This window comes from Rhodococcus sp. 077-4 (assembly GCF_047782425.1).
GTDB lineage: Bacteria > Actinomycetota > Actinomycetes > Mycobacteriales > Mycobacteriaceae > Rhodococcoides.
The window spans coordinates 1300083-1355627 of record NZ_JAJPWC010000001.1; the positions used below are offsets into that span (position 1 = coordinate 1300083).

A 55545-nucleotide genomic window follows, 5' to 3' on the forward strand; every position below is an offset into this window, starting at 1 on the left:
CATGGCGTCGTGGAGTGAACGTAGGCAGCAGTGGGTCGACAGTCGCGAGGAAGCGCGCAACAACGCGTCCCAGGCGGCTGCCGACTCCGGCGAGCAGCGTCCGCCCAACGCGTGGCCGTTCATCATTGCGGCGGGCATCGTCGTCGTACTGCTCGTCGGAATCTTCGCTGCCTCGAAGTTCGCGCCGGCCGAGAACAACGTGACGCAGGCCCAGTTGCTCACCGACAGCCTCGACGGATTCCTCGAAGCGCAGAACAACGGTGACGCCGATCTGCTGCGCCAGAACACCTGCTCCGATCAGGTCGAGCGCCTCGTTCCGGGTGACGATGCGCAGTACCGTACCGATCGGGCAGATGAGGTCGAGCGCAACGGCAAGACGTCGATCGACGGTGTTCCGACGGACTACGAGGTCAACGGCGACCGAGGTGTGGTGAAGGTGCCGCTGAAGGAAGAGAAATCCGGAACGCAGACCGACGACGTGTGGAAATTCGTCCGCGTCGACGACAAGTGGCTGGTGTGCAATGTCTAGTTCATCGACAGCGAGTGACGGAAGGCTGATCAAGTGACCTACGCAGGTGACATAACCCCACAGGCCGCGTGGGAGTTGCTTTCACGCAACCCCGAGGCCGTGCTCGTGGACGTCCGGACCCGCGCCGAGTGGCAGTACGTCGGGGTTCCCGACACCTCCGCCATCGATCGCCCGACGCACCTGATCGAGTGGGTCGGCTATCCCGACGGTGCTCGGAACACCAACTTCGTCGACGAGCTGAAAGCCGCTGGCATGGACGGTGATCGACCGGTGGTGTTCCTGTGCCGCTCCGGACAACGCTCCATCGGTGCGGCCGAGGCCGCGACGGCAGCGGGCATCGGCCCGTCCTACAACGTGCTCGACGGTTTCGAGGGTGCAACCGATGCCGACGGCCACCGCGGAGCCACGGGCTGGCGTGCGGTCGGGTTGCCCTGGAGGCAGTCGTGACGAACATTCCCAAAGGTGGGGGTTTCGAGAAGCCCCTGCCGGAGGGCGTGGGTCAGGGAACGCTGGGGGTGCGCGGCGGTCTGATGCGTTCGGGTTTCGACGAGAACGCCGAAGCGCTCTATCTCTCTTCGGGTTTCGTGTACGAGAGCGCCGGTGCGGCCGAGCAGGCGTTCACCGGAGACATCGATCATTTCGTGTATTCGCGCTACGGCAATCCGACGGTCAAGATGTTCGAGGAGCGGTTGCGTCTGATCGAGGGTGCCGAGGCGTGTTTCGGTACGTCGAGTGGAATGTCGGCGGTGTTCACCGCATTGGGCGCACTGTTGAAGGCCGGTGACCGATTGGTCGCTGCGCGTAGTCTTTTCGGCTCCTGTTTTGTGGTGTGCAACGAGATTCTGCCGCGGTGGGGCGTCGAGACCGTCTTCGTCGACGGTGAAGACCTCGAGCAGTGGGAGCAGGCGCTGTCGGTGCCGACGACGGCGGTGTTCTTCGAGACTCCGTCGAACCCCATGCAGTCGTTGGTCGATGTTCGACGCGTGTCCGAGATGGCTCACGCGGCCGGCGCAACGGTGGTGTTGGACAACGTGTTCGCTACGCCACTGCTGCAGCGCAGCCTGGATCTCGGTGCCGACGTGGTGGTGTATTCCGGCACCAAGCACATCGACGGCCAGGGTCGGGTGCTCGGCGGCGCGATCCTCGGCTCGAAGGAGTACATCGACGGTCCGGTGCAGACTCTGATGCGGCACACGGGCCCGGCGCTGAGCCCGTTCAATGCATGGACCCTGCTCAAGGGACTGGAGACAATGCCGGTGCGGGTGCGGCATTCGGTGAGCTCCGCATTGCAGATCGCCGAGTTCCTCGAAAGCCATTCGGGTGTGCGATGGGTGAAATACCCTTTCCTGCAGTCGCATCCGCAGTACGAGTTGGCGACGTCGCAGATGTCGGGCGGCGGCACCGTCGTCACGTTCGAGCTCGACGCCCCCGAGGGGGAGGGCAAGAAGCGTGCCTTCGAAGTGCTCGACGCGTTGCGCATCGTCGATATCTCCAACAATCTGGGTGATGCGAAGACGCTGATCACCCATCCGGCCACCACCACGCATCGCGCGATGGGGCCGGAAGGTCGTGCGGCAGTGGGTATCACCGACGGCGTCGTGCGTATTTCCATCGGTCTCGAGGACACGGAGGATCTGATCGGGGATCTGGACCAGGCGCTGAAGTAGCGGGGGTCAGAGCGTCACCGGTACCGGCTTGTCGATGAGGGAATAGTGCGCGGCGTCGCCGGAGACAACACGGCTCTTCTGACCGTTGGGGTGTACCGGCACGTCGCCCGCCAGAGTGATGCGTTCGAGGCGGCGGTACTGATCGTCCCAATCGGCGACTGCGTAGTGCTGGGTGGCGCGGTTGTCCCAGATGGCGACGTCGCCGAGGCTCCACGTCCAGCGAACGGTGTTCTCCAGCTTGGTCACTCGACTCTGTAGGAGATCGAACAGGGTCTGCGACTCCTTGGTCGACAACCCGATGAAGTTCTTGACGAAGTGGCCGAGAACCAGTGTCTTCTCACCGGTCTCGGGATGTACTCGCACCACCGGGTGTTCGGTCTCGAAGTAAGTGGACTGAAATTCCTTACGGTACGCCACGGTCTTGGAGTTCTGAATCGTCTCGGCCGCGGTCGCCGCGTAGTCGTAGGTATTCGAGTGGGTGGCCCAGAGGTTGTCCACCAACGCCTTCAACGAATCGGGCAATTGCGCGTAGGCCGCGGTCTGCGACGCCCACGTGGTGTTTCCGCCGTATTCCGGAAGGCTGACTGCACGCAGGATCGAGGCCTTCGGGATACGGTCGACGAAGGTCACGTCCGAATGCCAGCTGTTGGCCTTGCCGTAATCGGAGTCGATGGATAGCGTCCTGGTGCCACGAGAGGTGACCGTGGGGTGCGGAGTCGTCGGAGATCCGAGCAGTTCGGCAAACGCGTACTGGCTTTCGTCGTCGAGGTGATGCTGGCCGCTGAAGAAGATGACCTTGTGCTCGAGCAGAGCCCGCCGAACGAACTCGACAGTGTTCGCATCGAGATCGCCACCGAGTCGTACGCCCTCGATGCGGGCACCGAGGTTGCCGCCGATCTTGATCGCACGCAGAGCCGTCGTATTCTCGACAAGAGTGTCCACCGACATGTCAGCACCTTTCGCTGGTTGAAGAACTGCCCGAATTACCGCGGTGCAGTGTGGAATTCAACTAGCTGACCATTGTCGATCGTCGATGTACACAGTTCGATTCAGGGTGATCTCAACGCAGTCGATTCTCGAAGACGCTGAGCACCGTGCGGAACTTGGCGGTGGTTTCGTCGAGTTCGGCGGCGGGATCCGAATCCGCGACTATGCCGCCGCCGGCCGTAGCGGTACCCGAAAGCCCGTCGGCGGCAAGCTCGATGCAGCGAATGGTCACCATCCACTCGCCGTCGCCGCTGCCGTCGGTCCACCCGACTGCTCCGGCATAGAAGCCGCGGGATCCCTCGACTGCCGTGATCGTGTCCATCGCCGCAGTGCGAGGGACTCCGGCGACCGCGGCGGTGGGGTGCAGCGCCAACGCGAGGTCGAGCGCGGAGGTTGCGGGGTCGGCCAGTGTTCCCACGATGGGCGTCGAGAGATGCCAGAGCTGCGGGGTGCAGCTCAACTGCGGTGACTCGGGCACCTCGAGCGTCTCGCAGAACGGCATCAGTGCAGCGCGAATTTCGTCGACGACGAATCGATGCTCGGCCTGGTCCTTCGCGCTCGCGGCCAACGCCGCGGAAATGCGTGCTTCCTCGACCGGATCGGTCGAACGCGCAGCAGTTCCCGCGAACGGGTGACAGCTGACGATGTTGCCGCGCTTACGAATGAGCAGCTCCGGACTCGCACCGACGATATGTCTGCCCGTCTTGCCCGCGGGTGACAGATCGGCCAGAAAGCCGTTGCCCAACGGATCTCGTGTGACCAACGAGCTCAGCATCGAGGCAGGCTCGATGGGTGTATCCGCGGAGATCTCGATGGCCCGAGCGAGCACGATCTTCTCGGCCACACCGGCTTTCAACTGCGCGACGACATCTCGCACCCGCTGCACGTGCACGTCCGGATCGGGAACCTGCCGGGTGACGGTGATCGACGGTAGCGACGGTAGAGCGTCCACGGTTGCCCACGGCCCATCGAGGCGATAGAACTCCTGCGGTTCGATAAGGGCGGTGGCGTCGGATATATCGAAAGGCAGTGCGCCGACGACGTTTCGGCCCTCCCGCACCGCGGCCACCGCGTCGGCGATATCGGTGAAGGTCTGCTGCACTCCCAGCCCGACTACGTGGTGATCCTGCCGGGAGAGTACGAATTCGAGCTTCATCAGAACGGGTTCTGTGTGCGGCCCACCAGGTCCGCGACGGAATCGAGGACCTTCGTCGGCCGGTACGGATACTGCTCGACGGATTGGATCGTCGAAATGCCGGTGAGAACGAGGATGGTCTGCAACCCGGCTTCGAGGCCGGACAGCACATCGGTGTCCATTCGGTCGCCGATCATGAGTGTGTTCTCCGAGTGCCCGCCGATCGCACGCAGCGCCGAACGCATCATCAACGCGTTGGGCTTGCCCACGTAGTACGGCTCCTTGCCGGTGGCCTTGGTGATCAGGGCAGCAACCGAACCCGTGGCCGGCAGCGAGCCCTCACGCGACGGACCGGTCGCGTCGGGGTTGGTGGCGATGAAGCGCGAACCCTTCTCGACCAGGCGAATGGCAGTGGTGATGGCCTCGAACGAGTACGTCCGGGTTTCGCCGAGCACCACATAGTCGGGGCTGGAGTCGGTAAGGGTGTAGCCGATGTCGTGCAGTGCGGTGGTCAGACCCGACTCGCCGACGACATACGCACTGCCACCGGGCCGCTGATTGCCCAGGAACGTCGCGGTGGCCAGGGCCGAGGTCCAGATCGACTTCTCCGGAATGTCCAGACCGGTGAACGCCAGGCGTGCCCGCAGGTCACGTGGGGTACGAATCGAATTGTTGGTCAACACGATGAACGGAATCTCGTTGGCCTGCAGCTCAGCGAGAAACGTGTCGGCACCGGGTATCAGATGATCCTCGTGGACCAGAACGCCGTCCATGTCCATCAGGTACGTCCACTGCTGAGGCTTCTCGGTTTCGCTCACCTCACCATTGTGAACCATCTGCCGACCGTCGACTCGTGGACTGGAGCTAACTCGCCCGGCGCTCCTCGGCGCGTCGGGAGTCGGTTCGCAGTACCTGCCGCTCGCGAGCGGTGGTGCCGCCCCACACTCCGAACGGTTCGTTGGCTGCCAGCGCGAAACGTCGGCACGCGTCGACGACACCGCAGCCGGCGCACACCTGCTTGGCGCGCTCCTCACGTTCACGACGGGCGGAGCGTCCCTCGCCGGTCGGGGAAAAGAAGATTTCCGAGTCCTGCCCGCGGCACACCGCGTCGGTCTGCCAGTCCCATGACTCGATGGCAGGCGAAATCCCGCGCTCGATCATGGCAATCGCGCTGTTCCTCGACATCGCTGCCCCGTTCCCTCGATCGGTTGTGGACTCGTTCGATGATCGCGAGACGCGACCGATTCGGCAATGATTCGGATCATCGTGATTCGGAGGCGATGCGTCACAGCAATTTACAGCGCGCAACCATTTCGCTCGACGTGATAGAAACTCGAAGGCCAACGTGCACTTGACTTTTCAATGTCCACGTCTATACATTTCTGACACCATCCAGAGCGACCGAGAGACCTTGGCTCGATGACGTCGCAGCAACCCCCTTCTTCATCGAAGGTGTGGGTGCTACCGCCAGGGCCGATGGAGGCACCAGAGATGAACTTCTGTATCAGTACGCCCGTCTGACCGATTCGCGTACTCACAGTCCACTCTTTCGAAAGGCACCACAGCGATGATCGCTGCCCATCCGTCCCGGCGGCTCCGGTGACTCAACTTCAGGCCCGACCCGACATACCTGCGGTCGACGAACTCGTCGACATCCCCGACGAGCAACTCGTCGTCGCACGGAAGTGGCATCCCTGGCGTTGGGTGATCAGCATCGCCACTCTCGTTGTGGCCGCGCAGTTCCTGCATGGTTTCGCCACCAACCCGGGCTGGGATTGGGGCACGTTCGCCGACTACTTCGCGGCACCGTCCATCCTGTCCGCGCTGTGGCTGACGATCCAGCTCACGTTCTGGGGCACCCTGATCGGGTTTGCGCTGGGAATCGCACTCGCGGTGGCCCGCCTGTCCAACAACCCAGTGCTGCAGGTGATCTCCTGGTTCTACATCTGGGCGTTCCGCTCCATCCCGTTGATCGTGCAATTGCTGTTCTGGTTCAACATCGCCTATCTGTATCAGACGCTGTCGCTGGGAATCCCGTTCGGAGCCAGCTTCTTCGAGTTCAGTGTCAACAACGTCATCAGCGGCTCCACAGCCGCAATCATCGGACTTGCTCTGCACCAGGCAGCCTACTCGGCGGAGATCGTCCGGGGTGGGATCATCTCGGTGGACCAGGGACAGCTGGAAGCGTCTGCGGCCCTTGGAATTCCGAAGCGTCGTGAATTCTTCAAAATCGTTCTGCCCCAAGCGATGCGGGGAATTCTGCCGAACGCCGCCAATGAGGTGATCAGCTTGTTCAAGGGCACATCGATAGTCTCTGTCGTGGCCATCGCCGAACTGTTCTACCAGGTGCAGGTGGTGTACGGGCGTAGCGGACGAGTGGTGCCGCTCCTGATGGTCGCCACGGTCTGGTACATCATCCTCACCTCGATTCTCTCCGTCTTGCAGTACTACGTCGAGCGGCACTACGCCAAGGGCGCTGTCCGCAACATCGAGCTCACCCCTATCCAGAAGTTGCGTCAGAAACTGGCCGAGATCACCCTCGCCCCGCGAGGAGCGACACGATGACCACCCTCGACGCCACCACTCCCACGTCCGAGACCCAGTACGCCGTCGAGGTACGCGGCGTGCACAAGTCCTACGGTCCCCTCGAAGTCCTCAAAGGAGTGGACCTGACCGTCCGCCCCGGCGAGGTCACCGTCATCATCGGTCCGTCCGGATCCGGCAAGTCGACTTTGTTGCGCGCCCTCAACCACCTGGAGAAGGTGGACCAGGGCACCGTTCGGGTCGATGGCGAGCTGGTGGGCTACAAGCGCAAGGGTGCCAAGCTGCACGAGCTGAGCAACCGCGAGATCCTGCGTCAGCGTTCGCAGATCGGGTTCGTGTTCCAGAACTTCAACCTCTTTCCGCATCTGACGGTGCTGGAAAACGTCATCGAGGCGCCGATTTCCGCGCAGAAGCGCAAGCGCTCGGACGTCGAACCCGAGGCTCTGGCGTTGCTCGAGCGCGTCGGCGTCGGAGCGAAAGCACACGATTACCCCCGACGTCTTTCCGGCGGGCAACAGCAACGTGTAGCCATTGCGCGCGCACTGGCATTGCGTCCCAAAGTAATTCTGTTCGACGAGCCCACTTCCGCGCTCGATCCAGAGCTGGTCGGAGAGGTCCTCGAGGTCATTCGAGGACTCGCCCGAGACGGAGCCACGCTCGTGATCGTCACGCACGAGGTCGGCTTCGCTCGCGAGATCGCCGACACGGTGGTGTTCATGGACGACGGCCTGATCGTCGAACAGGGACCACCTGCGGCGCTGCTGGACAGTCCCACCGAGGCGCGCACCAGAGCGTTTCTCGCGCACGTCCTCTAGATCGCATACACACCTTCATCTCCGACAATTCGAGGAAGACCCATGTCCGCAATCAGATCCACCCGACGTCTCACTGTGGTCGCCTCGGCGCTCCTCGCACTTGCACTCGGTGTCACCGCCTGCAGCGAGCCTGCAGCGCAGGAGACCATCACCGCCTCGGACGGCACCACCTACGACCTCTCTCCCGAGCAAGCAGGCCGCATCCACGTGGACAAGGTCGACGAGATCGCCGCGAAACTCCCTCAGGCAGTGCGTGATCGGGGAGTGCTGGTCGGAACCGGCTCGTCCGGAGCAACGCCGCCGCTCGGCTTCTACGCCACCGACGACACGACTCCCATCGGCTCCGAAATCGACCTCGGATGGCTCGTCGCCGACACCCTCGGTTTGAAGTACGAACGCCAGAATGCGGATTGGTCGCAGAATTTCGTCAAGATCGACTCCGGTGAGAGCGACGTGTTCATCTCCAACGTGACGGTCACCGAGGAGCGCAAGGACAAGTACGACTTCGCCACCTATCGACTGGACAACCTGGCATTCGAGGCCAAGAAAGACTCCGGATGGAAGGTCGACGGACGCAAGGACGTGGCAGGCAAGAAGATCGGCGTGGGTTCGGGAACCAACCAGGAGCAACTGCTCGTTGATTGGAACGAGCAGAACGTCGCCGAGGGCTTGGCACCGGCCGAAATCGCCTACTACCAGAACACCTCGGACTACTACTTGGCACTGGGCTCCGGCCGCATCGACGCCTACCTCGGGCCCAACCCATCGGCTGTCTACCACTCGTCGAGCACCGGCGAGAGCGACGTGATCGGCACATTCTCCGGCGCAGGCGACGCATTGCAGGGCGAGATCGGTGTGCTCACCAAGAAGGACAACGGACTCATCGGGCCGATCAACGAAGCACTGAACCACGTCATCGAGACGGGCGATTACGCAAAGGTCCTCGAGAAATGGGGCCTGCAGTCCGAGGCCGTACCCGAGTCCGTCATCAACCCACCGGGGCTTCCGCGCAAGCCTGCGGCATAGGAACGCAGTGAAAGTGGTAGTTGTCGGCGGCGGCATCGTTGGGGCTTCGTCGGCCTGGCAGATCGCGCAGCGCGGCCACGAGGTGACCTTGCTCGAGCAATTCGGGCCGGGGCACAAGAACGGCGCATCCCACGGGAGTTCGCGAATATATCGGCACGGCTACGCCGACGATTACTTCGTTTCGCTGGCCGCGCGAGCACTTCCTCTGTGGCAAGAGCTCGAAAGCATGACCGACACAGCACTGTTGGAACTGACCGGCGCTGTCGACCACGGGGACCCGGTGACGGTGAACCCTCGGATCGACGCGTTGGCTAGGGCGGGCCTCGAGTTCGAGGTCCTCGAACCTGCTGCAGCGCACATGCGTTGGAGCGGAATCCGATTCGACACAACCGTGCTCTACCACCCCGCGGCCGGGCGGCTTCATGCCGATCGCAGCGTTGCGGCTTCGGTTGCAGCAGCGCGGCTGCACGGTGCGACCGTCGAGTACGAGACGCCGGTGCGGGAGATCGTCGGTACCGACGTCGTCACCGACGTCGTCACCGACAGCCGAACCTATTCGGCGGACGTGGTTGTCGTGGCGGCTGGCGCATGGACGTCCGCGATCGCACCACATCTGACGCTACCGCCCTTGGTCACCACTCAGGAGCAGCCGGCGCACTTTGTCCCCCTGGCATCGGAAGTAAAGTGGCCCAGTTTCGTTCATCACCCCGGCGCTGTGCTGAAGACCGTGGGAATCTATGGATTGTCGTCGATCGACGGGGTGAAGATCGGCGAGCATGGCACCGGGCCGGTTGTCCATCCGGATTCCCGCGACTTCGTGCCGCGTCCTGACGGGGTCCAACGACTGGTCGACTACGCGCGGGAGTGGCTTCCAGGAGTCGATGCCGACGCGGCCGAACCTCTCACGTGTCTGTACACCAGCACGCCCGATTCCAACTTCGCCATCGAACGCAGTGGTAACACCGTTGTGGCGGCAGGGTTCTCGGGTCATGCATTCAAATTCGCACCCGCGGTCGGGGAACTGGTCGCACATCTCGTCGACGGATGACGAGGACAGGAGAGACCATGAGCGCCGCGTTCGATACCCGTGTTGCTCCGCGCCTGCAGTTCGTCGACATCGGTCAGGACGATCCGCTTGCCACGCCACTGCTGCAGGAACTCGCGCTGGAGTACGCCTCGCGATACGGGCGCAGTCCCGGAGAGCAGTACCAGGACTTGAGGTCCTATCCCAGCGACGAATTCGCGCCGCCCCGCGGTCTCCTCCTGGTGGCTCTGTCCGACGGTGTCCCGGTCGCCGGCGGCGCATACCGGCAGTACGATGCCGACACCGCCGAGCTCAAGCGGATCTGGACGTCGAAGTCTCAGCGCGGCAGAGGGTTCGGGCGACGGGTGGTGGCCGAGTTGGAGCGTAGCGCTCGCGATCGGGGATACCGTCGGATCTATCTGACCACGGGATGGAACCAGCCCGAGGCCGTTGCGCTGTACCTGGCTGCCGGCTACACCCCGCTCTACGACCGAACTCTGCCGTCGAAGACCGTCGGTTCACATCCTTTCGAGAAGAGCCTCGAGTGAGTCTCACTCGTCGAAGCCAGATCAGCGACGGTGAGCCACCCCTCGCCCATCGACCTGCTTTTGCCCATCATGGCGTGTTCAGCTCCGTCCAACTGGACGTACTCGGCTTCCGGTGTCGACGCACGCCTCCGTCTTGTCTCGCACCCTGAACGCCAGCCCGCAGAATATCTTTGGCTCGCGCGGACTGGCTTCCTCGGACAGCGCGGCGCGGACGCGGTCCCATGGCCTACGACACGCTGCTTGCAGAACCGTGAGTGCGGATATTTCAGGCAGAGCTGTGCCCTGACGCTTGTGTGGGTCGTTATGCGGGTTGTCGTGGTTCCTCGTCCCCGGCATCGCCGTGGTGGTCGGGCGGGTAGAGAACCTCTTCTGGATGGTGTGCGTGGTTGATGAGGCCGCGCCTGCGCGGGTCCATTTCGGGTGGTGGGTGCCAGAGGGTGCGGCCCGGATACTGGTGGTGTGCTCCGGCTTTGGTGGTGGCCCATTTGCCGGGGCCGGTGCCGACGAGTGCGTGGTGCATGTCGCAGCCGAAGGTGAGGGAGTCGATGTCGGTGTAGCCGCCGTCGATCCACTCCGTCATGTGGTGGGCTTGGGACCACGTTGCCGGTCGGGTGCACGACGGAAACGAGCAACCTCGATCGCGGGCGATGAGGACGATGCGTTGATCGGCTGAGGCGATGCGTTTGGATCGGCCGAGGTAGAGGGCACGGCCGTGGTCGTCGAAGATGGTCAGGTAGTGGTGGGCGTGGGAGGCCATTCTGATGGCGTCGCGGATCGACACGCGTGATCCGGTGGCGGTCATGGCGTATCCGCAGCCGGCTTCGAGATCTTTCAGGCTCATGGTGACGATGGCGGTGACGGGTAGTCCGCGGTGGGTGCCGAGTGTGCCGGAGGCGAGTGTCTGCCGCAGCGCCAGCTTCAGGGCGTCGTGTTGACGTTCGTTCTGGGTGCGGAGGTCCCGCTGGGCTGCCGCTTTCCGCGCTGCCGCCGCTGCCTCGCCTTGTGCCTCGGCGCTCTGCGCATCGGGTCGAGCGTCGGTGTCCGATGCGGCGTCGGCGTCGGACCCACCGGTGCCACCGGGCCCGGCAGTGTCATCGATGTCGTCCGATCGATCCGCACTGTTGTGGGAGGTAGCGCCTTCGGGTTCTGTGTCGCAACCACATTCGATGCCATCACCGCATCCGCCGTCACCGCTGCATTCACCGCTATCCCGCAGGCCGCCATCCCACAGGCTGTCATCCCACAAGCCCGCATCGTCCGGCCACTCTTCTGCCGTCCGTTCATCAACCGGCGACTCATCATCGGGTTCGGTATCGGGTTGTGGTGGCCCGTCTGCCTCCGACGCGCCGTCTGGCGTGGGTGAATCCTGTTCGGCTGCTGGGTGATCGGGCCATGATCCGTCGGTTGCTGCCCCGCCGCTCCCGGTCTTGCCGCCGCCGTTCGTGTCTCCTTCTCCATCGTCGGTGACCGGTTTACCGTCGGCGGGGTTGTACATGCCGGGTTTCGCGGCTTTGGAGAACAGTGCTTCGAGGTAGGCCCGTAGTTCGGAGTCGACGCAGAATTTGCCTTCCGACATCCCGTCAGCGCCTTGCTCACCGAGGTAGAAATACGCATCCCGTCGTTTCCGACGCTTCGGCTTTCCGTTCTCGTCGTCGTCGTCATCGTCGTGATCGCCGTCGGGGTTGAGGATCGAGTCCAGGTGCGCCACCAACGGCGCGAAGTCATCGGGTCGTCGGGTCGATGCGAGACCCACCAACTGCTCTTCGGCGAGATCGCGTGTCTGCGGGTCAGTCCTGGAGGGCAGGTGTCTGAAGAATTCGCGGATCATCTGCACGTGTTTGGCGTCGAACAGCCCTGCCCGCAGCGCTGCAGCGGTGTGCGGCAGCAGCGCGCGGAGGACGTCGCCGGAGAAGGAGGTGCGATCCCCCAACTCCGCAGCCAGACGCACTCGGGCTCCGGCTGCGCGTGGGGTGATCCGGAGCATCCATGCCACCGAGGATGGCACCGATCCCGGGTGCACGTCGAGGCCGTGCTGGCTGATCAGCTCGTTGAGCCAGGTGTGCGAGTACGCCGTCACGGACCGCGTCAGGGTTTCCATTCTTTGGATCACCGCACGACGATCGGCGTTCGTCCACGACACCGACGCCCGCCCTGCCAACTCCGCGACCGCGGATTCGACCCGGTCCACCAGCGCCGCCAACTCCGGATCGGACACCTCAGGGGCGGGCGGCACCGTCTCGATGCCGTCCACCCCTGATCCGCTGTCCCCCGAAAGCATGAACAGAATCTACCGCGACCCACCGACACACTTTCGAACACACGTTCCCATGTTGAAGAATTGAGGCCAAGAATGGCTGGGGTCGCAGTGAAGTCCGCCGTAATACAGAATCGCCTGATGGGGGAACAGAGCAGGACGATTGTCATCACCGGAGCGGGACGCGGAATCGGCGCTGCCACCGCAAGAACACTGGCGCGTCGAGGAGATCGCGTGGTGGTCAACTACCGATCCGACGCCGATTCGGCTGCGCGCGTCGTATCCGACATCGTCGATTCCGGCGGTGATGCACTCGCGATCGCTGCCGACGTCACTGACCCGGTGCAAGTCGAACGTCTCGTTGCGGAGACGGTGGACCACTACGGCTCCATCGATGCGGTCGTGTTCAACGCCAATGCGGCGCAACCGTCGTTCGTCGGAATCGAGGACCTCGACTGGACGAGTTTCGAGAAGAAGATCGTCGGCGAACTTGCCGCTGTGTATCACCTGACCCAGCAGATTCTGCCGCTGTTCCGTGCTCGCGGCTCGGGGTTCATCGTCTATATATCAAGCACAGCAGCCGATTTCGTAGGTCCGGGTCTCGTCTCTCACGGAACCGCCAAATCGGCGCTCAACACTTATGCCGGACATATTGCCGCCCACGCCGCAGCATTCGGAGTAGTGGTCACCACGGTGGCACCCGGGGCAGTCCGAACCGAAGCGAGCGCTGCGGTACTCACCCCGGAGCGACTCGACGCGTTCGCGCGATCGTCGATCTTGGGTCGTGTAACCGAACCCGAGGACGTCGCACGCGTGGTCGCGCTCGCACTCGATCCTGACCTGAGGGTGGCGACGGGCTCGATCCTGCGAGTCGACGGCGGCGCACGTTTGATCGCGGGCGGTCCCGTCGCTGCCCGATGAGGCTCAATCGTCATCGGGGCACGTCTCGCTGGAAGAGCGTGACGCTGAACCACTGGCTGTCGCGAAACTCGCGTCTTCCCACTTCGCGGAATCCGCAGCGACAGTAATAGGCGCGCAATTCGGTGTTGGACTCGGCGCAATCCAACCGCAGCAGTGTCGCTCCAGCGTCGCGGACGGCGTGGTCGGCCCAGTCGAGTAGCGCGCGGCCGAGTCCGCGTCCGGCGTACGCGCGATCGATCACAAGGTTGTGGACGTATCCGGCTGCGACGTTGTCGTGCTGCCAGATCGATTCGTCGGACCAGATCAATCTCATCGCTGCCACGATGGGGAGTTCAGGGCAAGGTCTCATGACGACGAATTCGCCTGCAGCAACTTGATTTCGAATTGTCGTCAGCGGCACCTCGCGCGGTGGCCACTGATCTATTCCGCGCTCGGCAAGCCAGTCCTCTGCGGCGTGGCGCAAGGCGAGAATGGCCTCGGCGTCATCGATTCGGGCGGGTCGAACATCGAACATGGGCATGCTCCTCACCGGCTACGCGGTGAAGCACCCAGGCGGACGACGCTTCCTGAACTCGGGCTTCCCGGTGGTGTTCCACCTCATCGCCAGTTGCCCCGCAACAGGATACGACAAAGCCGGCGGTGCTCGGGAACGGAGAGCTGAATCGACTACAGAATTGGTGGCGTGTTGCGGCGCATAACTCAGCCGCGCTCGAGAGCTCGACAATTCGAGCATCGCGATTCTCGAGTTCTGTCGCGGCAAGTGTCGCCTCACACGGTGGGCCGAAGTCGAGTTCTGTTCGACGCGCGTAACGATTCGGTCCTGTTGTGCGGTATTGCCTTCGTGAGCCATGAGAAATTGACACTGCGCACGGTCGGTAGAGCTGCACTGGTGGTAGTAGCTGCCGCGGCGACATTCGGATCGGCGGTACCCGCGAATGCGGAGCCGGTGAGGTTCGACGGCACGACCACCCTCCAGATCCCGGGTGTCGTGGTTGCATGGCCCCTCACGCGCGGTGCCGCGGTGTACAACCCGATAGTCGAGCACGGTAGCGGCCACATCCATCCCGCTCCCGACGGGTACGGCTACATTTTCACCTGGACCAATCTGTCCACAGGCGCGTCCGGAACCATCACCGACGCGAGTCCGGACCGCGCTGCTGTCGCGACCGGCGCAGGTCAGGTCGTCGTGCGGGGAGAGTACCGACTCGGCGATCTCGGCCAGGTATTCACCATCCCGAGTATCGGTAGCTTCTACGTTTCGCCCTGAGTAATCGTCGGCGACCAGTAGAAGGTCGAGTCGGCAAAGGACCAGTGCCCGCCTCCATGGACGGTTCTACCGTAATGTCCTGTTCGTGAACAGATCCTGGAGCGTGCGAACCACAGTTGTCGGCTGCGCCCTCGCGGCGGCCCTCCTCGGCGCTCCAGGCGTGGCGTCGGCCCATCACCAGGAATTCACGCCGTTTCCGCACAACATTTCACTCGGGCGGGAGTTGTCCCTGCCGTGCGCCGGCGAGGTGAGTGGCGACGTCTACACTCCGCACAATCGACCAGGTATTGCGGTGGTCACGTTGACCTGGCGGACGTTTTTCAGCAGCGATTGTCCGCTGACCGTATTCGTGAACATGAACAACTTCGACGCACCGTGGGTGGACCCGTACAGCGGTGCCAAGCCGACCGGAGGCACGTGGATGGTTCACCTGAATTCGGCCGTGGTCGGTGCTGCGCCTCCGGAGAGCGGCGAGTGGACGAAGCAGATTCCGATCGACATCGGTTCCGGCAGAGCTGGTTTGACGATCACTACGGATTCCCCGCTCAACACGACGTTACCCGACCCGGCCGGTAACACGGTGCGCTTCACTGTCGCGTGATTGTGTTCGCGCTACCGGCTACTGCAAAAGCGCGTTGCCGATTCAACCTTTGGTGCGACCAGGGCGTCCGCCGAGTGTCCTCTGTTCACAACCGATATCGATCGAGGGGGATGGTGGGATGCCGCACGAAGATGTCGACGAGCCCTTACCGGCCGAGAACGACGGCCCCTTCGTCCTGACTGTCGACGGTGAATTGTTCACGGTGCGCAGACGTCCGGGCGAACCGAACACTATCGACTACACCTGGGAGTCCGGCCCGAATTCTGGGTACGGCTATTCGAGCACGCTCACCGCGGCATTTCCCAGCATTCAGGATCGCGCGAACTGCCCGTCCGTTTTCCCGCCGCTCTCGATCGACGAACATCGCGAGTCGATTCGCGACTTCCTCGGACAGATCAACCCTGATACCGGTTACATGGGTGACTGACTCGAGGCAGCCCGACTTGGCAACCGCGTCCATCCTCTCGTAGTATCGCTTTCGTAGGACCATCCAGAGCGACCGAGAGACCTGGCTCTATGACGTCGCAGCAACCCCCCGCTCGTCGGGTGAGGGTGCTACCGCCGGGAACGATGGAGGAACGCACGTGAATACCCGAGTTGCCGCAGGCTTCGTCAACGGTTCTCGCCGTCTCCATGTGGATCTGTGCCGTCTGAACGGTTCGAACTGTCCTAGCTGACATTTCGTCACTGCTCGTTCTCGACACCTCACCTCATCTGCACGCACTCCTTCCTGGGCACACGTGGCCCGGATGCGGGAGTCGTCGTGCGATCGACCAGATATCGGAGACACCCACGTGTCCACTCGCCCTGCTCTTTTGGCGGCCGGCGTCCTCGCCGCAACCGCCACGTTGCTTGCCGGTTGCGCCGGCGCTGCCACCACCTCGGCGGCCGACGCCGGCCCGCCGCAGCCTGGAGGGACGTTGCGCTACGGCTTGTCCGGCGCTCCGACCTGCTCCGATCCCGCGCAGGCCGGCACCAATCAGACGATCTACGTCACCCGCCAGGTGGTCGATTCGCTCACCGACCAGAACCCGGAGACCGGTGCCATCGAGCCGTGGTTGGCCGAGAGCTGGGACGTCAGTCCCGACGCGAAGTCGTTCACCTTCCACTTGAAGGACGGTGTGACGTTCAGTGACGGCACCGCGCTCGACGCCGCCGCGGTGAAACAGAACTTCGATGCCATCGTAAGCACCGTCGGGCCGGCGAAAGCGCCGCTCGCGGCCAGCTATCTGACCGGGTATCAGGGCACCACGGTTGTCGACCCGGTCACGTTCAGAATCGACTTCGCAGCACCCAATGCACAGTTCCTGCAGGCAAGTTCGACGGCCCAGCTCGGCATTCAAGCCCCCGCAACCTCCGCACAGTCGGCGGAATCGCGGTGCTTGGGTACCAACATCGGATCGGGACCGTTCACGTACGCGGACTACCAGCAGGATCGCTCCGTATCCTTGGCGAAGCGAACCGGATACAGCTGGGGCTCTTCGGCATTCGGCCACGACGGCGAGGCGTACCTCGACCGTATCGAGTTCACCATCGTGCCCGAGTCCGGTGTTCGTACCGGCAGCCTGTCGTCCGATCAGCTCGACGCAGTCAGCGACGCGTTGCCGCAGGACGCGCCACAGATCGAGGCAACCGGTGGCCGAATCCTGACGACGTCGAATCCAGGTGTTCCCTTCGGTATTCAGCCGAACGTCACCCGCGGCGCTCTGCAGGACCCCGCGGTGCGAACCGCTCTGGTGCCTGCGATCAACCGTCAGGAACTCGTCGACACCGTCCTGGGGCCTGATTTCAAGCCGGCCACCGGCACGCTCGCCAGCTCGACTCCCGGGTACGTCGCTCTCGCCGATGTCACCTACGACCCCGATAAATCGAAGTCTCTGCTCGATGCTGCAGGCTGGGTGCCGGGAGCAGACGGGATCCGCGAAAAGGACGGGCAGAAGCTCAGTTTCAAGGTCATGTACTCGGCGGTCTTCGCGGGCAACCAGGCAATTCTGGAACTGACCCAACAGCAGCTGCGTGCGGTGGGCGTCGACCTGCAGCTCGAACTGGTGTCGACGTCCGAGGCGACGGCGCGACAGGGAACCAAGGACTACGACTCGACCTACTACAACAGCACCCGAGCCGACGGGGACATTCTGCGCACGTCGTTTGCAGTGGACGGCCGCAACCTCAATGCTCGCCCGTCGAAATCGGAGCTCGATACTGCTCTGACAGAACAACTGTCGACGACGGACGTCGCAGCGCGAGACAAGATTCTCGACACTGCGCAGCAGCAGATCCTCGACAACGGATTGTGGATTCCCACCGTCGAACTTTCTCAGGCCGTCGGTGTCGGCTCCAAGGTTCAGGATCTGAAGTTCGAGGCATCTGCGCGGCTGCAGTTCTTCGATGCCTGGCTGAGCGGGCAGTAGGGCCATGATCCGCTACCTCGGGCAGCGAGTACTGCAGGCACTGGCAGTGCTGTGGGCTGCGTTCACCATCTCGTTCGTCGTGTTGTTCCTGCTGCCCTCGGACCCGGTCAGTCTTGCCGTTGACTCGGCGGGCTCGGGCACTCCGGTGGACGCTGCGGCCGTCGCCGAACTGCAGGCCCGCTACGGCCTCGATCAGCCGGTGTGGGTGCAGTACTGGCATTCGCTGGTCGGTGCGGTGCAGGGCGATTTCGGATTGTCCATCGCCACCGGCCAACCCGTGACGACGGCAATCCTCGATGCCGTGCCCAGCACCCTCGGTCTGGCCGGGTCGGCATTGGTGCTTGCCGTCGTGTTCGGGACGGCGCTGGCCTACGCCGCGACATACACACAGACGGCGTGGCTGAAGAACCTGCTGTTCGCGCTCCCGCCGCTCGGGGTGGCGGTGCCGACCTTCTGGGTAGGTCTGCTTCTGTTGCAACTGTTTTCGTTCCGCCTGCGTTGGTTCCCGGCATTCGGAGACGCGGGCGTCGCGTCGCTGGTCCTGCCGGCCGTGACGTTGGCCCTGCCGACCGGTGCAGTCATAGCCCAAGTGCTCGCTACCAGCATGACGACGACGTGGAAGCAGCCCTTCGTCGATGTTGCTCGCGCCAAGGGCGTGTCACGTCTCCGCGTGCAGACGCGACACGTTCTGCGCCTGTCGTCCATCCCGGCCTTCACTATCGCCGGAGTACTGGTCGGCACGCTGCTGGCCGGTTCGGTCGTCGTCGAGACGGTCTTCTCGCGCGCCGGGGTGGGGCGGCTCACCCAGACGTCGGTGCTGGCTCAGGACATTCCGGTGGTGCAGGGCATCGTCGTTCTCACTTCGCTCGTCTTCGTCCTGGTCAACCTCGCTGTCGATCTGCTGTATCCGCTGATCGATCCGCGCATCGTGCGTGAGTACAAGCCCGCGAAGGCAAGCGCAGAACCGGAGAAAGCTCATGTCTGACACACTGATTCGTGAACCAGCGGTACAGATCGAGCCGCAGCCGATAGCCGTGCCCCCTCGCCGTCGCCGAGAGGTGCTGAAGCATGTGTGGCTCGGCATCTCCGTGCTCGTGCTGTTGCTGGCTCTCGGGTTCGCGCTGTTCCCGTCCGTTTTCGCGAGCGGCGACCCGCTGGTGGGCGTGCCCGCCGACAAGCTCCAGGCACCGAGTGCGGCGCACTGGTTCGGCACCGACAACATAGGCCGCGACGTCTTCACCCGGGTGGTCCACGGTTCCGGCCTGTCGCTGACGGCAACGCTGTTGGCGGTGGGCATCGCGTTGGTGGTCGGATCGGTGATCGGGCTGGTTTCGGGTGCCGTCGGCGGGATTCTCGACGCGGCACTGATGCGCATCGTCGATGTGCTGCTGTCGATTCCGACGTTGCTGCTCTCGCTGGCCTTGGTCACCGCCCTCGGCTTCGGCACCGTCAATGTGGCGATCGCCGTCGGAGTCACCTTGATCGCCAACTTCGCGAGAGTGATGCGTTCGGAGGTGCTACGGGTGCGCCGCTCGCTGTACGTGGAAGCTGCATACGCATCGGGAGTGCGGCGGCTCGACGTCTTCCGCAAACACATACTCAGAAACTCCTACGGCCCGGTGATCGCCCTTGCCGCAGTCGAGTTCGGTATGGCAGTGCTGTACGTGTCGTCGTTGAGCTTCCTCGGCTTCGGTGCTGCCCCGCCGACCCCGGAATGGGGATCGCTGATTTCCGAAGGCCGTAACTTCCTGGCCACCGCATGGTGGATGACCACGTTGCCTGGATTGGTGATCGTGGCAGTTGTGCTGTCCGCGCACCGCCTCGGCCACGCACTCGAGAGGCGATCGCAATGAGTCCCATTCTCGAGGTCGAGAATTTGCAGGTGAACTACGGCGATACGGCCGCTGTCGCAGGCATCGGATTCACCGTCGATCGCGGTGAGGTGGTTGCCGTGGTCGGTGAGTCCGGCTCCGGGAAGTCGACCACCGCGCATGCCGTCATGGGTCTGCTCTCGGGCACCGGCCGCATCGTGGGCGGATCGGTGACATTCGACGGGCAGCGGCTCGATACCGCCTCGGACAAGACGTTGAACCGGTTGCGCGGCCGTCACATCGGGCTCGTCCCGCAGGATCCGACCACCTCGCTGAACCCGGTGGTCCGTGTCGGCGATCAGGTTGCCGAGGTGCTGCGAGTACACGGCCTCGCAGATCGCCGCTCCGCGAAGATCGAAGCCATTCGCATCCTCACCGAGGCAGGTCTGGACAACCCTGAAGTTCGGGCGCGCCAGTACCCGCAGGACCTGTCCGGCGGGCAGAGGCAGCGCGTGCTGATCGGAATCGCTCTCGCGTGCCGCCCGGAACTGGTGATCGCGGACGAACCGACCAGCGCCCTCGACGTCACCGTGCAGCGCCGTATTCTCGACCACCTCGATGCCAGGATCGCCGAGACGGGTGCCGCAGTTCTGCTGATCACCCACGATCTCGGAGTCGCAGCCGACCGCGCCGATCGCCTGATCGTCATGAGCGGTGGCGAGATCGTCGAAACAGGCTCCACAGCCGACGTTCTGGCAAACCCCACGCATCCCTACACCCGCAAGCTTCTGGCGGCGGCACCCTCGTTGAACACCGCAATCCGACCCTCGCGCACCACACCCGCGGAACCCATTCTGACGGTAGGGGAGGTCTCCAAGAGATTCACGATCGGACGCGGAGTGCACCTCGATGCCGTCAGGGACGCCACGGTCACGGTCGAACGCGGTCGGACGCTCTCGCTGGTCGGCGAATCGGGTTCGGGCAAATCCACGTTGGCGCGCATAGCAATCGGCCTCGAGACGCCGTCGTCCGGTTCGGTGGTGTTCGACGGAGTGGACATCACCGGTCTACGAGGTAAGGCCAAGCGCGAACTACGTCGACGGGTGCAGATCGTCTATCAGAACCCGTACGCCTCGCTGAATCCGAAATTACGCGTCGGCGAGATCGTGCGAGAACCACTGGACGCGTTCAAGATCGGTAGTTCGCGAGAGCGCTCCGAGCGTGCCCGTGCACTGCTGGACCAGGTTGCGCTGAGCAGTGACTACCTTGCCCGACGGCCTGCCGAACTGTCCGGTGGGCAGCGTCAACGCGTCGCCATTGCCCGTGCGTTGGCGTTGGCACCGGACCTGGTGGTTCTCGACGAACCGGTCTCGGCCCTGGATGTGTCGGTGCAGGCGCAGATCCTGACTCTGCTCGACGACCTGCAATCCGAACTGGGTCTGAGCTATCTGTTCATTTCGCACGACTTGGCCGTCGTCCGGCAGATCAGCGACACCGTGGCCGTCATGCAGTCCGGCGTCATCGTCGAATACGGCGACACTGCAGCACTATTCGACAATCCACAGCAGGACTACACCCGCGAGCTGCTCGGGGCCATTCCCGGACGTGCGCACGAGAAAGCGAGTATCAATGTCTGACGGGCAGTTCGTCGTCGCAATCGATCTCCGAGGCACCGGCGCCCATCCTCAGGCGTGGCGTCGTCCGGATTCCCGCGCGGAAGAGGTGTTCACAGCAGGGTTCTGGATCGACCAGCTGCAGGCAGCGGACCGCGCCGGCATCGATCTGGCTTTCCTGGGCGATTCGTTCGCCACTCGAACCCTCGAGGCCGCAGCCATCGCCGCCAGGGCGGCTGCACTCACCGAACACATCGGCCTGGTTCCCACGATCACCGTCACCCACACCGAGCCGTTCCACATCTCGAAGCAGATCGCCAGCCTCGATTTCGCGTCCTACGGTCGAGCGGGTTGGCACGTGGAGGTGACCCCGGGCGCGGGTCAAGCGGCCCTGTTCGGGCGAAAGGCCGAGCAGGACAACGTCAGTCTGTGGCACGAGGCGGACGAGGCAGTCGAGGTCGTCACCCGACTGTGGGACAGCTGGGAGGACGACGCCGAGATCCGCGACGCGGCCACCGGACGGTTCATCGACCGAGACAAGCTGCACTACATCGACTTCGAGGGCGAGAACTTCTCGGTGAAGGGCCCGTCGATCACCCCGCGATCCCCGCAAGGGCAACCCCTGGTGTCGGTGCGAGCGGATTCGCCGGAATCGAACGCAGTCGCGGCAACACGAGCGGACATCATCCGAATCGCCGCGGCAACAGTGGAGGACGCGACACACACGGCAGCCCGTATTCGACGGGCCATCGTCGCCGCCGGACGGGATCCGGCGCAGGTGTTCGTACTCCTCGATATTGAAACCCTCGTATCGGGCACGGCGGCAGCCGAACTCGCGCAACTCGACAAGTGGGCCGGCGAGGCCCGTGTACCCGAATCGGTGCAGTACGTCGGTGACGCGACGGGGCTGAACCTGTTGCTCGGATCCATCGAGGCCGCGGGTCTCGATGGGGTCACCCTCGTCCCGCTCGCTCTTCCGTCGGGACTCCAGGCGCTCCCGGCCACCGATGCACGCACGGGCACCACGTTGCGGGAGCGGCTCGGTCTTGCTCGCCCCATCAGTCGCTACGCAGCAGTCGAAAGGAACAACCGGTGACGATCTCCACGCGGACCAAGAAGCAGATTCACCTCGGTGCCCATTTTCCGGGCGTCAACAACACCACCGTGTGGGCGGATCCGGAATCGAAGAGCCAGATCGAATTCGACTCGTTCGTGCACCTCGCCGAGTCAGCCGAGCGTGGTCTGTTCGACTTCTTCTTCCTCGCGGAAGGATTGCGATTACGCGAGCACCGCAACAGGATTCACGATCTCGATGTGGTCGGTCGTCCCGACACGCTCACCGTACTCAATGCCCTCGCATCGGTGACGACGCGGCTGGGGTTGGCGGGGACGATCAACACGACCTTCAACGAGCCGTTCGAGCTGGCCAAGCAGTTCTCGTCACTGGACCACCTGTCCGACGGTAGGGCGGCGTGGAACATGGTGACCTCATCGGATGCGTTCACCGGTGAGAACTTCCGGCGCGGTGGATATCTGGATCGGGCCGACCGCTACGTGCGCGCCAACGAGATCATCGACGTGGCGCGACAGTTCTGGGACAGCTGGCAGTCCGACGCATTTCTCGTCGACCGGGAACGAGGAATCTTCGGTCGCGAATCCGAGATCGGAACGGTGCGACATTCCGGCCCGCAGTTCGACGTCGAGGGTCGATTGACGTTGCCACGCAGCCCACAGGGACATCCGGTTCTGTTGCAGGCAGGCGACTCCGATGAGGGACGCGAATTCGGTGCGGCGAAGGCCGACGCCATCTTCACCATTCACGGCAGCCTGGAGGACGGCCAGAAGTTCTATTCCGACGTCAAGGATCGGCTCGCCAAGTACGGGCGCGAGCACAACGACCTCAAGGTGCTGCCCGCTGCGACCTTCGTGCTCGGTGATTCGGCGCAGGACGCCGCCGAGAAGGCCGACCACATCAGGCATCAGCAGGTCAGTGGCAAGACGGCCATCTCGTTCCTCGAACAGGTGTGGGGGCAGGACCTGTCGGCGTACGACCCCGACGGTCCGTTGCCGAACATCGAACCCAGTGGCGACGTCAGTATCACCCGTGGCCGCGCGCGGCACGGCGATCCACGGACGCTCGCGGCGCAATACCGTGAACGTGCAGAAGCGGACAACCTGAGCATCCGCGAACTCATCATCGCGGTCACGACGCGACAGCAGTTCGTCGGTACCCCGTCGCAGGTGGCCGAGGAGATCGACGGTTACGTTCAGAACAATGCGTCCGACGGGTTCATTCTCGTCCCGCACATCACCCCCGCAGGCCTCGACGAGTTCGTCGACAAAGTCGTCCCAGAACTGCAGGAGCGAGGCAGCTTCCGCACCGAGTACTCCGGAACCACGTTGCGCGATCACCTGGGCCTGCGTCATCCGTACGAACAGCACGAAGGAGTACGAGCATCATGAGCGAGTTCGAGCAGGAGTGGAAGCAGTGGCATGCAGACCGAGAGGCGTCCTACGGTGACCCTCTAGGTTGGGTGTCGCTGACCGGGTTGTACTGGCTCACCGATGATTTCGAGACAGTGGCCGATCTTCCCGGCCGGTGGAAGGCCGATGCCGATTCGGTGACGGTCGAAGGTGTCGACGGCGTTTCGACGTTGAGCCCGGTGGAGGGTGCGCCGGGAATTCTGGTGGAGGACGGTGATCGCCGAATCGAGGTGATTCGTCGTACCGGCTCGGTGGCATTACGCGTCCACGACCCGGAGGCACCGACCCTGAAGGCCTACAAGGGGATTCCGGCGTACGAGCCCGACGAGAAGTTCGTCGTGACGGCAACGTTCGCGCCCTACGACTCGCCCGTCACCGTCACCACCGGGGCAGTGGTCGAGGGACTCGAACATCACCACACGGCGGCGGGAACTCTCGACTTCGAATGGGCAGGCGCTGCGCAGCAATTGGTCGCTTTCGGCGGCAAAGATGCCGAACTGCGAGTTCTGTTCACCGACGCCACCAGCGGTGTGACCACGTATCCGGCGGCTCGGATTCTGACGGTGCCGGCGGCGCAGGACGGCACCGTCGTCCTCGACTTCAACCGAGCGGCAAACTTGCCGTGCGCGTTCACCGACTACGCGACGTGCCCTGTCGCCCCAGCGGAGAACAGACTGACCGTCGCTATCGAGGCCGGGGAGAAGAACCCCCGATGACGCGTGTGCCACTGTCGGTCCTCGATCTGTCCCCGATCAGCGAAGGGTCGACGGTTGCGCAGGCACTGCGAAACACCCTCGACTTGGCGCGACAGACCGAGGAGTGGGGATACGAGCGCTACTGGGTTGCCGAACATCACTTCGTTGCGACGGCGAGTTCGTCACCTGCCGTGCTGATCGGTCTGATCGCCGCTGCTACCAACAGGATTCGCGTCGGTTCCGCGGCGGTGCAGCTGGGCTTCACCACGGCCGCAGCCGTGGTGGAGTCTTTCGGAACGATCGATGCGGTGTACCCGGATCGAATCGATCTGGGAGTCGGCCGCTCGGGCCAGCGCCGGGCCGAGGCAGTGACAGGGAACGGACAGGCTGCGAGTGAACAGGTTGCGCCGGAGCGCGTCGCGCAGCCCCAGGTCGGTGGGCTGTTCCCGTCCGCCCCAGCGGCTGCGGCACCGCGCAAGACCCCGCTGCTGTCCGCATCTTTGGCTGCGCTGCAGCAGCCGCACGCTCAGTCCCCGGACTTTTCCGAGCAGCTCGACGACCTGGCCGCGTTTATCGACGGTACGTACGAGCGCGACGGGGTGTCGTTGACGGCTCGGCCCGGTGTCGGGGCGGCCGTGCAACTGTGGCTGTTCGGCAGTAGCGCCGGGCCTACCGCCCGTGAGGCCGGGGCCCGCGGTCTGCCGTTCGCTGCCAGCTATCACTTCGCTCCGGGTACCACCCCCGACGCGATAGACGAGTATCGGCGGGCGTTCGTGCCCTCGGCAGCGCTGTCCGAGCCGTATGTCGCGGTGTCGGCCGATGTAGTTGTGGGCGAATCCGATTCGCAGGCCGGTGAACTCGCGGGATCGTTCCCGCAGTGGGTGCACAGCATTCGCAGCGGCCGCGGGGCCGTCGAATATCCGAATCCGAAGACGGCCACGCCGCTCACCGATGAGCAGTATCGGCTCGTAGCCGATCGGGTGAGCACGCAATTCGTCGGATCCGCAGCAACCGTGTCGGAGCAGCTCGAGGCGTTGCAAACAGCAACCGGCGCGGACGAACTGGTGCTCACCTCCGTGACTCACGATCACGCCGATCGGCTGCGCTCGTACGAGTTGCTCGGTAAGGAATGGGGACTGCCGCGGCTGCGAATCTGATCGGAACATTCGCACCGTGCCAGGCGTTGTACGCTCCATGACCAAAGCAGCAGTGGCAGCGTCCTACGGCGGACCGGAAGCTATCGAAATCGTCGAGCGTGAGCTCCTCGAACCCGCCGAGGGCGAGGTTCTGGTCGAGGTGAAGGCGATCGGCGTCAACCCCTACGACTACAAGAGCTACAGCGGCGCGTTCGGCACCGACGAATCGAAGCTCCCGATCGCGCTGGGTAGCGAGGCGTCGGGAATCGTGGTGGCGGTCGGTGGCTCCGCAGAGGGTCCGGTCGGTCCTATCGCCGTCGGCGACGAGGTGATCGTGTCGGGCCTCAACGGCACGTACGCGGAGAAGATCGTTGCGCCTGCGCGTTTCGTCTTCCCGAAGCCCGCAGATCTCGAGTGGAACGTCGCGGCCGGGGTGTTGGCTGTAGCCGGAACTGCCTACGATGCACTGGAATCCGTCGGGGTGAAGAGCGGGGACACGGTGCTCGTGCACGGCGCTGCGGGTGGTGTCGGATCCGTGGTGGCTCAGCTCGCGAAGGAGCGCGGCGCCACCGTCATCGGGACTGCGAGAGCGCAGAACCACGATGCACTGCGGGCATTCGGAGCCGAACCCGTCGAATACGGCGACGGATTGCTCGGCCGCGTGCGGGCAGCAGCAGCGAACGGTATCGATGCGGCCATCGATACCGTCGGCACGGACGAGGCCGTGGACGTATCCCTCGAATTGCTCACGGACAGATCGAGGTTGGTGAGCACCGCAGCCTTCGGGCGGGCGTCGTCCGATGGCTTTCTCACCGTCGGAGGACCGGAGAGTGCGAAGCGTCGACGCCTTGCCTCACCGACCCTGTTGGAGCAGGCAGGTTCTGGAGTATTCGAGGTGACGGTGGCCAAGACCTTCCCGCTCGACGAGGTTGCGAGGGCGCATGCCGAACTGCAGTCGGCACACCCTCGGGGCAAGTTCGTCCTGATTCCCTGAGCGCGAATCGGGTCGACACATTCGAATCAGGGTGATCGCAACGGGTGCAATCCGCGAGGCGTCACTCTAGGTTTCGATGCATGACCAGGTTCACAGCTCTGCTGGCCAGGCTCGTCGATCGCCTCGGATCGCATCCCGCCTGCACTCATGTTGCTGTCGAATTCGGGGTCCGCGGCTGAGTGGCCCCGCGTCGGTAAGCGTTGAAATGAGGTAGACGCTTACTGCATGCTGACCGCATGACCGTTCACAGACCCGCCGCAGAACTCGCTGTCGAGATCGTCAACGCGTGGAAGTCGCGGACTCTCGACCGAGATTGGGTGGCCGCACTGCTGACGCGGGAACTGCTGCCCATCAGGCATCGAGGTGGCGTCGGTCCCGAGGACGTTGTCCACGCACATGCGGTCCTGGAGCATTTCGCTCAGGAAGTCTCGCCCGTCTTCGAGGTCGGGGACACTCGCTCGGCGGCCGATGCGCTCAACACTGTGCTGGGCTCGGTCGACATCCGCGTCACCGTCTCGATCTCGGACGAATTCGTCCCGCACCTGCATTTCGACGGCACCTCGGATGGCATTGCAGATCGGCTGCGTGTCAACTGCCTCGTCGCGCTGGCGACGGTCCTGGCCGACTCCGGCGGAGCACTGCGGCTGGGGGTGTGCGACTCGTGTGGTCGAGCGTTCGTGGACTTCAGTCGCTCCGCGCGTCAACGGTTCTGCACGCGCCGCTGCGCCACTCGCAGTCATGTCCGCAAGCATCGAAACAATGCGTCGTGAACACCGAAATTGTCCGTTCGGCTGTTCGGTTGGCAAGTCTCGCTGGCTTGGCACTCTTGGCAGAACCCCTGAGCGGGTTGGCGGACACCGCCGCCGCCGGTCACCTGGGGGTATCCGAGCAGAGCGCTCTTACCCTCGGGTCCGGTGTCATGACCACCACGACGTGGCTGCTCACCCCGCTGATGTTTGCGCAGACGACCGAGATCGCGCGGCTCCGTGTCGACGGCGGCAGGGCCCGTGTGCATGCGGCAGTCAGCAGATCGGTCGCGATGGCCGCCGTGTGGGGACTCGTACTTGCCTGTGGCGTCACGCTTTTTGCGTCGACGACCGTCGCCGACGGTGATGCCCGCACCTATCTGCTGGTGCGGGCCGCGGGATTGCCGGTGTCGGCTGTGGTTCTCGCCGGCTATGGCGCCTTACGCGGGGGAGGTCACGTCTCCGATGTCACCGCACTCGCATTTGGCGGTGCGGCTATCCACGTCGGGTTCGTCGTTGCTGCGACGTCCTCGGGTCTGGACATCGCGGGTATCGGCGCAGCATCGGGGTTGTCGCAGATGGCGGTCGCCCTCGTCGGATTCTGGATGCTGAAGCGTCGAGACCTGTGGGCCGGGCGAAAAACGCTGCCCCGCAGCGGAGTCGATCGGTGGTCTGCGTCCGTCGCGGCGACGGGACTACTTGCGGCTCGATCGGCGATGCTCGGCGGCGCGACTCTGGCGCTGACCGCGGCTGCCGTCCACTCCTCGGACGTCGACGCGGCCGCGCACCTGGTGGTCTATCAAGTGTGGTTGCTGGTGGTGCTGGCCGTGGAGGGCTGGAAGTCGGCCGCTCAGATTCTGGTGTCGTCGGCGAAGTCGGAATCCGAGCGCGCTGCGGTGGAGAGAACTGTCCTGCTCGGCTCGCTGTGGCTCGGAAGTGGTTCGGCTGTACTGGTTCTCGCGGTGGGCCCGTTGGTCACTCGCCTGCTGTCGGCGTCGGCTGAGGTGGAAGCGGCCGCGTGGTCCATCTGGTGGCTCTCTGCTCTGAGCTTCGTGGTGGGCGCAGTAGCGTTCACCCGGGACGGCGTCGAATTCGGCCGAGCGGACTTCGCCGCGAATCTCGTGCGCATCGGACTCGGTACGTCGATCACCGTGGCGGGCGCCGCGGTGACGTGGGTGCTGGGCGATCTGATGTGGATGTGGATCGGGATGTCCCTGGGACTGCTGGTTCGGGCGATGGTGCCGTATCGCACCCGTTCTGTTGCGCCGAAGTTGACCGGTGCCGTTCGCTAGGATCCAAACGTGTTGCCGCAGGGACTTTTCTTGCACTACTCGGGTCATGGATCCGGCCAAGGCCAGCGTCTACCTCGGTACTCGATTCACCGACTGGGGACCGACGCCGAGAGTTGCCCAGCACGCCTTCGGGCCGGATACGAGACGGTGTCACCACTGAGTTCGGCTGCGGCGCAGTGGCTCGTATTGGTCCTGCGGCGCGGAATCAGGGCTGTCCCGGGTGAACAACACCGGCCTGGGTGGCAGCGCTCTAGATTACGACCGCACACCCTTTCTGCCGACCGCGCGCCGATTCTCGGGTCGGAGCCGGGGCGCTCGGTCGGCAACAGGGGTGTGAGGTTCGTGCCTTCGGATCTCCGCCTTCGACTCATGCTGATCCGATGTCTTCACCCGGATGAACTGCTACGGCATCGTGAGAAGTTGCGACGGTTCAGGTACACGCCACGGAGAAAGCAGGATCACGATGAGTTCGGAGTTGATCAGCCCCAGTGAGGCACTGGCAAGCGAGGTGACGCTGGTGGATGTGCGGAGCGAGGCGTCGAGAGTCGAATTCGGCACGGTGGCAGGGGCGGTCGTCGTCGGAAAGTCGGATGTGGCCGCGGAATTCGGGGCGAGTGATCGTGACCGTGCGGAACGCATCGTGGTGTTCTGCGGTTCGGTGAAGGGGTCCGGTCCGGTGGTCGACGAGCTGCACGAACTCGGCTACTCGAACGTCGCACATGTCGAGGGTGGTTTTTCTGCACTGCGGGACCACAGCTCAGCGATTCAGGAACTGTGACCACGATGGCCGATCAGCTCTACTTCGCCCTCGAACTCGACGGCTTCGACGAATCGCCCGCTCGATTGCTCGAGAAGGTCGCCGACGCCGAGCGTGCGGGATTCGCGTTCGTCACCTTCGGTGATTCTCTGGTCTCGTCGCGGAATCGACTGGACGCCGGTACGCGTGCGGCGTACGTGGCGTCGACCACGTCCACGATCGGCCTGGCTCCGACCGTCCATACCGTGACCACCGAACCATTCTTTCTCGCAACACAACTCGCCAGCCTCGACCATGCATCCCATGGCAGAGGTGCCTGGGTGGTAGGCGCAGACAACACGGCTGCCGCCCACGCAGCGGTGGGTTCGCAGGTGCACGCCGATGTCACCGCCGAGATCCGTGACGTCATCGACGTCTCTCGGCGACTGTGGGATTCGTGGGAGGACGACGCCGTGATACGTGACGCTTCGACCGGTCGATACCTCGATCCCGCGAAAGTCCACCACGTTCGTTTCGAGGGCGAGTTCTTCGACGTCGTCGGGCCGCTGATCACCCCACGATCACCGCAGGGCCAGGTGGTCGTCATCGGCGACGCCGACCTTGGAATCACGGATCTGCTCGATGTCGCACTGGTGCGCGGAGAGGATATCGCGGATCGAGCCGATGCGGCCCGCGCCGACGGAGCCGCGTTGGTCTTTGCCGACATCGATCACCTCTCCGACGCCCAATCGGTGGCCGGAGCCGTCGACGGTGTCCGTCTGCATCTCGGAACGACAGCGGTGAAAGACCTTGCTGTTCCGGCACATCTGCTTCGCATACCCACCCCTGGTCTGTCGCTTCGCGAGAACCTGGGATTCACCCGTCCGGTCAGTCGTTACGCGGCCGCGCAGAAGTAGGAGAGACATTCGTGAGCATCGACGATCAGCATCCGGACACCGGCGCACCGTTCGACCCGAACGCGCAGATCCATCTCGGAGTGTTCTACCCGGGGATCGGCGCGCAGACGGTCTGGGAAGACCCGAACGCTCCGGACCAGGTGGCGACCGACACCTTCATCGACGTGGCAACCAAGCTCGAACGTGGGTTGTTCGACGCCTTCTTCCTCGGTGACGGCCAGCGGGTGCGGGAGAACCGTGGCGATATCCTGTCCACCGACATCGCGGGTCGACCGGATGCCATCACTGAGCTGGCTGCGCTGGCATCGGTGACCGAACGGATCGGATTGGTGGCCACTCAGAACACCACCTACAGCATTCCGGTGGAGCTGGCTCGTCGATTGGCCAGCCTTGACGTACTGTCCGACGGTCGAGCCGGATGGAACATCGTGACCACCGACAACGCCTGGACGGGAGAGAACTTCCGCCGCGGTGGTTGGTTGGAGCACGAGCGCCGCTACGAGCGGGCCACCCAGGTGGTCGAGCTGGCCAAGAAGTACTGGGCAGGCGAAGCCGTCGCAAGCCGGACCGATCTCTTGAATGCCCAAGCGGTGCCCACTGTTCCGGCCAGCGCACAGGGGCGGCCCGTACTCTTCCAGGCCGGCGACTCTTCTGGCGGGCGGGATCTCGCAGCGCGGCACGCGGACGTGGTGTTCTCGGCCAACAACGCCTACGACGCTGCCGTGGCCTACGCCCGAGATCTGCGTGCCCGTACGGCTGCGTACGGTCGCGCTGCCGATGCCGTCAAGATTCTGCCCGGTGTGACCGTGGTTCTCGGTGACACGGAGGCGGAGGCAGAAGAGAAGGTTCGCTGGCTTCGGTCCAACGCGCACAACGGAGTTCGCGCCATCGCGTTCCTGGAACACTACTGGGGCAAGGACCTGTCGAACTACGACCCGGAAGGTCCGCTACCCGATATCGATCCGGTCGAGGACGAACTAGATCCGTCGCGTGGAACCCTCGCAATCGACGCGCGGACAGGCAAGCTCGAGCAGATTGCTCAGTGGCGTGCGTTGTCCGAAAAGAAAGGCTTGTCGATCCGCGAGTTGGTTCTCGAAGTGTCACCTGCGTCGCGGTTTCACTCGGGAACGCCTGCCGCAGTGGCAGACCGATGGGCGGATCTCGTGCGCCACCGGGTGGTCGACGGATTCAACATCAACCCGTACCACCTCGGCGACGCTATCGACGAGCTGGTCGACAAGCTGGTTCCCGCCCTGCAGGAGCGGGGGGTGTACCGGACCGAATACACGACCTCGACGCTGCGCGGTCACCTCGGACTCGAGGAGGAGGCCGCATCCCAGCGCGTGCAGGCGTCGTAGGGCACCCCCCTCGTGCGCGTTTTGCGTATTCAGAGGTACGCAAAACGCGCACGAGGAGCGCAGCGACACCCCACCCTCCGGAACCGATCGATCCGTGAGGCCTGTGCGTCTACGACGTGCAGGTCTCGAATCGGTCGCGACGTCCTCTGAGTCGGCTGTGCAGGCTCTACCATTGGCGGCATGACTGCCGATCCGACCACGCCTGCATCGTCGACCAGTTCGGCGAACTGGAAGCGCCGCGCCATCCTCCTCGGAGTCGGCGTCGTACTTCTGCTGATCGCCTACTTCGTCCTGGCTGCATTCCTGCCGCGTTGGTGGAGTCTGCGCGTGGAGGAGCTGGCCGATCGCACGTTCACCAAAGGCATCCTGTGGGGACTGCTGTTCGGCATCGTCTGCACATTCGCGCCGCTGGTGTTCTTCTGGAGCGCATGGTCGGTCCGTAAGGGCAGGGCAGGAAAACAACTGGCCATCGGGTCGGTCGTCCTGGCCGTCGTCACTGCTGTCCCGAACCTGTTGACGCTCACGATCGTCCTCGGATCCAGCAACGCCGCCCATGCAGGCGAACGAACCCTCGACACCAGTGCACCCGGCTTCCGTGGTGCGACTGCACTCGGTGCCGTCATTGCGGTGGTTCTGGTTGCGTTGTTGGTCTTCGTGGTGGTTCGCCGCAAACGTCGACGCACAGCTGCCGCGGCTCTGCCGCAGTAACTTTCGATATTCAGGCGCTGCGCAACACCGTCGGCTCGGTGATGATGCGGATACCGGGCTCCGGGTCGAATCTGTATCCCGCACCGCGGACCGTCGTGATCAGTCGACCGAACTGGCCCAGCTTGGTTCGCACCCGGGACAGGTGCACGTCGACACTGCGGCCGCCGTCGGAAGTGTTGAGCTCGGAACGAGCGAGAACGACACGTGGATGCCGAGCCAGATAGGCGAAGATCTCGAACTCGGTGTGGCTGAATCGCACGCTCTTGCCGCCCAGGATCACGTCGCGGGCGGGCAGGTCGATCACCAGGGGAGCGTTCAGTTCGTTGACGCGAACGTCGAACCGCGTCAGGATTTTCGCGTGCGGGGCATAGCTTTTGGCGGCGCTGCGAAGAGCATCGGCGAGGGCATGCAACTGGGGACGCGTGAGTCCCTGGAGCGATGATGTGCCGGAATCGGAAATGCGAACGACGACGGTGGCTTCGGTACTCATGACTTGGCTGGCTCCTGTGACAAGGGTGCTGCAGATACGGGTCGGATGGTCAGCGAGGGCAGCGACAGCTCTTGTTCACGGTCACACCTTGATCGACGACGGGCCGTTCCGCCAGGTATCCGCTCACCGTGATCGCAATGGTTGACCTGTTATGACATGCGTGTTGCGATCGGGCGTGACCGATGTACTACGCCCACACACCGAATTGGTGACCCGCGCCGTCGAGTGGAATCATCCCGACGCCGAAGCCTTACGCGCGGCCATGGCTGCAGAGGTGGGTCCGCGCTACGCGGATCGGGCCGAGCTGATGACGAAGACCCAGGCCAACGCCGTCGACGAGGGCACCGTGCATCGCACGTTCGTCGTCTATCGCCGCGATGCGGACGGCGCGGAAATGGCCGTCGGACACGCGGCGCTGCGATGGAACGGACCCGACCTCGAACTGAAGCGGATGTTCGTCCATGCCGAACATCGCGGAACCGGAGTCTCGACGGCGCTGCTGGTCGCGTCGGAGAAGGCCGCTCGAAACGAGGGCCTGCCCCGATTGATCCTGCAGACCGGAGATCGCCAGCCCGACGCAGTTCGGTTGTACGAGAAGAACGGCTACACCCGAATCCCGGTGTTCCCGCCGTACGAGGCACTGCCCTTCTCCAACACGTTCGAGAAGGTCCTCAAGACCGGAGCGTGAGAACCTCGGCCCCGTCGTCGGTGATGAGCACGGTGTGCTCGCTGTGGGCGGTGCGGCATCCCGTCGCGGCGCGCAGCGTCCATCCGTCGGGATCGGTGACGAGTTCGGCGGTGTCTTCCATGATCCACGGCTCGAGGGCCAGCATCAGGCCGGGACGGAGCTTGTAGCCGCGGCCGGGCCGCCCGGAGTTGGAGACATGCGGGTCCTGATGCATCGTCGAGCCGATACCGTGCCCGCCGAACTGCATGTTGATCGGGTAGCCCGCTGCGCCGAGCACTGTTCCGATGGCGTGAGAGATGTCGCCGATCTTGTTGCCGGGCCGAGCCGCATCGATCCCCGCGGCCAACGCGCGTTCGGTGGCGTCGATCATCGCGAGATCCTTCGCGGGCTTGTTCTGGCCGACGACGAAGCTCAGGGCCGAGTCCGCTGCGACGCCGCCGAGGACGACGGCCAGGTCGAGGGTCAGCAAGTCACCGTCGGCCAGCGCGTAGTCGTGCGGAAGACCGTGCAGCACAGCGTCGTTGACCGAGGTGCAGATGTAATGGCCGAACGGCCCGCGGCCGAAGGAGGGCGCGTAGTCGACGTAGCAGGACGTCGCTCCTGCTCCCTCGATGATGTCTTTGGTCCACTGATCGATCTCGAGCAGGTTGGTGCCCACGGTGGCGCGCTCGCGGACGGTGCGGAGAATCTGGCCCACCAGGGCACCCGACTCACGTGCGAGGGGGAATTTGGTCGGCGGCAGAATTTCGATCATGGGTGACCTTTCGTCGTGTCACGAATAACTATACCGGTTCAACGATCAGTGACCGGAGGGGTTGCTGCATACCCGGAAACCGATGTGACCGCTGGACGTCTCCTCGGACACCCCTGAACGAGCCGAGGTGCGATAGCGGCGGCAGTAACTGTCGTGGCACAGGTGGGACCCGCCGCGGATCACCGCCCGTCGGTCGCGGCGGGAGGCGTCGAACACCCCGGTGGTCCACTCCCAGACGTTTCCGGTGCACTCGTGCAAGCCGTATCCATTGGGCTCGAAAGACTTTGTAGCGCAGGTGTATACGGTATCGGTCGATGTCCCCGGAAATTCGCCTCGCCAGGTGTTCATGCGTGAGAGGTCCGGTTCGCTGCCCCACGGAAACGGTTGCTGCTCCAGCCCGCCCCTGGCTGCGAACTCCCACTGAGCCTCGGTCGGCAGCGCCGTACCGGACCAGGCGCAGAACGCCGCCGCGTCGCGTCTCGACACGTGAGTGACCGGATGATCCGGCAGGTCGGCGACGGCGTCGAGCATCGATTGCGGCCCGGCCGGTGCCCGCCAGTTCGCCCCGGCAACCACGCGCCACCACGGCGTGACGGGGACCTCGGGGGAGCGGTCTGCAGAGGGGAGGGATCCGGCGAACACCAACGAATCTCCGAACGTCTCTGCGTCGGTGACGAAGCCGGTCGCGTCGACGAATGTTGCGAACTGCGTCACCGTCACCGTGGTGACGCCGATGGCGAACGCGTCGACGTCGACCGATCGCACCGGACCTTCGAGATCCTCGGGGTAGCTGCGAGCGTCGTCGCTCCCCATCAGAAATGTGGCACCGTCCAGATTCACCATCGGCGGTGCCGCGCCGGACCCCGACGCGCTGGTGGGGGCCGCAGTGCTCCCGCTTCGATCGGGTGTACAGCATCCAGGCATGGGACTCATGATCGCATCCTGCGCCGAAAGATGTGCTAGGCAATAACAATGAGTGAAGAGAACGTCCTGATTGTTCATTGGCACGATCTGGGGCGTCACCTGGGGGCATACGGCGTTCGTTCGGTGTCGAGCCCGCGCGTCGATGCGCTCGCGGCCGAGGGGATCCTGTTCACCCGTGCGCACGCCACCGCGCCGCTGTGCTCACCCTCTCGGGGATCGCTGTTCACCGGCCGCTACCCGCAGAGCAACGGACTCGTCGGGTTGGCTCACCATGGCTGGGAGTATCGCCCAGGAGTGCGGACGCTACCTGCGCTGTTGGGTGAATCCGGCTGGCAGACAACGCTGTACGGAATGCAACACGAGACGTCCTTCCCCTCGCGGTTGGGATTCGAGACGTACGACGTGTCGAACTCGTACTGCGAGTACGTCGTGGAGAAAGCGAATGCCTGGTTGCGCGAGGAGCGGACCGAACCGTTCCTGTTGACCGCAGGCTTCTTCGAGACGCACCGGCCGTACCCGCGGGAGCGCTACACCCCGGTCGACGCGTCGTCGATCGAGGTGCCCGACTACCTGCCCGACACCCCGGAGGTCCGCGCCGACCTGGCCGAATTTCACGGATCGGTCGAGGTTGCGGATGCCGCGGTGGGCGAACTGCTCGACACGCTTGCCGAGACAGGGCTCGACGAGAACACCTGGGTGGTCTTCATGACCGACCACGGTCCGGCCTTTCCGCGCGCGAAGTCGACCCTCTACGAGGCCGGAACCGGAATCGCGATGATCGTCCGACCGCCGACAGCACGGGGACTGCGACCGCAGGTGTACGACGAGCTGTTCAGTGGTGTCGACTTGGTGCCGACTCTGTTGGAACTGCTGGGCGTGCCGATTCCCGACGAAGTCCAAGGGCTCTCGCACGCCACGCAACTGACCGGAGAACCGGCTGTGGCACGTGAGCAGGTCTTCACGTCCAAGACCTACCACGATTCGTTCGACCCCATCCGGGCCGTGCGAACCAAGGAGTACAGCTACATCGAGAACTACACGGACCGGCCGCAATTGGATCTTCCGTGGGACATCGAGGAAAGCCCGTCGGGGCAGGCCGTGGCCGACTCCGTGAGCGGACCGCGGGCCCGGACGGAGTTGTACGACCTGCGAACGGACCCCGGCGAGACCGTCAACGTCTACGGCAATTCCTCCTACCGCGCCGTTGCCGAGGATCTGGCGATGCGCTTGCACACATGGCGCGAGTTCACCGGAGACGTCATTCCGTCCGACTTCGTCGGAACACGCATCTCCGATCGATACACCCAGGACTACGCGGCCGTACACGGATTGAAGCCGACCTCTCGGTCCCCGCTGAGTTCCGAGCGTGGAATCGACGATGCACAACATGAGGAAACTGGCAAGATTTAAACGCTGCACGATTGAAATAGCCTGTTGCGCGCGGACGTTCGAGTTCGTTTACGCTCTCGTCCATGAGCGATCACCCACGGTCCTATCTCGTGCTGGCGTCGCAGCGCAGTGGCAGCACTCTGCTTGTCGAATCGTTGCGGGCGACGGGCGTAGCAGGCGAACCGCAGGAGTTCTTCCAGTATCTGCCGAGCACGTCGTTGGCACCGCAGCCGCGTGAATGGTTTGCCGGTGTCGAGGACGAGTCGATACTGCGGCTGCTCGCGCCGCTGGATCCAGGCACGCCTGCCACCGAGACCAGCGTTCAGTGGCGGGATCGGATTCGCGCCGCGGGACGCAGCAACAACGGCGTGTGGGGCGGAAAGCTGATGTGGAATCAGACTCCATTGCTCACCGAGTGGGCCGACGGTCTGCCCGATCGCACGGGTGCCGACCTGCTCTCGGCCATCCACGACGTTGTCGGTGACGATGTGCTCCTCGTGCATGTCCGACGCGAAGACACTGTGGCGCAGGCGGTCTCGATGTGGCGCGCGGTACAGACGCAAGTGTGGCGTGGCAGTGCAGATCCCGAGGTCGATGCTCGCGCCGAATACAACGCCGACGGCATCGCCCACCTGCACCGAATCCTGGTGGAGCAGGAGCGATCCTGGACGCAGTGGTTCGCCGAAGCCGGCGTGACACCCCTCGAAGTCTCCTTCGGCGAGTTGGCAGCCGACACCACCGGGCAGGTCGGACGAGTGCTCGGCGCGCTGGGACTCGATCCCGCGCTCGCTCCGCCGCCCGCACTGAAGCGGCAGGGAGACAGCCGCTCCGACGACTGGATAGACCGCTACCGAGCCGAAAGGGTGAGCGCATGACAACGAGCGTCACCGATGCCGATTTCAGGACCGTCGACGAACTCCGAATTCTCGAAGCCGAATCGGTGCACATCATCCGCGAGGTGGTTGCCGAACTCGAGCGCCCCGTGCTGCTGTTCTCGGCCGGCAAGGACTCGATCGTGTTGCTCCGATTGGCGGAGAAAGCATTTCGGCCGTCGCCGTTGCCGTTCCCGGTGCTGCACATCGATACCGGTCACAATTTCCCCGAGGTCATCGAGTTCAGAGACCGTCGAGTCGAGGATGCAGGCCACAAGCTGATCGTGGCGTCGGTCCAGGACTCGATCGACCGCGGTCGCTCCACCGAGGTCGGCGGGCCGAACGCGTCGCGCAACCGCCTACAGACGCGAACCCTGTTGGACGCGTTGGAAGAAGGCCGTTACGACGCCGCGTTCGGTGGGGCTCGTCGCGACGAAGAACGGGCCCGTGCAAAGGAGCGCGTGCTCAGCTTTCGTGACGAGTTCGGCCAATGGGACCCGCGGGCGCAGCGCCCGGAGCCGTGGTCGCTGTACAACGGCCGCATTCGCCGCGGCGAGCAAGTACGGGTCTTCCCGCTGAGCAACTGGACCGAACTCGACATCTGGCGGTACATCGAACTCGAAGGACTCGAACTGCCGCCGATCTACTTCGCGCACGAGCGCGAAGTGTTCGAGCGAGACGGAATCCTGCTCAGCACATCGGAGTTCACCTCGCCCACCGAGCACGAGCGAGCATCGACGGAATGGGTTCGCTACCGTACCGTCGGCGACCTCACGATCACCGGAGCCGTGCGTTCGCACGCAACAGACATCGCCGGCGTCATCGGAGAAATCTCCGCGGCGACGGTATCCGAACGGGGAGAAACGCGCGCCGACGACCGAACATCGGTGGCCGCGATGGAAGACCGCAAGCGCGAGGGATACTTCTGATGACACGCCAACTATTGCGACTGGCCACAGCCGGTTCCGTCGACGACGGCAAGAGCACGTTGATCGGGCGGCTGATGTTCGATACCGACAGCCTGCCGCTCGACCACCTCGACGCGGTCACCAAGGACGGTGTCGCGGACCTGGCTGCACTCTCGGACGGGCTGCGCGCCGAGCAGGAACAGGGCATCACCATCGACGTGGCCTACCGATTCTTCTCCACCGAATCGCGCAGCTACATCCTGGCCGACACCCCGGGACACGAGCGATACACACGCAACATGTTCACCGGTGCGTCGACCGCCGATGTGGCAGTGCTGCTGGTCGATGCGAGCGCCGGTGTACTGCGTCAAACCCGCAGGCATGCACGGATTTCGACGCTGTTGGGCGTCGAACACCTGGTCGCGGCCGTGAACAAGATCGACCTGATCGGCTACGGCGAGGAACGGTTCCGTGAAGTGGAGGCCGAGCTGCGGTTGCTGGCCGAGCGGCTGGGAGGCGTCGAGCTGACGGTGATCCCGCTGGCCGCGAAGGACGGCGACAACGTGGTGCATCGGTCTGCGCACACACCTTGGTACACCGGCCCGACTCTGCTCGAGCACCTCGAAACCATCGAACTGGCAGCTCCAGCAGCAGAACCCGCAGAGGTGCGATTACCCATTCAGTGGGTATCGCGCCCGACCGCGGGTGAGCGGCGTCGGTACACCGGCAGGCTGTCTGCCGGCACGTTGGCCGTCGGCGACGAGGTGGTCGCGCTCCCGTCGGGATCACGATCCACGGTGACCGGACTCGACACGCTCGACGACGAACGGACGGTAGCCGTTGCGCCGCTGTCGGTTTCGGTGCAGCTCGCCGACGACATCGATATCGGACGAGGCGACGTCCTGGTGAGCGGGGTCGACGGCGCACATGAGCCGGTGCTCGCTCGGGAGATCGATGCAACGGTGTGCTGGTTCGGCGCAACTCCGCTGCGTGCCGGCGACCGAGTGTCGCTCAAACACACGGCCAGAACCGTCCGTGCGACGGTTCAGGCGCTGCATTCCCGCTTGGACCCGGAGACGCTGGACGAGAAGAGTTCCCCGGTCGAGCTGTCCCTCAACGACATCGGAACCGTGACTCTGCGGACGTCGTCGGTGATCGTGGCGGATCCATACCTGGGTAACCGTGACGCCGGTGCCTTCATCCTGATCGACGAATCCTCCAACGACACCGTCGGGGCCGGCACCATCGCCGAAGCCCGCGAGGTCAAGCCCGGCGAGCAGACTCGAAACGACATCAAGTGGCACCCCTCCGCGCTGGACCGCGCGCACCGCTGGACCGCGACGGGTCAGAGCGGTGCGACCGTCTGGTTCACGGGTCTGCCGGCCTCGGGTAAATCCACCGTGGCAGTGGCCCTCGAACGAGCACTGGTCGAATCCGGCCGCACCGCATACCTTCTCGACGGCGACAACGTCCGCCACGGACTCTCCGACGATCTCGGCTTCAGCCCGGGGGACAGGGCCGAGAACATCCGCCGCGTCGGGCATCTCACACGACTGCTCGCCGACTCCGGTGTGGTGGCCATCGCCTCGCTCGTCTCGCCGCTGGAATCCGACCGCGCCATCGCACGAGCCTTGAACGACGCGGCGAAGCTCCCGTTCATCGAGGTCGCTGTCAGCACGCCGTTGGAAGAATGCGAGCGCCGCGACCCCAAGGGCCTCTACGCGCGAGCACGGGCCGGGGAATTGAAAGGGCTGACGGGCGTCGACGCGCCATACGAAGCGCCGTCGAACCCGGACCTGACAATCGACACGACCGGTGCCGATATCGACGACCTCGTGAAGAGGGTCCTCGTGGTTCTGGAAGAGCACGAGCGGCGACCGGACACCCGATAGAGCCGTCTCGACCGGCCGTGAAATCCTGACTTTCGTGTCAGCGCATCCTCTCGACGAACCCATTCGCAGTTCTCTCGACGGCGCACTTTCGCGCTTCGCGATTCGGCGCGGACGGATAGGGCGGGTGGATCCCGAGGTGTCGCCGTTCCTCACGCACCCCGAGGTGCTCGAGCGCCAGGACTGGGAGGACATCGCCGCCTTGTACGGCCCGCGAACCGTCGTGGGTCTGCGGGGCGCGGTGGTGGATCTTCCGGTCGGTTGGTCGTCTGTGGACAGCTTCGGCCTGGTGCAGCTCGTCGGAACGCATCTCGAGACGCGGCCCTTCGAGGAGGCCGTCGAGCTGAGTGCGGCGGACGTTCCGGAAATGCTGGACCTGGTGCGCCGCACCGAGCCCGGGCCGTTCTTGTCCCGGACGATCGAGCTCGGCACCTACCTCGGTGTTCGACGAGATGGCGCCTTGATCGCGATGGCGGGCGAGCGCATGCACCCGACGGGGTGGACAGAAATCAGTGCAGTGTGCACTGATCCCGGGTTCCGTGGGCAGGGCCTTGCCACCGACCTGGTGCGCGCCGTCGGTCACGGTATCCGTGCTCGCGGCGAGGAGCCGTTCCTGCATGCTGCGGCCTCGAACGTGCGCGCCATCGAGCTCTACCTCTCCATCGGATTCGAATTGCGTCAGACCTCTCAGCTGACGTTGGTACGGACACCGGCCTAGAACGGCGGTGCTGTCGTGTCGTTTGTCTGCGGCTCGTGGTTGTCGGGTGGGTTGGGGTAGGCGATGATGCCGGATCGTCTCGGTTTTGTGGGGATGTGTGGTCTGAGGTCGTTGCCGAGGATGGGTGCGGCTGTTCCGTTGGCGGGCAGAGTGATTCGGGTGGTTTTCGAGGTGGAGGTCCATAGTAGTGCGCCGCCGGGGAGCATGGTGGCTGTCCAGTAGCCGGCGGTTTTCACCGAATGGTGGAACTCGCACAGGCATTGGAGGTTGTTGATGGTCGTCCAGCCGCCGCCGAGTGGGTTGGTGTGGTCGAAGGCGACGATGTGATCGAGTTGGCAGCGTGCGGCGGGGCGGTGGCAGCCGGGCCCGGTGAACCCCGATTCCGAACATGCGTTCGAAATAAACGAAGACTATCCCGACCCACCGACAGAAACGGAAACTGTCGTTTGCAGACTCATCGATCCAGCATTTATCGTTAACTGTGCGAATCAATAGCGACTCGATCTACGACGACGGGCTTGTCCGCCTCGACGATGCCGGCGTCACGCTTCGCCACTATTACTTCCCTTTCGCCACGAGAAAATTCGTTCCGTACGACCGGATTCGCGCCGTCGACACCGCCGTCCTCGGCAATTGGAACGGGCGGTGGCGACTGTGGGGTGCGTCGACAAACGACCAGTGGCTTCCGCTGGACGTGATGCGTCCCAAGAAGGACACTGCAGTGGTGCTCACCCTCCGCCGCATCTCACCGGTTTTCACTCCCGACGATCCGGAGCTGGTCGCCCGTCTCGTTCGCGAGCGCATGGCCGCCCATACATCACGCGTCCATACATCACGCGCCCAGACGTGACGCGCCCCGACGAGCGTTTCACTCTCGCCAGTGAGCGCACATTTCTCGCCTGGCTGCGGACGTCGCTCGGTCTGCTCGCCGGCGGAATCGCGATTGTCCATCTGGTTCCCGGGTTCGGTACCGGCTGGGTTCGGACCTCGCTGGGTCTGGCCTTGATCGGTCTCGCGGCGGCGGCTCCGATCATCGGATTGCGACGGTGGTTGCGCGTCAAGGCCGCCCTCGACAGTGGTGCACCGATGCCCGAATCGCGAGACCTGTGGGTGTTCGCCATCGGCATAGCCGCGGTGGCGTTGCTGGCTGCGGCGGTCACGGTTCTGGGGATCCAGTAGCGCGCTCCCGACGGCCGAAGGTGCACAATCGAAGAACTAGGACGACCAACGACAGGAGTTCGGCGTGGCGCAGGGTCTCAAGCTCGGTTACAAGGCATCGGCAGAGCAGTTCGGGCCGCGGGAACTGGTCGAACTCGGTGTGCTCGCCGAGCAGCACGGCATGGACTCGGCGACGGTCAGTGACCACTTCCAGCCGTGGCGTCACGAAGGCGGCCACGCGCCGTTCTCGCTGGCCTGGATGACGGCCGTCGGCGAGCGAACGAACACGATCCAGCTCGGTACCTCGGTACTGACGCCGACGTTCCGCTACAACCCGTCGGTGATCGCTCAGGCATTCGCGACGATGGGCTGCCTCTACCCCGGACGCATCATGCTGGGTGTGGGAACCGGTGAGGCACTCAACGAGATCGCGACCGGATTCACCGGCGAATGGCCTGAGTTCAAGGAACGATTCGCTCGCCTGCGTGAGTCGGTGCGATTGATGCGCGAGCTGTGGCTCGGCGACCGCGTCGACTTCGAGGGGGAGTACTACACGACCAAGGGCGCGTCGATCTACGACGTTCCCGAGGGCGGTATCCCGGTCTACATCGCCGCAGGCGGTCCGGTGGTCGCGCGCTATGCAGGACGCGCAGGCGACGGATTCATCTGCACCTCGGGCAAGGGCATGGAGCTCTACACCGACAAGCTTCTTCCGGCCGTCGAAGAGGGAGCGGGCAAAGCCGAGCGCGACGCCGGTGAGATCGACAAGATGATCGAGATCAAGATCAGCTACGACACCGATCCCGAGCTGGCGTTGGAGAATTGCCGCTTCTGGGCACCGCTGTCGCTGACGCCGGAGCAGAAGCACTCGATCGAGGATCCGATCGAAATGGAGAAGGCTGCGGACGAGTTGCCGATCGAGCAGGTTGCCAAGCGGTGGATCGTGGCGTCGGATCCGGACGAGGCAGTGGAGCAGGTCAAGCAGTACACCGATGCCGGCCTGAACCACTTGGTCTTCCACGCACCGGGGCACGATCAGAAGCGGTTCCTCGAACTGTTCGAGAAGGACCTCGCGCCGCGCCTCCGCAAGCTCGGCTGACTCGAGCGCAGACCTCAGAGATCGGCCGTGAGTGCGAACAGTCGCATGTCACGGTCGGTTCTGGTCTCGTACTCGCCGTACACCTCGATCATCGCGCCGAACTGTCCATAGATGCGCGCCTTCTCCTCGCCGGTGATGCGAGTGGCCGTCACCGGAATCTTCTTGCCGCCGATGGCCACCACGGCCTTCGGATCGGCAAGGAGGTTCGACGTCCACGCCGGATGGTGCTGCTGACCGAAATTGGATCCGACGACGTAGATCTTCTCGCCCTCGCGGTAGTACAGCAGCGGGCTGGTCCTCGGCTTGCCGGATTTGCGGCCGGTGGTGGTCAGCAACACCACCGGTGCCGCGATCGGCCCGAGGACGGTGAAACGGCCGTCGGATTTGGTCAACAACCACCGGTCGACGCCTGCGAGGTTCTTGATGACCCACGAACCGGGCTTCGTCGACGCGAACTTCACGGCGGGTTTACGGATGAACGAGGTTTCGCTGCCCCAGCGCACATCCGGGAACGGTGATTCGGCCATGGTTCATGGGACAACCCGACTGCACCCGGTGTCAAGACCGCACCCACTAGGCTAGCGAGCATGGCTGAGCCCAGCGGCACCGACGCGTCGGACATGTATCCCTCGAGCATCTACATCGCGTCGCCGGAAGGGGACACCGGGAAATCCACCATCGCGTTGGGCGTGCTGCAGATGCTCGCGGCGACGGCGGCCCGCGTGGGTGTGTTCCGGCCCATCGCGCGTTCGACGGACGAACCCGACTACATTCTCGAACTGCTCGTCGAGCACACCACCGCAGATCTGACCTACGAGCAGTCCCTCGGCGTCACCTACGAGCAGGTCCACGCCGACCCGGATGCAGCGCTCAGCGAGATCGTCAATCGGTACCACGAGGTGGCCTCCCAGTGCGATGCCGTGGTGATCGTGGGCAGCGACTACACCGACGTCGGTAGCCCCAGCGAACTCGGTTTCAATGCCCGCATCGCGGTCAATCTCGGTGCCCCCGTTCTGCTTGCGCTGCGCGGGTCCGAGCGCACACCCGACGAGATCACCCAGTTGGCCACCCTGTGCCAGGCCGAGCTCCGGCAACACCACGCACATCTGGCTGCGATCGTGGCGAACCGCTGCGACCCCGACGCTCTCGACGCGGTGACCGACGCGCTGGCGTCGGTCGGAGTGCCCGCGTGGAGCCTGCCGGAGATTCCCCTTCTCGTCGCGCCGACGATGGCCGAGCTTCTCGATGCGGTCGACGGCACGTTGTACAGCGGCGATTCGTCCCTGTTGCAACGAGAAGCGTTGCGGGTCATGGTCGGTGGCATGACGGCCGAGCACATCCTCGAACGTCTCACCGAAGGTGTCGTCGTCATCGCGCCCGCCGACCGATCCGACGTGCTGCTCGCCCTCGTCAACGCCCATGAGGCCGAGGGTTTTCCGTCCCTCGCCGGAATCATCATGAACGGCGGCATCGATCCCCATCCGGCTATCGCACGACTGGTGGCGGGACTGGGTCCGCGGTTGCCGATTCTGACGACGGAGCTCGGCACTTTCGACACCGCCTCCGCCGCGGCCCAGACCCGAGGGCGCGTCGCGGTCGGCTCGCAGCGCAAGGTCGATACCGCACTCGGCCTGATGGAACAGCGGGTGGACGCGAAAACCCTTCTGGGACGGCTCGATATCGCCATCCCCACCATCACGACCCCGCAGATGTTCGAGTACCAGCTCATCCACCGGGCACGCGCCGACCGCAAGCACATCGTGCTCCCCGAGGGCGGCGACGACCGCATCCTCCGTGCGGCCGGACGGCTGCTGCAGCGTCAGGTCGCGGATTTGACCATCCTCGGTGAAGAAGGCCCCATCCGCCGACGCGCGTCGGAACTGGGCGTCGACCTCGACAGCGCGACGGTTCTCGACCCCAAGAACTGCGATTACGCAGAGGACTTCGCAGTGGAGTACACCGAGCTGCGTAAACACAAGGGCATGACGCTCGAACGCGCCCGCGAGATCATGGCCGACATCTCCTACTTCGGAACGATGATGGTGCACAAGGGAATCGCCGACGGCATGGTCTCCGGTGCCGCACACACCACGGCGCACACCATCAAGCCGTCGTTCGAGATCATCAAGACCACCGAGGGAGTGTCGACGGTGTCGTCGATCTTCCTGATGTGCCTGTCCGATCGTGTTCTCGCCTATGGTGACTGCGCCGTCGTACCCGACCCCACGTCCGAGCAGCTGGCCGACATCGCTGTCTCCTCGGCGCAGACCGCGGCCCAGTTCGGGATCGAACCCCGGGTGGCCATGCTCTCGTACTCCACCGGTGAATCCGGCTCGGGAGCCGACGTGGACAAGGTCCGACAAGCCACCGCACTTGTGCGCGAACGCAATCCAGAGCTGCTCGTCGAGGGCCCGATTCAGTACGACGCGGCCATCGAACCGTCCGTCGCCGCGTCGAAGCTGCCCGATTCCGAGGTGGCGGGCAAGGCCACGGTGTTCATCTTCCCGGACCTCAACACCGGCAACAACACCTACAAGGCCGTCCAGCGCAGCGCCGGTGCCGTGGCCGTCGGACCGGTTCTGCAGGGACTGCGCAAGCCCGTCAACGATCTTTCCCGCGGCGCACTCGTCGAGGACATCGTCAACACCGTCGCCATCACCGCGATTCAGGCCCAGGGTATCGCCGACGCAGCCGAGCAGGAGAGCAAGTGAGCATCCTCGTCGTCAACTCCGGTTCGTCGTCGGTCAAGTTCCAACTGGTAGATCCGGGCTCGGGGGAGTCTCTGGCCAACGGGCTCGTCGAGCGCATCGGCGAATCCGACGGCCGAGTCGAACTCGACCACCGGGGCGAAACATCCGAGCGAACCCAGCACATCGAAGACCACGGTGCCGGTCTGGCCCTGGCGTTCGAGATGCTCGCCGACGCAGGGGTCGGTCTCGACTCCGACGTCACCGCCGTCGGGCATCGTGTCGTTCACGGCGGCACCGTCTTCTACCGTCCGACGATCATCGACGACGCGGTGGTGCAGCAGATCTCGGACCTCAGTGCCCTTGCCCCACTCCACAATCCGCCGAACGTCCTGGGTATCGAGGTCGCCAGGAAGCAACTGCCGAACGTGCCGCACGTGGCAGTGTTCGATACGGCCTTCTTCCACTCCTTGCCCGACGCGGCCGCGACGTACGCCATCGACGCGACCGTGGCTGCCGAGCACGACATCCGACGCTACGGTTTTCACGGCACCTCGCACCGCTACGTGTCCGAGCAGGTCGCGCAGTTCCTGGGCCGCGACCTCGCCGAGATCGACCAGATCGTGCTGCACCTGGGCAACGGTGCATCTGCCTCGGCCGTCGCCGGGGGTCGGGCCGTCGACACCTCGATGGGGCTGACCCCGCTCGAAGGTCTCGTCATGGGTACCCGCAGCGGTGACATCGACCCCGGCGTGATCATGCACCTTCGCCGCAGTGCGGGCATGAGCGTCGACGATATCGATGCGCTGCTCAACCGTCGCTCCGGGCTGATCGGACTGAGTGGGGTCAACGACTTTCGGCAACTACAGGAACGGATCGACGACGGCGACGCGTCCGCGCGCCTGGCGTACGACGTCTACATCCACCGCCTGCGCAAGTACATCGGCGCGTACATGATCGGGCTGGGCCGGCTCGACGCCATCACCTTCACCGCCGGTGTCGGCGAGAACGCGGCAGCGGTACGTGCGGACGCCCTCGCGAGCCTGCAGGGCTTCGGCATCGAGATCGACCCCGAGCGTAATGCCGTGCGCAGCAAACAGGCTCGGGTGATCTCGACCGACTCCTCGAAGGTCACGGTGCTGGTGGTGCCGACCAACGAGGAACTTGCGATCGCTCGCGCAGCGGACGATCTGGTAAGTGCCGGCGACTAGAACAGTGAACGTGGCCGGATCGCGTTCGCCAGATCCACCAGTGAAAAGCGATGGGCACGATCGGTGGCGTTGCGGGCCAGCGCCCGAAGGCCCTTCTCGGTGCCGCGCCGCAACCCGTCCTCGGTGAACGGGACGCTGAGAATCGGTTCCCGCTCGGCTGTGGCGGCGTGGCCGGAGACGATCCAGTCCAGGGCCATCGCCAGCACCAGCGTCCGCATCTGCAGCGCCCGGCTCTCGGCCTTGGGCAGTAGCGCCACTCGCCGTGCTGCAGAACGGAAATCGGCCTCGGACAGCTCGGCTCGCGAGCGGTCCATCAGTAGCGTCAACACACTTGTCATGCGTGCCATCGAGTAGTGCCGCGAGCTGATCGGTACTTGATCGAGAGCGGCGATGGCACCCGTTTGATCACCGCGCCGCTGCAATTGCCGAGCCAAGCCGAACGCCGAACTGACGATGCCACGGTTGGTTCGCCACACTGCCCGGTACAGCCCCTCGGCCCTGGCCCGCCACTTCTCGGCTTCTTCGGCGTTGCCGGTGGCGACGTGGCCGAGCAACTCCGAGGTGGCTCCGAGAGCGAGTTTGGGTGCGAGCTCGCCGGGCATCGCGCCCAGGACGTTGTCGAAACAGGTGAACGCCGAATCGTATTCGTGATGGAGCAGCGCGATCAGACCGGCGTACCACTGGACGCGCCACGGGTCGGCGTCGTGGTCGGTCGACTGGACCTTGGACAGAATGTCCGTTGCCTCGACCACGTTCCCGAGATCGAGATGGGCCTTCACCTCGGCGAGGGTGATCTCGAGACTCAGCTCGACGGGAGTCGAATCAGGAGTGGTGGAGCCAGTAGAGCGGTTCGATTCCGTTCCGGCAGTGATGCGTTCGATGCCGTTGCGTTTGGCGTGTTGCAGTGAGTCCAACGTCTGTCGAGGCTCGACGTGTACTGCTGCGGCGAGCAACGGTGCACTCGGGTCGTTGGGGTCCACCAGTGGAACCGGTAGCGCAGCAACCACTTCGGCTGCCGTCATTCGTTCGTGGCGTACCGTGCCGTCCACGTAGGTGTCGGTGCGCCCCACCGACTGCTCGGTGCCGAATGTCGTGCGGGGCGGGCTGAACACCGTCGACAGTCCTGGCCGCTCGACGCCCGTTCGGATCGCCAGAATCTCGCGCAGCACGCCGGTGGCCTGCCCGGCGAACTCGTCCGCGGACCGGAAGCGCCGAGTGGGGTCCTCGTGAGTGGCGCGCAGCAGCAGTCGATGCAGCGACGGAAACTGCTGCAGCACATCCGAATCCTCGGCCGAGGGCAGCCCGTCGAGATACTTTCCGTTCTTCGAAGGCATGTCCAGCGTCAGTACTGCGAGCGTGCGCCCCACCGTGAAGATGTCCGACGCCACCGTCGGCCCCGTCTTCACGATCTCCGGTGCCTGGTAGCCCACCGTGCCGTACAGGTAGCCGTAGTCCTCGATGCCCGCGACCGCGCCGAGGTCGATGAGCTTGATCTGGTCGTCGGAGATCATGATGTTCTCCGGCTTGAGATCGTTGTAGACCAGACCGATCGAATGCAGATAGCCCAGTGCCGGAAGAACTTCGAGGACGTAGGCGAGCGCCTGCTCGACCGGCAGGCGGGCACCGTCTCCGCAGGCGGTGAGGATGTCGCGCAACGAACGACCGCCGACGTACTCCATGACGATGAAGCCGACGGTCGATCCGTCCTTTCGGGGCTGTTCGACGAAGTTGTAGATCTTCACCACGCCGGGATGTGCGACCTCGGCGAGGAACTGACGTTCGGCGACGGCGACGGCATGGGCCTCTTCGTCACCGAAATGCAGCAGTCCCTTGAGTACCACCCAGCGGTCGCTGACGTTGCGGTCGATGGCGAGGTAGATCCAGCCGAGTCCGCCGTGCGCGATGCAGCCCTGCACGTCGTACTGGCCGACCACACGGTCGCCCGGCTCCAGCAACGGAGTGAAGTCGAACGTCGCACCGCAGTGCGGGCACACGCCCACCGAGATGTCGGGCTCGCCGGGCTCGTTGCGGCCCACCTTGGCGTTGCACTTCCAACAGAACCGCTTGTGTTGCGGCACCGTCGGATCCGACATCACCGCGGTGGCCGGATCGACCGGCTCCACCCGTGGGACCTCCACCAGACCGCCGCCGAGTCGCCGCCGAATGCCGGTGCTGCGCGACCGACCCGATCTCGACCGACCCGTCTTGGATCGGGTGGAAGCATTCTGTGCCGCAGTGGATTTCGCGGTGCGGCCGTCGATCGGCGACCGCGAGACCGCCTGGGTGCGTTCGACGCCGTCGGTCGCCGCTGGTGCTCTCGACACGGCCGCAGTGCGTTCGCTGGTGTCGGTTCGAGAGACCGCCTGCGTTCGCTGCGCCGGGGCTGTGGCTTGCTGTTCGTCGTCGTCCATGTCGGGGTCCCTAATCGCTGTACGACGCGCTGGGCGGACCGGGGGTGGGACCGAGCACCGTCAACCAGCGGTTGTAGATGCGATTCCACGTTCCGTCGGAGCGGATGCGCGCCAACGTCCCGTTGACGAACCGCACCAGATCCTCGTTGTTCTTGTTGATTCCCACGCCGTACGGTTCCGGGCTCAGGCTCTCACCGACGATCTCGAGGTACGGATCCTGCGCAGCGAGACCGGCGAGAATGGCGTCGTCCGTGCTCACGGCGTCGACCTGCCGTTGTTGGAGCACCACGAGACAATCCGACCACATCGGCACCGTCACCACGGTCGCGGCGGGCTGCACACGCTGAATGCGTCGCAGCGACGTGGTGCCCTCCACGGCGCACACCCGCTTGCCCGCGAGGTCCTCGATTCCGCGGATGCCCGAACCCTGTACCACCAGAACCCGGTGCTGCGCTTGGAAGTACACGGTGGAGAACTGGACGTCCTGGCGCCGAGCGCACGTGATGGTCATGGTCTTCACCACCATGTCCACCGACGAATCCTGCAGGGCCTCGAGCCGCTGCGCCGAGGTGAGGATGCGAAAGTCCAACCGGTTGGGGTCGCCGAACAGGTCGCGTGAGACTTCCCGGGCGATGTCGACATCGAACCCCACCAGCTGGCCGGTCATCGGATCACGGAAGCTGAAAAGGTTGCTGCCCGTGTCCAATCCGACAATCAGGCGGCCTTTGGCGCGCAGAGCATCGATGGTCGGCTGCGGCACCGGCGGAGCGCCGGGGCCCGTCGCGAGCGGCCGCAGGCTGGCGGTGGGGCGGGCGCACTCGTCGTCTGCGGGACTCTCGGTGGGCCGAGCGGCGACGGATGCGCCGTCCGGCAGCGGCGGCTCGGTGAACGTCGTATCCATCAGCGGCGCAGAGTTGTCCGGCGGAGCGCACCCGACCAACAGGGCGGTGACCATGATGCCGACAGCCAGCAGGCGCATCACAGGTACTCACGCAACCTCGGGAACAACCCGACGCCGAAGGCCACCGAGGCGACGACGGTGAGTACGTACGCACCGTTGGACAACCCCGACAACACCCACACCGAGCGATCGATGTTGGACCGCAATTCGCGTCGGGCATTCTCGATTCCGTCGACCAGGACGCTGTCCAGTGCGGTGAACGCTGCGGCCGAATCGGATTCGCCGGTCCCGGTGGCGATGGCGACCGCGCCGTTGAAATCGCCGACCTCGAGCGCGGAATCGATCCGCGAGTGCGAGGTGGACCACGTGCTCAGAGCATCGATCACCGCCGCGTCGCCCTGGAACATCTCCGTCAGTCGAGAGACGTTGGCGTCGAACGACTGTCCGTAGTCCTGGCTGCCGCCGCGGCGGGCGAGATCGAGTGTCTCGTCTGCTCTGGCCTGCTGCGCGAGGATGAAACCCGTCGTGTAGGACTTCAGCGGAGACACTCCACGGTCGATCGCGTGATCGGTGGCGATCGAGGAGATCAGTCCCACCACCAGCATCCAACCGAGAAGTCCGGCGACAGCGACTGTGGCAGAAAGGATTCCGACGTTCAACGTCCGACGCGTAGTCCGTGACAGGTACCACTGCGCCGCACCGGTCATCAGCAACAGGAACACCAGCGAGCCGATCGCGAACAGTGGGGGACTGGTGAAGCGCTCCTGATCGGCCGACACACGCGACGCCTGCTCGGTGTACAGCTTCTCGGCCAGCGGCAGCAAACTGGTCTGCATCATCGTCGACGCCTCACCGAGATACGCCGCGCCCACCGGATTTCCGCTGCGATTGTTGGCTCGCGCCGTCTCGACCAGACCGCTGTACACCGGCAGCCCGGCGGCGATCTGAGTCAGCACTGCGCTGGTGGCCGCGTCGTTCTCGGTCACTCCGGCCGAGGCCGCGATCAACTCCGACGATGCCTCCCCGAGCGCCTGCGAGTATCGCTCGCGTACCTCGGGCGGCTCGAGTCCGCCGGCGATGAATGCCGTCGCCGCAGCCGCATCGGCCACCGACAGTGCCCCGTACAGATTCTGTGCCGAGTTGGCGAACGGCTCGGTCCGCACCAGCAGGGTGCCCAGAGTGTCGACCCGTTCGGTCACGGCCGTCGATGCGAGATTGCCGACCGTCAAGGCCAACACCACCAGAGCCGTTCCCATCGCGACCAATCGCGCAGGCGTCGAGCGCATCGTGTATCGAACCGGTGGCTTGCCTGCAGTGGCACCGACGTGCGTAGCCGTTGTCGGGGGGACGGCAGCGGAGGGGGTAATGCCGGCCGCGATCACGCTCCCGAGCATATAAGCAGGCGGACCGTACTGCAGCCACTACAGCTCACTGACTACCGGCAGATGATTCACCTAGGCTGGTGAGCATGCGTGGTGACGGGGACGGCTGGGTGATCGGCGAGGACGGCACTCGGCACTGGGGAAAGCACGGTGCCGCGGGACTGCTGCTGCGTGCCCCGTCCGACGCACGCGAACCGATGGTGCTGTTGCAGCATCGCGCGCTGTGGAGCCACCAGGGCGGAACGTGGGCATTACCCGGCGGAGCCCGTGATTCCCATGAGAGCACCGCGCACGCGGCCGTTCGCGAAGCACACGAGGAAGCCGGAATCGCGGCCGAACAACTGTGTGTGCGCAGCGAGCGTGTCACCGCGAGCGTCGAGAGCGGCTGGTCGTACACCACCGTCATCGCCGATACCGATCATCCGTTGGCCACCGTGCCCAACGGTGAGAGCACCGAACTGCGCTGGGTACCGGAATCGATCGTCGCCGAACTCCCACTGCACCCCGGGTTCGCGTCCAGCTGGCCGTCGCTGCGCACAGTTCCGCTGCGGGTGCTGCTCGACACCGCCAATGTGCTGGGCTCGCGGCCGAACAGCTGGTGGAAGGACCGCGCCGGATCCACCGCTGCCTTGCTGACCTCGCTCGCTCAGACGCTGCCGCGCACCGTCGAACTGCCCAGCGGCCAGTACGGCTGGCTCACGCGCATCGAGGCCGTGCTCGAAGGCCAGGCCCGTGACGCGCAGGTGGACGATCCGCGCATCCCGGTCATCGTCGCCGACGGCAGTGGCGACGACACCCTCGCCGACCAGGCCAATCTCGACGGCGATCTGACTGCGCTCGTCACGGCCGACCGCGGACTACGTGACCGGTTGCCGGAATCGGTGCAGGTCCTGACGCCGTCCGCAGTACTGGGTTGGCTCTAGGCCTGCAGCGCCTGCACCAACTCGCGAGCCGCAGCCTGCGGGTCCCTGGCCTCGGTGATTGCTCGGACCACCACGATGCGATCGGCACCGGCCGCCCGAACCTGATCCACATTGGTCGCGTCGACGCCGCCGATGGCGAACCACGGCCGTTCCGGGAGCGCGTCCGCAGTGGCCCGCAGAGACTCGAGTCCCGCCGCAGTTCGATTGGGCTTGGTGGGCGTCGGCCACACCGGCCCGACGGCGAAGTAGTCGACGCCGTCCTCGATCGCGGCGAGCGAGGACTGTGCGCGATTCTGCGTCGACCGCCCGATCACCACGTCCGGGCCCAGAATCTGTCGTGCGTAGTGCACCGGTAGATCGCCCTGACCCAGATGCAGTACGTCGGCACCCGAGGCCAACGCCAGATCCGCGCGATCGTTGACCGCCAGCAGTGCACCGTGCCGCTTGGTCGCAGCGAGCAGGACCGCCAGCGCGGCGAGCTCGTCCTTGGCTTCGAGGGGACCGAACTCACGCTCACCGGCGGAGTTCTTGTCGCGCAGCTGAATGATGTCGACGCCACCGGACAACGCGGCCTCGGCGAACTGCGCGAGGTCGCCCTTGTCGCGCCTGGCATCGGTACACAGGTACAGGCGAGCGGACGCAAGACGCTCACGGGGACTCTGGTTGCGGGCGGTCTGAGATGGATGCACGAAACGAACTGTATTCTCATGGAGGCCGTAAAACGAAGATTGATCGCGGGAGTCCCAGGGTTCGTGGGGCTGAGAGTGGGTTCGCCGCCCTTACCGTCAATACCTGAACCCGATCATGCGGGCGCAGGGAGTGAGGAATCGCGTGCACATCGTTGTGATCGGCGGAGGCGTCATCGGGTTGTCGACGGCGCTGCGCCTGGCCGACGACGGTCACCGGGTCGTCCTTCACGACCCGGCTCTGGGAAAGGGCGCATCCTGGGTTGCCGGCGGGATGTTGGCTCCGCTGTCCGAGGGCTGGCCTGGCGAACACGAATTGCTGCATCTGGGTGCTGCGTCGTTGGCGCGCTGGCCGGAATTTGCCCGACGCCTCCCCGGTCCCTCGGTGTTCTCCGCGACCGGATCGGTGACAGTGGCCCTCGACTCCGCCGATGCCGCCGATCTGCGAACGATCGCCGAATGGGTAGGCGAACAGGGCCACGAGCTCGAGATTCTGGGACGAGCGCAGCTACGCGAGCTCGAACCTGCTCTGGCGCAGAACATTCGGCTCGGACTGCTCGCTCCGACCGAACTGTCCGTCGACAATCGAGCACTGGTTGCCGCGCTCGAGCAGGCGTGTCTCGACGCGGGAGTGGAGTTCTCCACGGAGTCGGTCGACACCATCCCCGACGCCGACCAGGTGGTTCTGGCTGCCGGTGCGCAGTCGGCCGCGCTGTGGCCATCTCTTCCGGTCCGGCCGGTCAAGGGCGAGATCCTCAGGCTGCGCAGGCGGCCGAGCGCAGCGCCACCGCCACACCGCACCGTCCGAGGAACCGTGCACGGACGTGCGATCTACCTGGTACCGCGCGGCGACGGATTGGTCGTCGGCGCAACACAATACGAATCCGGCCACGACACCCAAGTCACCGTCGCCGGGGTACGAGACCTGATAGCCGACGCCGAACGGCTCATGCCGAGCATCGGCGAATACGAACTCCACGAGACCGCTGCCGGACTGCGGCCGATGAGCCCGGACGGACTACCCCTGATCGGCAGGCTGTCTCCGACGGTGATTGTCGCGACCGGTCACGGCCGCAACGGGATTCTGCTGGCCCCCATCACCGCCGACGCGGTCGCCGCGCTGGTTTCCGGCGACACCCTGACCGAGGCGAAAGCGGCTGCACCTCAGAGATTCTCGCAGATCGAAAGGACACCATGACACAGGTCGCGATCGGAATCACCGTCAACGGTGAAGACCACCTGCTCACCGAGGACATGACCATGCAGCAACTGCTCGAGTTCCTGGGCATGCCGGAGAAGGGCATCGCCGTCGCCGTCGACGGCGCGGTGCTGCCCAAGAGCCGATGGAACACCACCGGAGTCGAAAAAGGTTGGACCATCGACGTTCTCACGGCCGTTCAAGGTGGTTGAGAGCATGACGGCTGAAAGTACTGGTCGTTCCGCAGGCTCCACTCCTGGCCTGACGATCGCCGGCCGCACCTTCACCTCCCGGCTCATCACCGGCACCGGGGGAGCGGCGAATCTTGCGGTACTCGAGGACGCACTCGTCGCATCCGGAACCGAACTGACCACCGTCGCGATGCGTCGCGTCGACGCCGCCGGTGGGACGGGTGTGCTGGATCTGCTGCGACGCTTGAACATCGCCCCGTTGCCGAACACCGCGGGCTGCCGTGGCGCGGCCGAGGCAGTTCTCACCGCGCAACTCGGCCGTGAGGCACTCGAGACCGACTGGGTGAAACTCGAAGTGATCGCCGACGAGCGAACCCTGCTGCCCGACGCCATCGAACTGGTCAAGGCTGCAGAGCAACTCGTGGACGACGGCTTCCAGGTGCTGCCGTACACCACCGACGACCCGGTATTGGCCAAGCGTCTCGAGGACATCGGCTGCGTGGCCGTCATGCCGCTCGGCTCACCCATCGGCACCGGCCTGGGCATCGCCAACCCCCACAACATCGAGATGATCGTCGACGCCGCGTCGGTGCCGGTGATCCTCGACGCGGGCATCGGCACGGCCAGCGACGCCACTCTCGCGATGGAACTCGGCTGCGACGCAGTGCTGCTCGCGACCGCAGTGACCCGCGCGAAAGATCCCGCGCTGATGGCGTCGGCGATGCGGAATGCGGTGGAGGCGGGATACCAGGCCCGACATGCGGGCCGAATCCCGAAGCGATTCTGGGCGCAGGCCAGCTCGCCCATGTGAGTGGCTGCGTCGGCGGCGCAGCACGCAAACGCGCGC

General features: G+C 64.6%; 57 protein-coding genes and 4 riboswitches. Of the genes, 42 read left to right on the top strand and 15 right to left on the bottom strand.

Annotation, left to right across the window (positions count from 1 at the left end; all coding sequences use genetic code 11):
- The first annotated feature begins 1 nt into the window (after position 1).
- From ACNEOT_RS06345 to ACNEOT_RS06355, 3 genes are read left to right on the top strand one after another with little or no spacing between them, the layout of a single operon-like run.
- A complete protein-coding gene (locus ACNEOT_RS06345) occupies positions 2–529 on the top strand; it encodes a hypothetical protein (protein ID WP_415973050.1) in 528 nt (175 codons plus the stop codon).
- 33 nt (positions 530–562) lie between these two features.
- Positions 563–976 (top strand): rhodanese-like domain-containing protein, encoded by a 414-nt coding sequence (locus ACNEOT_RS06350; RefSeq protein WP_415973052.1) that lies wholly within the window; start codon positions 563–565, stop codon positions 974–976.
- Positions 973–2196 (top strand): O-succinylhomoserine sulfhydrylase, encoded by a 1224-nt coding sequence (locus ACNEOT_RS06355; protein WP_415973054.1) that lies wholly within the window; start codon positions 973–975, stop codon positions 2194–2196. The genes ACNEOT_RS06350 and ACNEOT_RS06355 overlap by 4 nt, the downstream gene beginning before the upstream one ends.
- A 6-nt stretch (positions 2197–2202) precedes the next feature.
- On the opposite strand, the gene ACNEOT_RS06360 is transcribed toward ACNEOT_RS06355, so the two are convergent.
- The 4 genes from ACNEOT_RS06360 to ACNEOT_RS06375 all read right to left on the bottom strand — a co-directional run bounded on the left by ACNEOT_RS06360 (position 2203) and on the right by ACNEOT_RS06375 (position 5503).
- Positions 2203–3144: a TauD/TfdA dioxygenase family protein gene (locus ACNEOT_RS06360; protein WP_415973056.1), complete on the bottom strand. Its 942-nt coding sequence runs from the start codon at positions 3142–3144 to the stop codon at positions 2203–2205.
- A 112-nt stretch (positions 3145–3256) separates the two neighbouring features.
- Positions 3257–4339 (bottom strand): isochorismate synthase, encoded by a 1083-nt coding sequence (locus ACNEOT_RS06365; RefSeq protein WP_415973058.1) that lies wholly within the window; start codon positions 4337–4339, stop codon positions 3257–3259.
- On the bottom strand, positions 4339–5154 hold the full coding sequence (locus ACNEOT_RS06370; protein ID WP_415973060.1) for an HAD-IIA family hydrolase: 816 nt from the start codon (positions 5152–5154) through the stop codon (positions 4339–4341). Before ACNEOT_RS06370 ends, ACNEOT_RS06365 begins: the two co-directional genes overlap by 1 nt.
- Positions 5155–5182: 28 nt before the next feature.
- Entirely contained in the window at positions 5183–5503 is a 321-nt protein-coding gene (locus ACNEOT_RS06375) for a WhiB family transcriptional regulator (protein WP_415973062.1), read from the bottom strand.
- 200 nt (positions 5504–5703) lie between these two features.
- Positions 5704–5801, top strand: a riboswitch (SAM riboswitch).
- Between the two features lie 221 nt (positions 5802–6022).
- Here ACNEOT_RS06375 and ACNEOT_RS06380 point away from each other — a divergent pair.
- The 5 genes from ACNEOT_RS06380 to ACNEOT_RS06400 are packed head-to-tail and all read left to right on the top strand — an operon-like array spanning position 6023 to position 10275.
- Complete coding sequence (locus ACNEOT_RS06380) at positions 6023–6883, top strand: amino acid ABC transporter permease (protein WP_415973678.1); 861 nt, start codon at positions 6023–6025, stop codon at positions 6881–6883.
- Positions 6880–7677: an amino acid ABC transporter ATP-binding protein gene (locus tag ACNEOT_RS06385; RefSeq protein ID WP_415973063.1), complete on the top strand. Its 798-nt coding sequence runs from the start codon at positions 6880–6882 to the stop codon at positions 7675–7677. Before ACNEOT_RS06380 ends, ACNEOT_RS06385 begins: the two co-directional genes overlap by 4 nt.
- A 42-nt stretch (positions 7678–7719) precedes the next feature.
- Positions 7720–8703: an ABC transporter substrate-binding protein gene (locus ACNEOT_RS06390; protein ID WP_415973064.1), complete on the top strand. Its 984-nt coding sequence runs from the start codon at positions 7720–7722 to the stop codon at positions 8701–8703.
- A gap of 7 nt (positions 8704–8710) precedes the next feature.
- Positions 8711–9751 (top strand): FAD-dependent oxidoreductase, encoded by a 1041-nt coding sequence (locus ACNEOT_RS06395; RefSeq protein ID WP_415973065.1) that lies wholly within the window; start codon positions 8711–8713, stop codon positions 9749–9751.
- Positions 9752–9768: 17 nt separating this feature from the next.
- Positions 9769–10275: a GNAT family N-acetyltransferase gene (locus ACNEOT_RS06400; RefSeq protein ID WP_415973066.1), complete on the top strand. Its 507-nt coding sequence runs from the start codon at positions 9769–9771 to the stop codon at positions 10273–10275.
- Positions 10276–10576: 301 nt separating this feature from the next.
- On the opposite strand, the gene ACNEOT_RS06405 is transcribed toward ACNEOT_RS06400, so the two are convergent.
- A complete protein-coding gene (locus ACNEOT_RS06405; RefSeq protein WP_415973067.1) occupies positions 10577–12553 on the bottom strand; it encodes a DUF222 domain-containing protein in 1977 nt (658 codons plus the stop codon).
- Between the two features lie 117 nt (positions 12554–12670).
- Between ACNEOT_RS06405 and ACNEOT_RS06410 the strand changes: the two genes are divergently transcribed.
- Complete coding sequence (locus ACNEOT_RS06410) at positions 12671–13450, top strand: SDR family oxidoreductase (protein WP_415973068.1); 780 nt, start codon at positions 12671–12673, stop codon at positions 13448–13450.
- Positions 13451–13460: 10 nt separating this feature from the next.
- On the opposite strand, the gene ACNEOT_RS06415 is transcribed toward ACNEOT_RS06410, so the two are convergent.
- The gene (locus ACNEOT_RS06415; RefSeq protein WP_415973069.1) at positions 13461–13964 is read right to left on the bottom strand and encodes a GNAT family N-acetyltransferase; all 504 of its coding nucleotides are present in this window, start codon (positions 13962–13964) and stop codon (positions 13461–13463) included.
- Between the two features lie 25 nt (positions 13965–13989).
- Positions 13990–14071: riboswitch (ZMP/ZTP riboswitch) on the bottom strand.
- 154 nt (positions 14072–14225) lie between these two features.
- Between ACNEOT_RS06415 and ACNEOT_RS06420 the strand changes: the two genes are divergently transcribed.
- From ACNEOT_RS06420 to ACNEOT_RS06505, 18 genes are all read left to right on the top strand, one after another.
- A complete protein-coding gene (locus ACNEOT_RS06420) occupies positions 14226–14717 on the top strand; it encodes a hypothetical protein (RefSeq protein ID WP_415973070.1) in 492 nt (163 codons plus the stop codon).
- 85 nt (positions 14718–14802) lie between these two features.
- The gene (locus tag ACNEOT_RS06425) at positions 14803–15318 is read left to right on the top strand and encodes a hypothetical protein (RefSeq protein ID WP_415973071.1); all 516 of its coding nucleotides are present in this window, start codon (positions 14803–14805) and stop codon (positions 15316–15318) included.
- Positions 15319–15436: 118 nt separating this feature from the next.
- Complete coding sequence (locus tag ACNEOT_RS06430; RefSeq protein WP_415973072.1) at positions 15437–15745, top strand: hypothetical protein; 309 nt, start codon at positions 15437–15439, stop codon at positions 15743–15745.
- 56 nt (positions 15746–15801) lie between these two features.
- A riboswitch (SAM riboswitch) is annotated at positions 15802–15895 on the top strand.
- Between the two features lie 172 nt (positions 15896–16067).
- The gene (locus ACNEOT_RS06435; protein ID WP_415973073.1) at positions 16068–17729 is read left to right on the top strand and encodes an ABC transporter substrate-binding protein; all 1662 of its coding nucleotides are present in this window, start codon (positions 16068–16070) and stop codon (positions 17727–17729) included.
- A gap of 4 nt (positions 17730–17733) precedes the next feature.
- Complete coding sequence (locus ACNEOT_RS06440) at positions 17734–18714, top strand: ABC transporter permease (RefSeq protein ID WP_415973074.1); 981 nt, start codon at positions 17734–17736, stop codon at positions 18712–18714.
- On the top strand, positions 18707–19582 hold the full coding sequence (locus ACNEOT_RS06445; RefSeq protein ID WP_415973075.1) for an ABC transporter permease: 876 nt from the start codon (positions 18707–18709) through the stop codon (positions 19580–19582). The genes ACNEOT_RS06440 and ACNEOT_RS06445 overlap by 8 nt, the downstream gene beginning before the upstream one ends.
- A complete protein-coding gene (locus ACNEOT_RS06450) occupies positions 19579–21177 on the top strand; it encodes a dipeptide ABC transporter ATP-binding protein (RefSeq protein ID WP_415973076.1) in 1599 nt (532 codons plus the stop codon). Before ACNEOT_RS06445 ends, ACNEOT_RS06450 begins: the two co-directional genes overlap by 4 nt.
- Positions 21170–22249, top strand: coding sequence for an LLM class flavin-dependent oxidoreductase (locus tag ACNEOT_RS06455; protein ID WP_415973077.1), 1080 nt, complete (start codon positions 21170–21172; stop codon positions 22247–22249). The genes ACNEOT_RS06450 and ACNEOT_RS06455 overlap by 8 nt, the downstream gene beginning before the upstream one ends.
- A 2-nt stretch (positions 22250–22251) precedes the next feature.
- Positions 22252–23616 carry an NtaA/DmoA family FMN-dependent monooxygenase gene (locus ACNEOT_RS06460; RefSeq protein ID WP_415973680.1) on the top strand — a complete coding sequence of 455 codons (1365 nt, stop codon included), beginning with the start codon at positions 22252–22254 and terminating at the stop codon, positions 23614–23616.
- Complete coding sequence (locus tag ACNEOT_RS06465) at positions 23613–24353, top strand: DUF1684 domain-containing protein (protein ID WP_415973078.1); 741 nt, start codon at positions 23613–23615, stop codon at positions 24351–24353. The genes ACNEOT_RS06460 and ACNEOT_RS06465 overlap by 4 nt, the downstream gene beginning before the upstream one ends.
- Positions 24350–25489, top strand: coding sequence for an LLM class flavin-dependent oxidoreductase (locus tag ACNEOT_RS06470; protein ID WP_415973079.1), 1140 nt, complete (start codon positions 24350–24352; stop codon positions 25487–25489). The genes ACNEOT_RS06465 and ACNEOT_RS06470 overlap by 4 nt, the downstream gene beginning before the upstream one ends.
- 37 nt (positions 25490–25526) lie before the next feature.
- A complete protein-coding gene (locus tag ACNEOT_RS06475; RefSeq protein WP_415973080.1) occupies positions 25527–26462 on the top strand; it encodes a quinone oxidoreductase family protein in 936 nt (311 codons plus the stop codon).
- Positions 26463–26698: 236 nt separating this feature from the next.
- A complete protein-coding gene (locus ACNEOT_RS06480; RefSeq protein ID WP_415973081.1) occupies positions 26699–27232 on the top strand; it encodes a CGNR zinc finger domain-containing protein in 534 nt (177 codons plus the stop codon).
- Between the two features lie 47 nt (positions 27233–27279).
- Positions 27280–28500 carry a hypothetical protein gene (locus ACNEOT_RS06485; RefSeq protein WP_415973082.1) on the top strand — a complete coding sequence of 407 codons (1221 nt, stop codon included), beginning with the start codon at positions 27280–27282 and terminating at the stop codon, positions 28498–28500.
- Positions 28501–28963: 463 nt separating this feature from the next.
- Positions 28964–29278 (top strand): rhodanese-like domain-containing protein, encoded by a 315-nt coding sequence (locus tag ACNEOT_RS06490; RefSeq protein ID WP_415973083.1) that lies wholly within the window; start codon positions 28964–28966, stop codon positions 29276–29278.
- Between the two features lie 5 nt (positions 29279–29283).
- Complete coding sequence (locus tag ACNEOT_RS06495; protein WP_415973084.1) at positions 29284–30153, top strand: LLM class flavin-dependent oxidoreductase; 870 nt, start codon at positions 29284–29286, stop codon at positions 30151–30153.
- Positions 30154–30164: 11 nt separating this feature from the next.
- The gene (locus tag ACNEOT_RS06500) at positions 30165–31511 is read left to right on the top strand and encodes an LLM class flavin-dependent oxidoreductase (RefSeq protein WP_415973085.1); all 1347 of its coding nucleotides are present in this window, start codon (positions 30165–30167) and stop codon (positions 31509–31511) included.
- A gap of 180 nt (positions 31512–31691) precedes the next feature.
- The gene (locus ACNEOT_RS06505; protein ID WP_415973086.1) at positions 31692–32219 is read left to right on the top strand and encodes a permease; all 528 of its coding nucleotides are present in this window, start codon (positions 31692–31694) and stop codon (positions 32217–32219) included.
- Between the two features lie 10 nt (positions 32220–32229).
- On the opposite strand, the gene ACNEOT_RS06510 is transcribed toward ACNEOT_RS06505, so the two are convergent.
- Positions 32230–32709: a winged helix-turn-helix domain-containing protein gene (locus ACNEOT_RS06510; protein WP_415973087.1), complete on the bottom strand. Its 480-nt coding sequence runs from the start codon at positions 32707–32709 to the stop codon at positions 32230–32232.
- Between the two features lie 175 nt (positions 32710–32884).
- Here ACNEOT_RS06510 and ACNEOT_RS06515 point away from each other — a divergent pair, with 175 nt between their 5' ends.
- Positions 32885–33397, top strand: a complete 513-nt coding sequence (locus ACNEOT_RS06515; RefSeq protein WP_415973088.1) for a GNAT family N-acetyltransferase — start codon at positions 32885–32887, stop codon at positions 33395–33397.
- On the opposite strand, the gene map is transcribed toward ACNEOT_RS06515, so the two are convergent.
- Together map and ACNEOT_RS06525 are read right to left on the bottom strand one after the other, a co-directional pair.
- Positions 33381–34151, bottom strand: coding sequence for a type I methionyl aminopeptidase (map, locus tag ACNEOT_RS06520; RefSeq protein WP_415973089.1), 771 nt, complete (start codon positions 34149–34151; stop codon positions 33381–33383). The two genes, ACNEOT_RS06515 and map, sit on opposite strands and share 17 nt — an antisense overlap.
- 45 nt (positions 34152–34196) lie before the next feature.
- Entirely contained in the window at positions 34197–35084 is an 888-nt protein-coding gene (locus ACNEOT_RS06525) for an SUMF1/EgtB/PvdO family nonheme iron enzyme (RefSeq protein WP_415973090.1), read from the bottom strand.
- 39 nt (positions 35085–35123) lie between these two features.
- Between ACNEOT_RS06525 and ACNEOT_RS06530 the strand changes: the two genes are divergently transcribed.
- From ACNEOT_RS06530 to ACNEOT_RS06550, 5 genes are all read left to right on the top strand, one after another.
- Complete coding sequence (locus ACNEOT_RS06530) at positions 35124–36485, top strand: sulfatase (protein ID WP_415973091.1); 1362 nt, start codon at positions 35124–35126, stop codon at positions 36483–36485.
- A 62-nt stretch (positions 36486–36547) separates the two neighbouring features.
- The gene (stf0, locus tag ACNEOT_RS06535; protein ID WP_415973092.1) at positions 36548–37339 is read left to right on the top strand and encodes a trehalose 2-sulfotransferase; all 792 of its coding nucleotides are present in this window, start codon (positions 36548–36550) and stop codon (positions 37337–37339) included.
- On the top strand, positions 37336–38265 hold the full coding sequence (gene cysD / locus ACNEOT_RS06540; protein WP_415973093.1) for a sulfate adenylyltransferase subunit CysD: 930 nt from the start codon (positions 37336–37338) through the stop codon (positions 38263–38265). The genes stf0 and cysD overlap by 4 nt, the downstream gene beginning before the upstream one ends.
- Positions 38265–40136: an adenylyl-sulfate kinase gene (gene cysC / locus ACNEOT_RS06545; protein ID WP_415973094.1), complete on the top strand. Its 1872-nt coding sequence runs from the start codon at positions 38265–38267 to the stop codon at positions 40134–40136. Before cysD ends, cysC begins: the two co-directional genes overlap by 1 nt.
- 34 nt (positions 40137–40170) lie before the next feature.
- Complete coding sequence (locus ACNEOT_RS06550; RefSeq protein WP_415973095.1) at positions 40171–40851, top strand: GNAT family N-acetyltransferase; 681 nt, start codon at positions 40171–40173, stop codon at positions 40849–40851.
- Here ACNEOT_RS06550 and ACNEOT_RS06555 read toward each other — a convergent pair.
- Positions 40848–41087, bottom strand: coding sequence for a hypothetical protein (locus ACNEOT_RS06555; RefSeq protein WP_415973096.1), 240 nt, complete (start codon positions 41085–41087; stop codon positions 40848–40850). The two genes, ACNEOT_RS06550 and ACNEOT_RS06555, sit on opposite strands and share 4 nt — an antisense overlap.
- Positions 41088–41332: 245 nt before the next feature.
- On the opposite strand from ACNEOT_RS06555, the gene ACNEOT_RS06560 reads away from it, so the two are divergent.
- From ACNEOT_RS06560 to fgd, 3 genes are all read left to right on the top strand, one after another.
- Positions 41333–41701, top strand: coding sequence for a hypothetical protein (locus ACNEOT_RS06560; RefSeq protein ID WP_415973097.1), 369 nt, complete (start codon positions 41333–41335; stop codon positions 41699–41701).
- Positions 41698–42030 carry a YidH family protein gene (locus tag ACNEOT_RS06565; protein WP_415973098.1) on the top strand — a complete coding sequence of 111 codons (333 nt, stop codon included), beginning with the start codon at positions 41698–41700 and terminating at the stop codon, positions 42028–42030. Before ACNEOT_RS06560 ends, ACNEOT_RS06565 begins: the two co-directional genes overlap by 4 nt.
- A gap of 64 nt (positions 42031–42094) precedes the next feature.
- Entirely contained in the window at positions 42095–43108 is a 1014-nt protein-coding gene (fgd, locus tag ACNEOT_RS06570; RefSeq protein WP_415973099.1) for a glucose-6-phosphate dehydrogenase (coenzyme-F420), read from the top strand.
- Between the two features lie 14 nt (positions 43109–43122).
- Here the strand turns inward: fgd and ACNEOT_RS06575 are convergent, their stop codons facing one another.
- A complete protein-coding gene (locus tag ACNEOT_RS06575) occupies positions 43123–43635 on the bottom strand; it encodes a nitroreductase/quinone reductase family protein (RefSeq protein ID WP_415973100.1) in 513 nt (170 codons plus the stop codon).
- A 60-nt stretch (positions 43636–43695) separates the two neighbouring features.
- On the opposite strand from ACNEOT_RS06575, the gene pta reads away from it, so the two are divergent.
- Together pta and ACNEOT_RS06585 are read left to right on the top strand one after the other, a co-directional pair.
- Positions 43696–45819 carry a phosphate acetyltransferase gene (pta, locus tag ACNEOT_RS06580; RefSeq protein WP_415973101.1) on the top strand — a complete coding sequence of 708 codons (2124 nt, stop codon included), beginning with the start codon at positions 43696–43698 and terminating at the stop codon, positions 45817–45819.
- Entirely contained in the window at positions 45816–47006 is a 1191-nt protein-coding gene (locus tag ACNEOT_RS06585) for an acetate kinase (RefSeq protein WP_415973102.1), read from the top strand. Before pta ends, ACNEOT_RS06585 begins: the two co-directional genes overlap by 4 nt.
- On the opposite strand, the gene ACNEOT_RS06590 is transcribed toward ACNEOT_RS06585, so the two are convergent.
- Genes ACNEOT_RS06590 through ACNEOT_RS06600 form a run of 3 tightly spaced genes read right to left on the bottom strand, consistent with a single transcriptional unit; the run spans position 47003 to position 51700 of the window.
- Positions 47003–49417, bottom strand: coding sequence for a tetratricopeptide repeat protein (locus ACNEOT_RS06590; RefSeq protein WP_415973103.1), 2415 nt, complete (start codon positions 49415–49417; stop codon positions 47003–47005). The two genes, ACNEOT_RS06585 and ACNEOT_RS06590, sit on opposite strands and share 4 nt — an antisense overlap.
- A gap of 10 nt (positions 49418–49427) precedes the next feature.
- Positions 49428–50396: a glutamate ABC transporter substrate-binding protein gene (locus ACNEOT_RS06595; protein ID WP_415973104.1), complete on the bottom strand. Its 969-nt coding sequence runs from the start codon at positions 50394–50396 to the stop codon at positions 49428–49430.
- Positions 50396–51700, bottom strand: coding sequence for a hypothetical protein (locus ACNEOT_RS06600; RefSeq protein WP_415973105.1), 1305 nt, complete (start codon positions 51698–51700; stop codon positions 50396–50398). The genes ACNEOT_RS06595 and ACNEOT_RS06600 overlap by 1 nt, the downstream gene beginning before the upstream one ends.
- An 86-nt stretch (positions 51701–51786) precedes the next feature.
- Here ACNEOT_RS06600 and ACNEOT_RS06605 point away from each other — a divergent pair, with 86 nt between their 5' ends.
- Positions 51787–52623 carry an NUDIX hydrolase gene (locus ACNEOT_RS06605; protein ID WP_415973106.1) on the top strand — a complete coding sequence of 279 codons (837 nt, stop codon included), beginning with the start codon at positions 51787–51789 and terminating at the stop codon, positions 52621–52623.
- On the opposite strand, the gene thiE is transcribed toward ACNEOT_RS06605, so the two are convergent.
- The gene (thiE, locus tag ACNEOT_RS06610; protein WP_415973107.1) at positions 52620–53312 is read right to left on the bottom strand and encodes a thiamine phosphate synthase; all 693 of its coding nucleotides are present in this window, start codon (positions 53310–53312) and stop codon (positions 52620–52622) included. The two genes, ACNEOT_RS06605 and thiE, sit on opposite strands and share 4 nt — an antisense overlap.
- Positions 53313–53347: 35 nt before the next feature.
- Positions 53348–53459, top strand: a riboswitch (TPP riboswitch).
- Between thiE and thiO the strand changes: the two genes are divergently transcribed.
- From thiO to ACNEOT_RS06625, 3 genes are all read left to right on the top strand, one after another.
- Positions 53428–54507 carry a glycine oxidase ThiO gene (gene thiO / locus ACNEOT_RS06615; protein WP_415973108.1) on the top strand — a complete coding sequence of 360 codons (1080 nt, stop codon included), beginning with the start codon at positions 53428–53430 and terminating at the stop codon, positions 54505–54507. It overlaps the preceding riboswitch by 32 nt.
- Positions 54504–54719, top strand: coding sequence for a sulfur carrier protein ThiS (gene thiS / locus ACNEOT_RS06620; protein WP_415973109.1), 216 nt, complete (start codon positions 54504–54506; stop codon positions 54717–54719). The genes thiO and thiS overlap by 4 nt, the downstream gene beginning before the upstream one ends.
- 4 nt (positions 54720–54723) lie before the next feature.
- Positions 54724–55509 carry a thiazole synthase gene (locus ACNEOT_RS06625; protein ID WP_415973110.1) on the top strand — a complete coding sequence of 262 codons (786 nt, stop codon included), beginning with the start codon at positions 54724–54726 and terminating at the stop codon, positions 55507–55509.
- Positions 55510–55545: the final 36 nt, after the last annotated feature.

Excerpts from the sequence above, each read along its gene's own strand:
- map (WP_415973089.1), bottom strand. The coding sequence starts at position 34,151 with ATGATCGAAATTCTGCCGCCGACCAAATTCCCCCTCGCACGTGAGTCG.
- thiS (WP_415973109.1), top strand. The coding sequence starts at position 54,504 with ATGACACAGGTCGCGATCGGAATCACCGTCAACGGTGAAGACCACCTG.
- cysD (WP_415973093.1), top strand. The coding sequence starts at position 37,336 with ATGACAACGAGCGTCACCGATGCCGATTTCAGGACCGTCGACGAACTC.
- ACNEOT_RS06590 (WP_415973103.1), bottom strand. The coding sequence starts at position 49,417 with ATGGACGACGACGAACAGCAAGCCACAGCCCCGGCGCAGCGAACGCAG.
- ACNEOT_RS06625 (WP_415973110.1), top strand. The coding sequence starts at position 54,724 with ATGACGGCTGAAAGTACTGGTCGTTCCGCAGGCTCCACTCCTGGCCTG.
- ACNEOT_RS06450 (WP_415973076.1), top strand. The coding sequence starts at position 19,579 with ATGAGTCCCATTCTCGAGGTCGAGAATTTGCAGGTGAACTACGGCGAT.
- ACNEOT_RS06510 (WP_415973087.1), bottom strand. The coding sequence starts at position 32,709 with ATGAGTACCGAAGCCACCGTCGTCGTTCGCATTTCCGATTCCGGCACA.
- ACNEOT_RS06390 (WP_415973064.1), top strand. The coding sequence starts at position 7,720 with ATGTCCGCAATCAGATCCACCCGACGTCTCACTGTGGTCGCCTCGGCG.
- ACNEOT_RS06360 (WP_415973056.1), bottom strand. The coding sequence starts at position 3,144 with ATGTCGGTGGACACTCTTGTCGAGAATACGACGGCTCTGCGTGCGATC.
- ACNEOT_RS06525 (WP_415973090.1), bottom strand. The coding sequence starts at position 35,084 with ATGAGTCCCATGCCTGGATGCTGTACACCCGATCGAAGCGGGAGCACT.
- pta (WP_415973101.1), top strand. The coding sequence starts at position 43,696 with ATGGCTGAGCCCAGCGGCACCGACGCGTCGGACATGTATCCCTCGAGC.
- ACNEOT_RS06385 (WP_415973063.1), top strand. The coding sequence starts at position 6,880 with ATGACCACCCTCGACGCCACCACTCCCACGTCCGAGACCCAGTACGCC.
- ACNEOT_RS06480 (WP_415973081.1), top strand. The coding sequence starts at position 26,699 with ATGACCGTTCACAGACCCGCCGCAGAACTCGCTGTCGAGATCGTCAAC.
- ACNEOT_RS06470 (WP_415973079.1), top strand. The coding sequence starts at position 24,350 with ATGACGCGTGTGCCACTGTCGGTCCTCGATCTGTCCCCGATCAGCGAA.
- ACNEOT_RS06430 (WP_415973072.1), top strand. The coding sequence starts at position 15,437 with ATGCCGCACGAAGATGTCGACGAGCCCTTACCGGCCGAGAACGACGGC.
- ACNEOT_RS06415 (WP_415973069.1), bottom strand. The coding sequence starts at position 13,964 with ATGTTCGATGTTCGACCCGCCCGAATCGATGACGCCGAGGCCATTCTC.
- stf0 (WP_415973092.1), top strand. The coding sequence starts at position 36,548 with ATGAGCGATCACCCACGGTCCTATCTCGTGCTGGCGTCGCAGCGCAGT.
- ACNEOT_RS06400 (WP_415973066.1), top strand. The coding sequence starts at position 9,769 with ATGAGCGCCGCGTTCGATACCCGTGTTGCTCCGCGCCTGCAGTTCGTC.
- ACNEOT_RS06445 (WP_415973075.1), top strand. The coding sequence starts at position 18,707 with ATGTCTGACACACTGATTCGTGAACCAGCGGTACAGATCGAGCCGCAG.
- ACNEOT_RS06435 (WP_415973073.1), top strand. The coding sequence starts at position 16,068 with ATGCGGGAGTCGTCGTGCGATCGACCAGATATCGGAGACACCCACGTG.
- ACNEOT_RS06375 (WP_415973062.1), bottom strand. The coding sequence starts at position 5,503 with ATGTCGAGGAACAGCGCGATTGCCATGATCGAGCGCGGGATTTCGCCT.
- ACNEOT_RS06605 (WP_415973106.1), top strand. The coding sequence starts at position 51,787 with ATGCGTGGTGACGGGGACGGCTGGGTGATCGGCGAGGACGGCACTCGG.
- ACNEOT_RS06575 (WP_415973100.1), bottom strand. The coding sequence starts at position 43,635 with ATGGCCGAATCACCGTTCCCGGATGTGCGCTGGGGCAGCGAAACCTCG.
- ACNEOT_RS06405 (WP_415973067.1), bottom strand. The coding sequence starts at position 12,553 with ATGCTTTCGGGGGACAGCGGATCAGGGGTGGACGGCATCGAGACGGTG.
- ACNEOT_RS06530 (WP_415973091.1), top strand. The coding sequence starts at position 35,124 with ATGAGTGAAGAGAACGTCCTGATTGTTCATTGGCACGATCTGGGGCGT.
- ACNEOT_RS06505 (WP_415973086.1), top strand. The coding sequence starts at position 31,692 with ATGACTGCCGATCCGACCACGCCTGCATCGTCGACCAGTTCGGCGAAC.
- thiO (WP_415973108.1), top strand. The coding sequence starts at position 53,428 with ATGCGGGCGCAGGGAGTGAGGAATCGCGTGCACATCGTTGTGATCGGC.
- ACNEOT_RS06465 (WP_415973078.1), top strand. The coding sequence starts at position 23,613 with ATGAGCGAGTTCGAGCAGGAGTGGAAGCAGTGGCATGCAGACCGAGAG.
- ACNEOT_RS06345 (WP_415973050.1), top strand. The coding sequence starts at position 2 with ATGGCGTCGTGGAGTGAACGTAGGCAGCAGTGGGTCGACAGTCGCGAG.
- ACNEOT_RS06595 (WP_415973104.1), bottom strand. The coding sequence starts at position 50,396 with ATGCGCCTGCTGGCTGTCGGCATCATGGTCACCGCCCTGTTGGTCGGG.
- ACNEOT_RS06370 (WP_415973060.1), bottom strand. The coding sequence starts at position 5,154 with ATGGTTCACAATGGTGAGGTGAGCGAAACCGAGAAGCCTCAGCAGTGG.
- ACNEOT_RS06495 (WP_415973084.1), top strand. The coding sequence starts at position 29,284 with ATGGCCGATCAGCTCTACTTCGCCCTCGAACTCGACGGCTTCGACGAA.
- ACNEOT_RS06490 (WP_415973083.1), top strand. The coding sequence starts at position 28,964 with ATGAGTTCGGAGTTGATCAGCCCCAGTGAGGCACTGGCAAGCGAGGTG.
- ACNEOT_RS06440 (WP_415973074.1), top strand. The coding sequence starts at position 17,734 with ATGATCCGCTACCTCGGGCAGCGAGTACTGCAGGCACTGGCAGTGCTG.
- cysC (WP_415973094.1), top strand. The coding sequence starts at position 38,265 with ATGACACGCCAACTATTGCGACTGGCCACAGCCGGTTCCGTCGACGAC.
- ACNEOT_RS06475 (WP_415973080.1), top strand. The coding sequence starts at position 25,527 with ATGACCAAAGCAGCAGTGGCAGCGTCCTACGGCGGACCGGAAGCTATC.
- ACNEOT_RS06455 (WP_415973077.1), top strand. The coding sequence starts at position 21,170 with ATGTCTGACGGGCAGTTCGTCGTCGCAATCGATCTCCGAGGCACCGGC.
- ACNEOT_RS06410 (WP_415973068.1), top strand. The coding sequence starts at position 12,671 with ATGGGGGAACAGAGCAGGACGATTGTCATCACCGGAGCGGGACGCGGA.
- ACNEOT_RS06365 (WP_415973058.1), bottom strand. The coding sequence starts at position 4,339 with ATGAAGCTCGAATTCGTACTCTCCCGGCAGGATCACCACGTAGTCGGG.